The sequence below is a fragment of the Streptomyces sp. NPDC028314 genome, assembly GCF_055565795.1.
Genome location: NZ_JBVHTP010000002.1, coordinates 357,164 through 400,982 on the forward strand (window position 1 = coordinate 357,164; position 43,819 = coordinate 400,982).

Annotated in this window: 43 protein-coding genes and 2 pseudogenes; 14 read left to right on the forward strand and 31 right to left on the reverse strand. The window is 72.9% G+C overall.

Annotation, left to right across the window (positions count from 1 at the left end):
- The 5 genes from ACZ4TG_RS05820 to ACZ4TG_RS05840 form a co-directional block, all read right to left on the reverse strand.
- Window positions 1–711, reverse strand: a 711-nt coding sequence (locus ACZ4TG_RS05820) for an alpha/beta fold hydrolase (protein ID WP_468160077.1), incomplete at its 3' end; no start/stop codon positions are given.
- 161 nt (window positions 712–872) lie between these two features.
- Entirely contained in the window at window positions 873–2,165 is a 1,293-nt protein-coding gene (locus ACZ4TG_RS05825) for a M18 family aminopeptidase (RefSeq protein WP_468160078.1), read from the reverse strand.
- Between the two features lie 101 nt (window positions 2,166–2,266).
- Window positions 2,267–3,004, reverse strand: coding sequence for a hypothetical protein (locus tag ACZ4TG_RS05830; RefSeq protein ID WP_468160079.1), 738 nt, complete (start codon window positions 3,002–3,004; stop codon window positions 2,267–2,269).
- A 113-nt stretch (window positions 3,005–3,117) separates the two neighbouring features.
- Entirely contained in the window at window positions 3,118–4,944 is a 1,827-nt protein-coding gene (locus ACZ4TG_RS05835) for an acyl-CoA dehydrogenase (protein ID WP_468160437.1), read from the reverse strand.
- 117 nt (window positions 4,945–5,061) lie between these two features.
- Window positions 5,062–5,724, reverse strand: coding sequence for an NADPH-dependent F420 reductase (locus ACZ4TG_RS05840; protein ID WP_468160080.1), 663 nt, complete (start codon window positions 5,722–5,724; stop codon window positions 5,062–5,064).
- Window positions 5,725–5,835: 111 nt separating this feature from the next.
- Here ACZ4TG_RS05840 and ACZ4TG_RS05845 point away from each other — a divergent pair, with 111 nt between their 5' ends.
- Window positions 5,836–6,222 (forward strand): winged helix-turn-helix transcriptional regulator, encoded by a 387-nt coding sequence (locus ACZ4TG_RS05845; protein ID WP_468160081.1) that lies wholly within the window; start codon window positions 5,836–5,838, stop codon window positions 6,220–6,222.
- A gap of 79 nt (window positions 6,223–6,301) precedes the next feature.
- Window positions 6,302–6,766 (forward strand): SseB family protein, encoded by a 465-nt coding sequence (locus ACZ4TG_RS05850; RefSeq protein WP_468160082.1) that lies wholly within the window; start codon window positions 6,302–6,304, stop codon window positions 6,764–6,766.
- 69 nt (window positions 6,767–6,835) lie between these two features.
- On the opposite strand, the gene ACZ4TG_RS05855 is transcribed toward ACZ4TG_RS05850, so the two are convergent.
- Entirely contained in the window at window positions 6,836–7,210 is a 375-nt protein-coding gene (locus tag ACZ4TG_RS05855) for a hypothetical protein (protein ID WP_468160083.1), read from the reverse strand.
- A 164-nt stretch (window positions 7,211–7,374) separates the two neighbouring features.
- On the opposite strand from ACZ4TG_RS05855, the gene ACZ4TG_RS05860 reads away from it, so the two are divergent.
- A complete protein-coding gene (locus ACZ4TG_RS05860) occupies window positions 7,375–8,337 on the forward strand; it encodes a pirin family protein (protein WP_468160084.1) in 963 nt (320 codons plus the stop codon).
- Between the two features lie 123 nt (window positions 8,338–8,460).
- On the opposite strand, the gene ACZ4TG_RS05865 is transcribed toward ACZ4TG_RS05860, so the two are convergent.
- A complete protein-coding gene (locus ACZ4TG_RS05865; RefSeq protein WP_468160085.1) occupies window positions 8,461–10,794 on the reverse strand; it encodes a SpoIIE family protein phosphatase in 2,334 nt (777 codons plus the stop codon).
- A gap of 365 nt (window positions 10,795–11,159) precedes the next feature.
- Here ACZ4TG_RS05865 and aspS point away from each other — a divergent pair, with 365 nt between their 5' ends.
- A complete protein-coding gene (aspS, locus tag ACZ4TG_RS05870) occupies window positions 11,160–12,965 on the forward strand; it encodes an aspartate--tRNA ligase (RefSeq protein WP_468160086.1) in 1,806 nt (601 codons plus the stop codon).
- A gap of 194 nt (window positions 12,966–13,159) precedes the next feature.
- Here aspS and ACZ4TG_RS05875 read toward each other — a convergent pair whose 3' ends face one another.
- A complete protein-coding gene (locus tag ACZ4TG_RS05875) occupies window positions 13,160–14,884 on the reverse strand; it encodes a VWA domain-containing protein (RefSeq protein ID WP_468160087.1) in 1,725 nt (574 codons plus the stop codon).
- A gap of 294 nt (window positions 14,885–15,178) precedes the next feature.
- On the opposite strand from ACZ4TG_RS05875, the gene ACZ4TG_RS05880 reads away from it, so the two are divergent.
- Window positions 15,179–17,278 (forward strand): PhoX family protein, encoded by a 2,100-nt coding sequence (locus tag ACZ4TG_RS05880; protein WP_468160088.1) that lies wholly within the window; start codon window positions 15,179–15,181, stop codon window positions 17,276–17,278.
- An 81-nt stretch (window positions 17,279–17,359) separates the two neighbouring features.
- Here ACZ4TG_RS05880 and ACZ4TG_RS05885 read toward each other — a convergent pair whose 3' ends face one another.
- From ACZ4TG_RS05885 to ACZ4TG_RS05900, 4 genes are all read right to left on the reverse strand, one after another.
- Window positions 17,360–18,619, reverse strand: a complete 1,260-nt coding sequence (locus ACZ4TG_RS05885; protein ID WP_468160089.1) for a sensor histidine kinase — start codon at window positions 18,617–18,619, stop codon at window positions 17,360–17,362.
- 12 nt (window positions 18,620–18,631) lie between these two features.
- The gene (locus ACZ4TG_RS05890; RefSeq protein ID WP_468160090.1) at window positions 18,632–19,348 is read right to left on the reverse strand and encodes a hypothetical protein; all 717 of its coding nucleotides are present in this window, start codon (window positions 19,346–19,348) and stop codon (window positions 18,632–18,634) included.
- Between the two features lie 224 nt (window positions 19,349–19,572).
- Window positions 19,573–21,582, reverse strand: a complete 2,010-nt coding sequence (locus ACZ4TG_RS05895) for an FUSC family protein (protein WP_468160091.1) — start codon at window positions 21,580–21,582, stop codon at window positions 19,573–19,575.
- Window positions 21,583–21,674: 92 nt separating this feature from the next.
- Window positions 21,675–22,502 (reverse strand): hypothetical protein, encoded by an 828-nt coding sequence (locus ACZ4TG_RS05900; RefSeq protein ID WP_468160092.1) that lies wholly within the window; start codon window positions 22,500–22,502, stop codon window positions 21,675–21,677.
- A 158-nt stretch (window positions 22,503–22,660) separates the two neighbouring features.
- Between ACZ4TG_RS05900 and ACZ4TG_RS05905 the strand changes: the two genes are divergently transcribed.
- Window positions 22,661–23,071, forward strand: coding sequence for a hypothetical protein (locus ACZ4TG_RS05905; protein ID WP_468160093.1), 411 nt, complete (start codon window positions 22,661–22,663; stop codon window positions 23,069–23,071).
- A 153-nt stretch (window positions 23,072–23,224) separates the two neighbouring features.
- Here ACZ4TG_RS05905 and ACZ4TG_RS05910 read toward each other — a convergent pair whose 3' ends face one another.
- From ACZ4TG_RS05910 to ACZ4TG_RS05940, 7 genes are all read right to left on the reverse strand, one after another.
- Window positions 23,225–23,383 (reverse strand): hypothetical protein, encoded by a 159-nt coding sequence (locus ACZ4TG_RS05910; protein WP_468160094.1) that lies wholly within the window; start codon window positions 23,381–23,383, stop codon window positions 23,225–23,227.
- A 66-nt stretch (window positions 23,384–23,449) separates the two neighbouring features.
- Entirely contained in the window at window positions 23,450–23,812 is a 363-nt protein-coding gene (locus tag ACZ4TG_RS05915; RefSeq protein ID WP_468160095.1) for a hypothetical protein, read from the reverse strand.
- A 123-nt stretch (window positions 23,813–23,935) separates the two neighbouring features.
- Entirely contained in the window at window positions 23,936–24,583 is a 648-nt protein-coding gene (locus ACZ4TG_RS05920; protein ID WP_468160096.1) for a class F sortase, read from the reverse strand.
- Between the two features lie 208 nt (window positions 24,584–24,791).
- Entirely contained in the window at window positions 24,792–25,883 is a 1,092-nt protein-coding gene (locus ACZ4TG_RS05925; RefSeq protein ID WP_468160097.1) for a PucR family transcriptional regulator, read from the reverse strand.
- Between the two features lie 86 nt (window positions 25,884–25,969).
- Complete coding sequence (locus ACZ4TG_RS05930) at window positions 25,970–26,215, reverse strand: hypothetical protein (RefSeq protein WP_468160098.1); 246 nt, start codon at window positions 26,213–26,215, stop codon at window positions 25,970–25,972.
- 21 nt (window positions 26,216–26,236) lie between these two features.
- Complete coding sequence (locus ACZ4TG_RS05935) at window positions 26,237–26,986, reverse strand: CbtA family protein (protein WP_468160099.1); 750 nt, start codon at window positions 26,984–26,986, stop codon at window positions 26,237–26,239.
- 31 nt (window positions 26,987–27,017) lie between these two features.
- A complete protein-coding gene (locus tag ACZ4TG_RS05940; protein ID WP_468160100.1) occupies window positions 27,018–27,233 on the reverse strand; it encodes a CbtB domain-containing protein in 216 nt (71 codons plus the stop codon).
- Window positions 27,234–27,475: 242 nt separating this feature from the next.
- Here ACZ4TG_RS05940 and ACZ4TG_RS05945 point away from each other — a divergent pair, with 242 nt between their 5' ends.
- Window positions 27,476–27,988, forward strand: coding sequence for a histidine phosphatase family protein (locus ACZ4TG_RS05945; protein ID WP_468160101.1), 513 nt, complete (start codon window positions 27,476–27,478; stop codon window positions 27,986–27,988).
- Window positions 27,989–28,006: 18 nt separating this feature from the next.
- Here ACZ4TG_RS05945 and pucL read toward each other — a convergent pair whose 3' ends face one another.
- The 3 genes from pucL to ACZ4TG_RS05960 form a co-directional block, all read right to left on the reverse strand.
- Window positions 28,007–28,924, reverse strand: a complete 918-nt coding sequence (pucL, locus tag ACZ4TG_RS05950; RefSeq protein WP_468160102.1) for a factor-independent urate hydroxylase — start codon at window positions 28,922–28,924, stop codon at window positions 28,007–28,009.
- Window positions 28,925–29,207: 283 nt separating this feature from the next.
- Window positions 29,208–30,566 carry an aminotransferase class III-fold pyridoxal phosphate-dependent enzyme gene (locus ACZ4TG_RS05955; RefSeq protein ID WP_468160103.1) on the reverse strand — a complete coding sequence of 453 codons (1,359 nt, stop codon included), beginning with the start codon at window positions 30,564–30,566 and terminating at the stop codon, window positions 29,208–29,210.
- A gap of 367 nt (window positions 30,567–30,933) precedes the next feature.
- Window positions 30,934–31,674 carry an SDR family NAD(P)-dependent oxidoreductase gene (locus ACZ4TG_RS05960; RefSeq protein WP_468160104.1) on the reverse strand — a complete coding sequence of 247 codons (741 nt, stop codon included), beginning with the start codon at window positions 31,672–31,674 and terminating at the stop codon, window positions 30,934–30,936.
- Window positions 31,675–31,751: 77 nt separating this feature from the next.
- On the opposite strand from ACZ4TG_RS05960, the pseudogene ACZ4TG_RS05965 reads away from it, so the two are divergent.
- A pseudogene (locus tag ACZ4TG_RS05965) lies at window positions 31,752–32,255 on the forward strand (ATP-binding protein); the annotation flags it as partial.
- On the opposite strand, the gene ACZ4TG_RS05970 reads toward ACZ4TG_RS05965, so the two are convergent.
- The 3 genes from ACZ4TG_RS05970 to ACZ4TG_RS05980 form a co-directional block, all read right to left on the reverse strand.
- On the reverse strand, window positions 32,164–33,168 hold the full coding sequence (locus ACZ4TG_RS05970; RefSeq protein ID WP_468160105.1) for an RNA polymerase sigma factor SigF: 1,005 nt from the start codon (window positions 33,166–33,168) through the stop codon (window positions 32,164–32,166). The pseudogene ACZ4TG_RS05965 and the gene ACZ4TG_RS05970 sit on opposite strands and share 92 nt — an antisense overlap.
- 196 nt (window positions 33,169–33,364) lie before the next feature.
- Window positions 33,365–34,165, reverse strand: a complete 801-nt coding sequence (locus ACZ4TG_RS05975; RefSeq protein ID WP_468160106.1) for a PaaX family transcriptional regulator C-terminal domain-containing protein — start codon at window positions 34,163–34,165, stop codon at window positions 33,365–33,367.
- Complete coding sequence (locus tag ACZ4TG_RS05980; protein ID WP_468160107.1) at window positions 34,162–34,755, reverse strand: GNAT family N-acetyltransferase; 594 nt, start codon at window positions 34,753–34,755, stop codon at window positions 34,162–34,164. The genes ACZ4TG_RS05975 and ACZ4TG_RS05980 overlap by 4 nt, the downstream gene beginning before the upstream one ends.
- 96 nt (window positions 34,756–34,851) lie before the next feature.
- On the opposite strand from ACZ4TG_RS05980, the gene ACZ4TG_RS05985 reads away from it, so the two are divergent.
- The 3 genes from ACZ4TG_RS05985 (at window position 34,852) to ACZ4TG_RS05995 (ending at window position 37,937) form a co-directional block, all read left to right on the forward strand.
- Window positions 34,852–35,994, forward strand: coding sequence for an alpha/beta hydrolase family protein (locus ACZ4TG_RS05985; protein ID WP_468160108.1), 1,143 nt, complete (start codon window positions 34,852–34,854; stop codon window positions 35,992–35,994).
- 107 nt (window positions 35,995–36,101) lie between these two features.
- Entirely contained in the window at window positions 36,102–36,932 is an 831-nt protein-coding gene (locus ACZ4TG_RS05990; RefSeq protein ID WP_468160109.1) for a PP2C family protein-serine/threonine phosphatase, read from the forward strand.
- A 60-nt stretch (window positions 36,933–36,992) separates the two neighbouring features.
- Complete coding sequence (locus tag ACZ4TG_RS05995) at window positions 36,993–37,937, forward strand: MASE1 domain-containing protein (RefSeq protein ID WP_468160110.1); 945 nt, start codon at window positions 36,993–36,995, stop codon at window positions 37,935–37,937.
- A gap of 47 nt (window positions 37,938–37,984) precedes the next feature.
- Here the strand turns inward: ACZ4TG_RS05995 and ACZ4TG_RS06000 are convergent, their stop codons facing one another.
- Window positions 37,985–38,611, reverse strand: coding sequence for a TetR/AcrR family transcriptional regulator (locus ACZ4TG_RS06000; RefSeq protein ID WP_468160111.1), 627 nt, complete (start codon window positions 38,609–38,611; stop codon window positions 37,985–37,987).
- Window positions 38,612–38,727: 116 nt separating this feature from the next.
- On the opposite strand from ACZ4TG_RS06000, the gene ACZ4TG_RS06005 reads away from it, so the two are divergent.
- Window positions 38,728–39,675 carry an alpha/beta fold hydrolase gene (locus ACZ4TG_RS06005; RefSeq protein WP_468160112.1) on the forward strand — a complete coding sequence of 316 codons (948 nt, stop codon included), beginning with the start codon at window positions 38,728–38,730 and terminating at the stop codon, window positions 39,673–39,675.
- Window positions 39,676–39,709: 34 nt separating this feature from the next.
- On the opposite strand, the gene ACZ4TG_RS06010 is transcribed toward ACZ4TG_RS06005, so the two are convergent.
- From ACZ4TG_RS06010 to ACZ4TG_RS06025, 4 genes are read right to left on the reverse strand one after another with little or no spacing between them, the layout of a single operon-like run.
- Window positions 39,710–39,982, reverse strand: a complete 273-nt coding sequence (locus ACZ4TG_RS06010) for a hypothetical protein (RefSeq protein ID WP_468160113.1) — start codon at window positions 39,980–39,982, stop codon at window positions 39,710–39,712.
- A 50-nt stretch (window positions 39,983–40,032) separates the two neighbouring features.
- Complete coding sequence (locus ACZ4TG_RS06015; RefSeq protein WP_468160114.1) at window positions 40,033–40,305, reverse strand: hypothetical protein; 273 nt, start codon at window positions 40,303–40,305, stop codon at window positions 40,033–40,035.
- Window positions 40,302–40,496 carry a hypothetical protein gene (locus tag ACZ4TG_RS06020; protein ID WP_468160115.1) on the reverse strand — a complete coding sequence of 65 codons (195 nt, stop codon included), beginning with the start codon at window positions 40,494–40,496 and terminating at the stop codon, window positions 40,302–40,304. Before ACZ4TG_RS06020 ends, ACZ4TG_RS06015 begins: the two co-directional genes overlap by 4 nt.
- Before the next feature lie 5 nt (window positions 40,497–40,501).
- The gene (locus tag ACZ4TG_RS06025; protein ID WP_468160116.1) at window positions 40,502–41,128 is read right to left on the reverse strand and encodes a DUF5994 family protein; all 627 of its coding nucleotides are present in this window, start codon (window positions 41,126–41,128) and stop codon (window positions 40,502–40,504) included.
- 309 nt (window positions 41,129–41,437) lie between these two features.
- Between ACZ4TG_RS06025 and ACZ4TG_RS06030 the strand changes: the two genes are divergently transcribed.
- Window positions 41,438–41,941: a DUF5994 family protein gene (locus ACZ4TG_RS06030; protein ID WP_468160117.1), complete on the forward strand. Its 504-nt coding sequence runs from the start codon at window positions 41,438–41,440 to the stop codon at window positions 41,939–41,941.
- 251 nt (window positions 41,942–42,192) lie between these two features.
- Complete coding sequence (locus ACZ4TG_RS06035) at window positions 42,193–43,071, forward strand: helix-turn-helix domain-containing protein (RefSeq protein WP_468160118.1); 879 nt, start codon at window positions 42,193–42,195, stop codon at window positions 43,069–43,071.
- Between the two features lie 71 nt (window positions 43,072–43,142).
- Here ACZ4TG_RS06035 and ACZ4TG_RS06040 read toward each other — a convergent pair.
- Window positions 43,143–43,819: pseudogene (locus ACZ4TG_RS06040) on the reverse strand (ice-binding family protein); the annotation flags it as partial.

Consider the following 43,819-nt stretch of genomic DNA (forward strand, 5'->3'; position numbering starts at 1 on the left):
CACGGCCGTCACGGCCTTCACGGCCGTCACGGCCTTCACGGCCGTCACGGCCTTCACGGCCGTCACGGCCTTCACGGCCGTCACGGCCTTCACGGCCGTCACGGCCTTCACGGCCCTGGTGGCCTCCGCGGCCTCCGCGGCCTCCGCGGCCTCCGCACCCTCCGCACCCTCCGCGCCCCCGTTGGCCGCCGCGCCCGCCGCGCCCTCGGCCGCCGGCCGCCCGCCGCCGGTGCCCGCGGCCATCACGGCCATGGCCGCTTCCATCCCCCGCTCGCGGTACGCCTCCACCACCGACCCGAAGAACCGCCGGTGCTCCTCCGCGTCGGGCAACAGGCCCACCAGCGGCGGTTCGTGGGCGACGACCCGCCGCACCCGGTCCGGCCGGCGCTGCAACAGGTCCACCGAGACGATCGCCCCGCTGCTCATGCCGAACACGTACGCCGGTTCGTCGGTGACGGCCGCCAGCAGCAGGGCCGCGTCCGCGCTCTGCACGGCCGGGCTCTGGTCCTCGACCGGTCCGTCCAGCGGGCTGCGGGACTTGCCGCGCGGGTCGTACGCCACCACCGTGAAGTGCGCGGCGAGGGTGTCCGCCAGCGGATCCCACTGGGCGGCGTCGCCGCCGCCTCCGGGCAGGAGCAGCAGGACGGGGCCGGAGCCGCGCGTCTCGTAGTGGAGGGTGGCGCCGGGGACCTTGAGCGTCTGGGCGGGCATGACCGTGGTTCCTTTCCTAGGACCTCTAGGTTCTAGACTAGATCCCCTAGCCGCCTCCCGCCACGCCATTCCCGCGGTACGCGTATTCCGCGGCACGCGAAAGACCCCGCCCCGGACTGGTCCGGGGCGGGGTCTTCCCGCAGGCGCAGGAGAGGGAGCGGTCAGCCCTCCAGGAAGGCCACCAGGGCGTTGGCCAGCAGGTACGGGTCGTCCGCGCCGCACAGTTCGCGGGCGCTGTGCATCGACAGGATCGCCACGCCGATGTCCACGGTCTGGATGCCGTGCCGCGCGGCCGTGATCGGGCCGATCGTCGTACCGCAGGGCATCGAGTTGTTGGAGACGAAGGTCTGCCACGGCACCCCGGCCCGCTCGCAGGCGCCCGCGAACACCGCGCGCCCGCTGCCGTCCGTCGCGTACCGCTGGTTGACGTTGACCTTGAGGATCGGGCCGCCGTTGGCGCGCGGGTGGTGCGTCGGGTCGTGCCGCTCGCCGTAGTTGGGGTGCACGGCGTGCCCGGTGTCCGAGGAGATGCAGATGGTGCCCGCGAAGGCCCGTGCCCGGTCCTCGTACGAACCCCCGCGCGCGAAGACTGAACGTTCCAGCACGTTGCCCAGCAGCGGCCCGTCGGCGCCCGTGTCCGACTGCGAGCCGTTCTCCTCGTGGTCGAACGCGGCCAGCACCGGGATGTGCTCCAGCCCCTCCGTGCCCGCCACGGCGGCCAGCGCCGCGACTCCGGCGTGCACCGACAGCAGGTTGTCCATCCGGGGGCCGGCCAGCAGCTCGCGGTCGCGGCCGAGGTAGGACGGCGGCTCGATCGAGTGGACCATGAGGTCCCAGCCCGCCACCGAGCCCTGCGGCAGCCCCTCTTCCTCCTCCAGGAACGCGATCAGATCGCCCTCGCGGATGTCGCCCAGCCCCCAGATCGGCTGCATGTGCCGCTGCTTGTCCAGCTTGAGCCCGTCGGTGTTCACCGACCGGTCCAGGTGCACGGCGAGTTGCGGGACGCGCAGCAGCGCGCGGTCCACGTTCACCAGGCGCTCGCTGCCGTCCCGCAGGGTCAGCCGCCCGGCCAGGCCGAGGTCCCGGTCCAGCCAGGTGTTGAGCAGGGGACCCCCGTAGATCTCGACCGCGATCTGCCGCCAGCCCTGTGAGCCCATGTCAGGAAGCGGCTTGACCCGGAGGTTCGGGGAGTCGGTGTGCGCGCCGATGATGCGGAAGGGGGTGTGCGCGGTCGCGCCCTCCGGCACGTACCAGGCGATGAGCGCGCCGCCGCGGAGTACGAACCTGCCTCCCGTGCCCGAGTCCCAGGCGTCCGACTCCGACAACTGCCTGAAGCCTGCCTTTTCCAGCCGCTCGGCCGCATTGGCCACGGCGTGGTACGGCGACGGACTGGCCGTCAGGAAGGTCATCAGATCGTCGGTGTGGCCGCGGTCGAAGCGGGCGGGAGAGCTCATGTGGTTCACCTTAACGACGGTCGTGTTCGCCATGGCCGGACTGCGGCGGATAGCAAAAGGTCAGGGCGGCGCGGGGTGTGTGGCCCGCGATCCCGTCGTCTTCAGCCCGGCGGACGCTCGAATCTGCGGTGGAGCTGCCGGCGCTCGCCCCGTCGGATGCGCGGGAGCATCTCGGGGGTCTGTGCCGGGCGCTGCGCGCGTCTCTTGCGTCCGGCGCAGAAGATACAGGCCTCGCCGGGCGGGGCATCGGGGTCGATCGGCGCGCCGGGGTGCTCGGAGCAGCCGGAGGCGTTGCGCGGCCGGGACAGTTCCCGGGCCACGATGAAGGCGCGGTGCAGGTCGTCGGCCATCCGGACGAAGTCCTCCGCGGGGGAGGACAGGCCGAGGTGGAAGCGCCGGTCCTCGATCGTACGGAGGAGGGCGCGCAGTGCGTCATGGGTGTACGGGGGCTCCGGCACGGGGTAGCCCAGCCGCCGCTGCTCGCCCGTGGCGGGGGCCGGGGCGCCGGTCCGGCCGCCCTGTCCGCGCAGTCCCAGGCGCCGCCGGTCGTTGCAGATCAGGCAGCGGCCCCAGCCGTCGGGGGCCTCGGGATCGAGGGCGCCGTTGGGGTGCTCGGGGCAGCCGGTGTAGCTCTTGGCGGGCGCCAGGCCGGCGGCGGTCTGGAAGGCGATGTAGAGGGCGTCGGCGACGCCGTCGTACTCGGCGGGGTGCGCGCCGTCGTAGAGCTCCCGCATGTGGTCGCCGAGGCTGCCCAGGGTCGCCTGCAGCTCCTTGAGGGCGTACGGCCGCCCGGTGGGGACGGAGTACCCCCTGCTGCTGTGCTGATCCTGTGGACTCATGCCTACGAGCGTCCCATGAACGACCGACAACGGGAGAACCGCGGCCCTGCACGGGCTAGGGCCGGACCCCCTGGAGGGTCCGGCCCTAGCCGCTTACGCACACCGCGTGCGCACTAGAAGGCGGCCTCGTCGAGCTCCATGAGGGAGTTGTCGACGGACTCGGCCAGCGCGCGCTGGACCGAGACGCCCGGGAGGATCTGCGACGCGAAGAACTTCGCGGCGGCGATCTTGCCCGTGTAGAAGGGGACGTCCTTCGCGGAGGCGCCCGCCAGCTTCTCGGCGGCCACGGCCGCGCCCTTGAGCAGCAGGTATCCGACGACCACGTCGCCGGAGGCCATCAGCAGGCGGGTGGTGTTCTGACCCACCTTGTAGATGTTCTTGACGTCCTCGCCGGTGGCGGTGAGGTCGACGATCATCTGGCCGACGATGGCCTCGAGGTCCACGGCGGCCTTGGCGAGCGCGTCGCGGGCCGGGGCGAGGTCGTCGCCGCCGACGGCCTCGGCGAGGAACTTCTTGATCGTCTCGGAGAGGACGTTCAGGGAGGCACCCTGGTCGCGGACGATCTTCCGGAAGAAGAAGTCCTGGCCCTGGATCGCCGTGGTGCCCTCGTAGAGGGTGTCGATCTTGGCGTCGCGGATGTACTGCTCGATCGGGTATTCCTGGAGGTAACCGGAACCGCCGAAGGTCTGCAGCGACTGCGCGAGCTGCTCGTAGGACTTCTCCGAGCCGTAGCCCTTCACGATCGGCAGGAGCAGGTCGTTCAGGCCGACGAGGGCGGAGGCGTCCTCGCCCGCGGCCTGCTTGACCTGGATCTCGTCCTGGACGGAGGCGGTGTACAGCACCAGGGCGCGCATGCCCTCGGCGTACGCCTTCTGCGTCATGAGCGAGCGGCGCACGTCGGGGTGGTGCGTGATGGTGACCTTGGGGGCCGTCTTGTCCATGAAGTTGGCCAGGTCCGGGCCCTGCACGCGCTCCTTGGCGTACTCCAGCGCGTTCAGGTAGCCGGTGGAGAGCGTCGCGATGGCCTTCGTGCCGACCATCATGCGGGCGAACTCGATGATCATGAACATCTGGCGGATGCCGTCGTGCTTGTCGCCGATCAGCCAGCCCTTGGCGGGGTGCTGGTCGCCGAAGGTCATCTCGCACGTGTTGGAGGCCTTGAGGCCCATCTTGTGCTCGACGTTCGTCGCGTACACGCCGTTGCGCTCGCCCAGCTCGCCGGTCTCCCAGTCGAAGTGGAACTTCGGGACGAGGAAGAGGGACAGGCCCTTGGTGCCCGGGCCGTGGCCCTCGGGGCGGGCGAGGACGTAGTGGAGGATGTTCTCCGACATGTCGTGCTCGCCGGACGTGATGAAGCGCTTCACGCCCTCGATGTGCCAGGAGCCGTCCTCCTGCTTGACGGCCTTGGTGCGGCCGGCGCCCACGTCCGAGCCGGCGTCCGGCTCGGTGAGGACCATGGTGGAGCCCCACTGCTTCTCGACCGCTATCTCGGCGATCTTCTTCTGCGCCTCGTTGCCCTCTTCGAAGAGGACGCCGGCGAACGCCGGGCCGGAGGAGTACATCCACACGGCCGGGTTCGCGCCCAGCAGCAGCTCCGCGTAGCCCCAGATGAGGGAGCGGGGCGAGGTGGTGCCGCCGATCTCCTCGGGCAGGCCGAGCCGCCAGTACTCGGAGTCCATGAAGGCCTGGTAGCTCTTCTTGAACGAGGCCGGGACGGGCGCGGTGTTGGTGGCCGGGTCGAACACCGGCGGGTTGCGGTCGGCGTCCTCGAAGGAGGCGGCCAGCTCGTTCTCGGCGAGGCGGGCCAGCTCGGACAGGACGCTCTTGGCGGTCTCGGTGTCCATCTCCTCGAAGGGACCGGTGCCGTACAGCTTGTCGCGGCCGAGCACCTCGAAGAGGTTGAACTCGATGTCGCGGAGATTCGACTTGTAGTGCCCCATGGCGACGGCTCCGTTAAGGCTCGGGGAGACAGGTTCCTCGTACATACCAATCGGTAACGTCATGATGCTACCCGTCGGTAATAAGAATCAACCCTTCGCTGACGACTGTGACCAGCATCAAGCCAGAGACGCTGGAGTGCCGCCGGAACCGGGCGCCTCCGGGAAGGCCAGGCGCGGCGAGCCGCCCGCCCACCACACGCCGATCACGAACGCGGCCGTGGCCTCCACGTACGCCGCCCGGTCCAGCCCGCCCGCCGGCATCGGGCTCCACCCCATCCCGGTGATCAGCTCCACGACCCGCCCGGCCGCCCCCGCGTCGTCGGCGCAGAACGGCACCGCGGGCGGCGTCCCGCCGAAGGCGCCCGCCGGCTGCTCCCACACGCTCACGTGGGCCAGGTTGAAGGCCTTCACCACGTGCGCGCCGGGCGCCGCGGCCCCGATCAGGGCGGCCACGCTCTCCCCGGGGCCGGTGGTCAGCATCACCCCGCCGGGGCCCGGGGCGAGGGGGTTCGTGCAGTCCACGACCGTCCGCCCGGCCAGCGCCCCGGCGTGCTCCCGGGCGAGTGCCGGAGCCTGACCGGCCGGCACCGCGAGCAGCGCCACCTCCCCGTACTCCGCAGCCCGGGCCGGGGACCCGTACCCGGCCGCCCCGATCCGCCGGGCCAGCGCCTCGGCGGCCGCCTCGTCCCGGCCGCCGACGAACACCTCGTGCCCGGCCCGCGCCCAGGCGCCGCCCAGGGCCGCCGCCATCGCTCCCGTACCCATGACACCGATCCGCATCGCTTCGTACCCCTTGGGTGCTGCTCGTCCTGCCCGGTCCGTCCGGTGGCCCGACGCTACGGACGCCGACGCACACCGTCCGGTGTCCATCGGCGGGTGCAGGATGGCGACATGGAGAAGCTCCCCGATCCGGCCGCGGGCCTGCCGGACCTCGCGTACACGGCGGACTGCCGGGCGCGCGTCGCCTTCGAGGTGCTGGCGAACCGCTGGGACAGCGTCGTGGTCTTCACGCTCGGCGTGACCGGCCCGATGCGGCCGCGCGCGCTGGTGGCGCGGATCGGCGGGATCAGCCCGAAGGTCCTGAACGAGGCGCTGCGCAGGCTGGAGTACAACGGCCTGGTCGAACGCCGCCCGTACGCCGAGGCCCCGCCGCGCGTGGACTACGCCCTGACCGAGGCCGGTACGGCGCTGCTCACGCCGATGCGCGGCATGGGCGCCTGGGCCGCGCGGTACGCGGACGACGTGCTCGACGCGCAGGACCGGTACGAGTCCCGCTGACGCCGCCCCCAGTTGACGGCCGGGCGGCGGTGGCCGGTACCGGCCGGTAGGGCGGCGGGCGCTCGGTAGGGTGGGCCGCATGTACGGCTACGACCAGACTCCGGGCGCCCAGCAGCAGGGCTACGCGCAGCAGGCCCCGCCCCAGCAGGGCTACGCGCAGCAGCCGCCGCTGTACCCCGAGCCCTCGCCGCCGTCGCTCGCCGACGCGGTGCGGGCCTTCACGACCGGGTCGCTGTCCGCCGAGGACTTCCAGCAGATCTTCGCCACCTCGAAGGTCTACTGCCCGCGCGGTGACACTCCCGGGTTCCTGGCGCTGCACAACACGCAGCAGCCGGTCATCCCCATGTTCACCACGCTCAAGGAGCTCCGCCGGTACGCCGGCAAGGAGTCCAAGTACTTCGTGATCACCGGCGCCGAGGTGATCGACCTGCTGCCGACCGGGTACGGCTTCGTCCTCGACATGGAGGGCGACCACCGGATGGTGTTCGACGCGAAGGCGGTCGAGCAGATGGTCGACTTCGCGATGCGCCGTATGTACGGCTAGTCGGCCGGCAGGACCTCGGAGCCCGCCCCCGCCGCCCTGTCGCGGCGGGGGCGGGCTCTTTCGCGTACCTCAGCCGATGCGGGAGCGGCGGGAGCGGCGCCACAGCAGGCCCGCCGTCGCGGCGACCGCCAGTGCGGCGGCGGCGCACGTCCACAGCAGTGCGAGCCCGGGCCGGTGGGCGAGGGAGAGCCGGAGGCCGGCGAAGGCGATGACGGCGACGGCGTAGTCGGTGCCCTCGCCCTCCTCGCGTGCGGCGGTCCACCGCATCAGCAGGCATCCCGCCAGGCACAGCACGCCCCAGGTGGCCAGGTACGGCCACGGCGAGCCCGGCTGCGGCGACAGCGGCATGCCGGTCGAGGCCCACCGCCAGGCCCCCCAGCCGAGTGCGGTGAGCGCCGCCGAGGCGCCCAGGGACTTCAGGAATCCCGCGAGAGTGCTGTTCAAGGCCGGTGCCCCCTGGCTTCTTCGGTGATCGTTCGCCCCCTTCCAGGACGCCGGTAGCGGGTCTCGGGTTGACGCGGGAATGACATCGGGCGGAGTGCTGTTCTGTCGGGTGTGGCAGAAAGTTCGAGTTTCAACTAAACTCGACGCAGAAGGAGGTTCCGACCATGCCTGCAGTGACTGTGGAGAACCCGTTGACGCTCCCCCGCGTCGCGGAGCCCGCCCAGGAGACCGCCGCCCGCAAGGTGCTGGCCGTCACGACCGCCCCGGGTGGTTTCGAGGGCGAGGGGTTCCCGGTGCGCCGCGCGTTCGCCGGGATCAACTACCAGTACCTCGACCCGTTCATCATGATGGACCAGATGGGTGAGGTGGAGTACGCGCCGGGCGAGCCGAAGGGCACCCCCTGGCACCCCCACCGCGGCTTCGAGACCGTCACCTACCTGATCGACGGAACCTTCGTCCACCAGGACAGCAACGGCGGCGGCGGAGTCATCAACGGCGGCGACACCCAGTGGATGACCGCCGGGTCCGGCCTCCTGCACATCGAGGCCCCGCCGGAGTCCCTCGTCGTCTCGGGCGGGCTCTTCCACGGCCTCCAGCTGTGGGTGAACCTCCCCGCCTCCGACAAGATGATGCCCCCGCGCTACCAGGACATCGGCGGCGGCCAGGTGCAGCTGCTGTCGACCCCGGACGGCGGTTCGCTGCTCCGCGTGATCGCCGGTGAGCTCGACGGCCACCAGGGCCCGGGCATCACCCACACCCCGATCACGATGATCCACGCGACCATCACCCCGGGCGCGCAGATCACCCTGCCGTGGCGCGAGGACTTCAACGCCCTCGCGTACGTCCTGGCCGGGCGCGGCTCCGTCGGTGAGGACCGCCGGCCCGTGCACACGGGCCAGACGGCGGTGTTCGGCGAGGGCGGCTCCCTGACCGTCCGCGCGGACGAGTCCCAGGACTCCAACGCCCCGGACCTGGAGGTCGTCCTGCTCGGCGGCCGCCCGATCCGGGAGCCGATGGCGCACTACGGCCCGTTCGTGATGAACAGCAAGCACGAACTCCAGCAGGCGTTCGACGACTTCCAGGCCGGCCGCCTGGGCACCGTCCCCACGACGGCCCGCACCCGCTGATCCCGCGCACCCCTCGACGAAGGCGCCCCCGGTCCCCGGGCGGCGCCTTCGTCGTGCGCGCCCGGCCCGACGGCGTCGATCAGCGGGATGAAGGTGGTCCCGCGCCTGAGGCCCTCGACGGCTTCAGACGGCGCTGTCCGGTGCGGCTCCCGCGGTGTCCGGGCCGGATTCACCGGAGCTCGCGGCGGACCCCGCCGGACCCGGGGCGGATTCCAGCGGGTCGAGGGAGCCGAGGGATTCGAGCGCTTCAAGCGATGCCAGGGGGTCCAGCGCTTCGAGGGCCTCCAGGGACGGCGCGGAGTCCGGGCCGGGCTTCGACCGCTCGTACAGCTCGAACCAGATGGACTTGCCCTCGCCCCGGGGGTCGACGCCCCACGAGTCGGCCAGCATCTCCATCAGCAGCACCCCGCGCCCGCTCGACGCCATCTCGCCCGGGTGCCGTTTGTGCGGCAGCTCGTCGCTGGAGTCCGCGACCTCCACCCGCAGCCGCCGGGTGCCCAGCTCACCCACCGCCTCCGCGACCAGCACGGCGTCGCCGTCGGTGTGCACCAGTACGTTGGTCAGCATCTCGGACACCATCAGCACCGCCGAGTCCACCTGCTCGGGGTCCGCCCAGTCGTGCAGCAGCTCCCCGATCTGCCGCCGCACCCCCGAGATGCGCTCCGGCTCCGCCTGGGCCACGGTCAGCATCGTGCGCCGGGCGGGCCGCACCGGGTGGGCCGGCGGGGTCCCGCAGCCGCAGCCCGCGCCCTCGCGGCAGAGCAGGACCACGGCTATGTCGTCCTCCCGCCGGTCGGCCAGCGGGCCGGTGGTGTGGTGCGAGGACGGTCCGTGCACGGCCTGGACCAGTAGGTCGGCCAGCTTCTCCAGGCTCTCGGTCTCGTGGCTCTCGGACTCCAGGATCGCCCGCAGCCGCGCCCAGCCCGTGTCCAGGTCGTGCCCGCCGGTCTCGATGAGCCCGTCGGTGCACAGCATCATCGTCTCGCCGGGTTCGAGGGTGAACCGGGTCGTGGGGTAGTGGGTGTCCGGGACGATCCCGAGCGGCAGACCGCCCGCCGTGGGCCGCATCAGCACGGTCCCGTCCGTCATCCGGACCGCCGGATCGGGGTGCCCCGCGCGGGCCACCTCCAGCATCCCCGTCTCCGGGTCGCACTCCACGTACAGGCAGGTCGCGAAACGCGGGCTGGTGAAATCCGGGTCGGGGCCCCCGTCCGTGTCCGGGTCGGTCTCCTGCGAGGAGCACAGCCCGGCGAGGAAGCGGGAGGCCCGCGAGAGCACCGCGTCGGGCCGGTGGCCCTCGGACGCGTAGGCCCGTACGGCGATCCGCAGCTGGCCCATCAGCCCGGCGGCCCGTACGTCGTGCCCCTGAACGTCCCCGATGACCAGGGCGAACCGGCCGGACGGGAGCGGGATCATGTCGTACCAGTCGCCGCCGACCTGGAGCCCGCCACCGGTGGGGACGTACCGCGCGGCGATGGTCATGCCGGGGATCTCGGGGCCCAGCTGCGGCATCATCGACCGCTGGAGGCCGGTGGTGAGTTCCCGTTCCGATTCGGCCACGCCCGCCCGCTGGAGGGCCTGGGCCAGCATCCTGGCCACCGTGGTCAGCACGGAGCGCTCGTCCGGGGAGAAGGACACCGGGTGCTTGAAGGCGGCCATCCAGGCCCCCATGGTCCGCCCGGCCACGATCAGCGGGAGGAACGCCCAGGAGACCCGGCCGAAGTGCTGGGCGAGCGGCCAGGTGGCCGGGAAGCGCCGCTTGTAGTCCTCGGGGGAGGGCAGGTAGATCGCCCGCCCGGTGCGGACGACCTCCGCGGCCGGATAGTCGGTGTCCATCCGCATCTCCGTGAAGGGGCCCTCGTCCCCCGGGCCGTGCCCGTGGTGCCCGATGATCGACAGCCGCTCGCCCGCCACCCCGAAGACGGCCAGCCCGTCGGGGCTGAACCCGGGCATGGACAGCGAGGCCGCCACCCGCAGCACCTCCGCCGTGGACCGCGCCTCGGCCAGCGCCCGGCCCGCGTCCAGCAGGAACGCCTCGCGGGAGCGCCGCCAGTCGCCGGTGATCGGCGTGTGCACGGCGGTCGTGCCGGGCTGCGGCTCGGCGATCTCCTGGATGGTGCCGATCAGCTCGTAGTCGACCCGGCCGTCCGGGCTGCGGTTCTCCACCGGCTTGGAGCGGCTGCGCACGGTGCGCAGCACGCGCCCGTCCTCGTCCATGATCCGCAGGCGGGCCTCGGCGAGGGTGCCCTCGGCGACGGCGAGGTTCACGATGCCGTTGATCTCGTTCCAGTCCACCGGGTGGAACCGGGACCGTACGGCGACCTCGGGCAGGGAAACGGGCTCCGCGGGCAGCCCGAGCAGCCGGGCGGCCTCACTGTCGAGCGTGACCGTCCCGGAGGCGTTGTCCCATCGCCACAGACCCGTCGCGATGGCGGCCAGGACATCCTCGGTGCGCACCCGGCCATCTTTACAGGTGACCCGCCCGGGGTGCCTGTTCGCCCGCCGCCGCGGGTGCTCGTACGGGCACCCGCGCGGGCGGCCTCGTACGGGCACCCGCGGCGGGCCGTCGTGCGGGTACCCGCCGCGGGCCCTCGTGCCGGTACCCGTACGGGCGCTCTTGCGGGCGTCCGCGGCGGCGCGCACCGGGCACTCCCGCAGGCAGTCCCGCAGGCACTTCTGCGGGCACTCGCGGGGGCACTCGCGCGGGCACCGCCAGGGGCACCGCGGGGGGCCGCTGCGGCCGCGCCCGCGCGGCGGCCCGCCCGGACGGTAACCTTGGGACGGTTGAATCCACCCTGGTATCGCGAAGAACTGGATGACTGATGCATCGGTACAGGTCCCACACGTGCGGCGAGCTCCGAGCCTCCGACGTCAACGCCGACGTCCGGCTGAGCGGCTGGCTGCACAATCGTCGAGACCTGGGCGGCATCCTCTTCATCGATCTCCGTGACCACTACGGCATCACGCAGCTCGTCGCCCGTCCCGGCACCGCCGCGAACGAGGCCCTGAGCAGCGTCACCAAGGAGACCGTCGTCCGCATCGACGGCAAGGTCGTCTCCCGTGGCGCGGACAACGTGAACCCGGAGCTGCCGACCGGCGAGATCGAGATCGAGGTCTCCGAGGTCGAGGTGCTCGGCGCGTCCGCCCCGCTGCCCTTCACGATCAACACCGAGGACGGTGTGAACGAGGAGCGGCGCCTGGAGTACCGCTTCCTCGACCTGCGCCGCGAGCGCATGCACCGCAACATCATGCTGCGCTCGGCCGTGATCGCCTCGATCCGCTCGAAGATGGTGGCCCTCGGCTTCAACGAGATGGCGACCCCGATCCTCACCGCCACCTCCCCCGAGGGCGCGCGTGACTTCGTCGTCCCGTCCCGCCTGAACCCGGGCAAGTTCTACGCCCTGCCGCAGGCACCGCAGCAGTTCAAGCAGCTGCTGATGATCTCCGGCTTCGACCGCTACTTCCAGATCGCGCCCTGCTTCCGCGACGAGGACGCCCGCGCCGACCGCTCGCCGGGCGAGTTCTACCAGCTCGACGTCGAGATGTCCTTCGTCGAGCAGGAGGACGTCTTCCAGCCGATCGAGCGCCTGATGACCGAGCTCTTCACCGAGTTCGGCAACGGCCGCGAGGTCACCTCCCCGTTCCCGCGGATCCCGTTCCGCGAGTCGATGCTGAAGTACGGCAACGACAAGCCCGACCTGCGCGCCAAGCTGGAGCTCGTCGACATCACCGACGTGTTCGAGGGCTCGGAGTTCAAGGCGTTCGCCGGCAAGCACGTGCGTGCGCTGGCCGTCCCGGACACCGCCGCGCAGCCGCGCAAGTTCTTCGACGGCCTCGGCGAGTACGCGATCTCGCTCGGCGCCAAGGGCCTGGCCTGGGTCCGCGTCGGCGAGGACGGCGCCCTGACCGGCCCGATCGCCAAGTTCCTCACCGAGGAGAACGTCAAGGTCCTCACCGAGCGCCTGGGCCTGGCGGCCGGGCACGCGGTGTTCTTCGGCGCGGGCGAGTTCGACGAGGTCTCCAAGATCATGTCGGGCGTTCGCGTCGAGGCGGCCAAGCGCGCGGGCCAGTTCGAGGAGAACGTCTTCCGCTTCTGCTGGATCGTCGACTTCCCGATGTACGAGAAGGACGAGGAGACCGGCAAGATCGACTTCTCGCACAACCCCTTCTCCATGCCGCAGGGCGGCATGAAGGACCTGGAGGAGAAGGACCCGCTCGACATCCTGGCCTGGCAGTACGACATCGTCTGCAACGGCATCGAGCTGTCCTCCGGCGCCATCCGCAACCACGAGCCCGAGGTCATGCTGAAGGCCTTCGAGATCGCCGGTTACGAGGCCGAGACCGTCGAGCGCGAGTTCGCGGGCATGCTGCGGGCCTTCCGCCTCGGCGCCCCGCCGCACGGTGGCATCGCCCCGGGCGTCGACCGCATCGTGATGCTGCTCGCCGACGAGCCGAACATCCGCGAGACGATCGCCTTCCCGCTGAACGGCAACGCCCAGGACCTGATGATGGGCGCGCCCACCGTCCTGGAGGAGTCCCGCCTGCGCGAGCTGAACATCGCGCTGCGCAAGCCGGTCGAGGTCAAGGAGACCGAGCCGGTCGACAAGGCCGTCAAGCAGCACCAGTAGCAGCAGTAGCGGCAGCTCAGGGCCTCGGTCGCCCGGTGTCCGGCTTCGGCCGGGCGCCGGGCGACCGCGTTTTGGCGGGCCGGGTCCCGGCGGTGGGGCCCGGCCGGTCGGCAGGAGCCGCGAGAGGGCCCGGGTACGCGGCGGACCGCCGTCCCCGGTGACCCGGGGGCGGCGGTCCGGTCGTCTCGGCGGTCCTAGAACCGGTCGAGGATGCCCTTGAGCAGAGCCGCCGAGGCCAGCTCGCGGGGGGCGGGGCCGGCGTGGAAGAAGCCGGCGTTCTCGGCGTCCAGCTTGCGCAGGAAGTCGAAGGCTTTGGCGTCGTGGTCACCGAAGGCGACGAACTGCCAGTGGATGTCGTGCGCGGCCGCGTCGGCGATCGCCTGCCGGGCCGGCTGACGGTTGTCGGGGGCGCCATCGGTCTGGAACACGACGAGGGCCGGGCCCTCGCCGCCGTCCTTCTGGTACCGCTCGATCACCGCTTCCACGGCCACGTGGTAGCTGGTGCGGCCCATCCGGCCGAGTTCGGTGTGACGGGCCTCGACCCAGGCGTCGTCGTGGCCGTCCAGGGTGAGGTCGGCGGTGCCGTCCACCTCCGTGGAGAAGAACACCGTGTGCACGGTCGCCGCCTCGTCGAGGTGCGCGGCCAGGGCGAGGGCGTGGTCGGCGAGGTACTGGGCGCTGCCGTCCTTGTAGAACCCGCGCATCGAGCCGGAGCGGTCCAGCACGAGGTACACCTTGGCCCGCGCTCCGGCCTTCCCCTTGCCGCGCAGCACCTGCCCGGCGGCCTTGTACGCCCCGGCGACCCCGGCGGCCCGCCGCTTCACGGCGGTGAGCGCGACGGCGGGCCCTTCGGCTCCCGCCGGCGTGCTGTCCTCGGCCTCTTCCGGCGCGTCGGGGGCGGCCGTCTCGTCGGCCTCGGCGGCGACGGGCTCGGCCGGGGCCTCTTCCGGTGCCGTCTCGGGCTCCGCCGGGACCTGGGCTTCGGGCTCTGCCGGGACCTCGGCCTGCGGCTCTGCCGGGGCCTGGGCCTCCGGCTCCGCCTGGACCTCGGCTTCGGGCTCCGCCGGGGCCTCGGCCTGCGGCTCTGCCGGGGCCTCGGCCTCCGGCTCCGCCTGGACCTCGGCCGTCTTGGGCTCGGGCTGGGCCTCGGGCTGGGTGGCCTTGTCGGCGGGCTGCTCGGCCTCGGCCTCGGTGTCCTGCTGCTCCTGCGGGGCGGCGGGCTCCTCGGTGGGGGCCTCCAGGGCTTCGGCGGGGGCCGCGGCTGCGGCTGCCGGCTCCTCCTGGGGCTCCGGCTCGGGCTCGGCGTCCTGGGACCGGGCGACGGGGGGTTCCGTGGCGTCGGCCGCCTCGGGGGCGGTCTCGGGCTCGGGCTGGGCCTCGGGCTCGGTGGCCTCTGCGGCGGGCTGCTCGGCCTCGGCTTCGGTGTCCTGCTGCTCCTGCGGGGCGGCGGGCTCCTCGGTGGGGGCCTCCAGGGCTTCGGCGGGGGCCGCGGCTGCGGGGGCCGGCTCCGGCTCCGCCTCCGCTGCGGCTGCCGGCTCCTCCTGGGGCTCCGGCTCCGCTTCCGCCTCGGGCGCGACCGACTGGGCCGGGGCCTTCGGCACGGGGGGCGCCGCTGCGGCCACCGGCGCCGTCGGCTCGGTGGTGTGGTCGGGCGAATCGCCCGTGGACGCCGGAGGCGCCGGGCGGCGGGCCTCCGGGACGGCCGGGGCCGTCAGGACGGTGCCCGGCTCGCGGTCCCGCGGAGCGGACTGCGGCGGAACCGTCGGATTGTCGAAGGAGGCGGCGACCAGATCGGCCGCCGTATCCAGGGGGGTGCGTTCCGTCTGGCTCGGGACAGCCGCCGATGGGGCGTCCGAAGTCTCCGGAACCGGTTCGGGAGACCGTCCGAACACCTTGCGCAACAAGCTCCGAATACCCATGGGCCAGGCCTTTCGCATGAGTGCGTGCGTCATTTGTCCGTGCTGCGCGGTAGATCCCTGCCCAGAGTGGACACGTAAGGTTATCGGCCCCTTGGCTGGAACTTCGGCAGGGTCGCCTTTCGTGGCGCCAACCCCTCGCACCCAATCCAACCGTGACCGGAACTCCCCCTCCGCCGTGCCGGGTTCATCGAGCGTTCATCCCCGCGCCGCCGCATCGGCGCAACCTCCGCCTAGCGTCACGGCTGGATTCGTTCCGACACGTTGTCGGCGCAATGCACCCTCGGAGGACACCTCGTGCGCAAGCTCCTGCCGCTCATCGGCAACCCGCATGGGAGCGGCCGTTCCGCTCTCACCTGCCGCTACCGCTGTGGAGACGCCTGCTTCCACGAGGTGCCCAACACCAGCGACAACGAGTACGTCGGCGACGTCATAGCCCGCGCCTACTCCCGGCGCTCGATGCTCCGCTCCGCCGCCGTCGTCACGGTCGCCACCGCGGCCGGTACCGCCGTCACCCTCGGCGGCAACAGCTCCTCCGCCCACGCCACCCCGGCCACCGAGGGCCAGGGCTCCGGATCCGGTTCCGCCGGGGAGGCCGCCCGCGGTCTGCGCTTCAAGGCCGTCGCCCCGAACACCGACGACAAGGTCACCGTCCCCGAGGGCCACGACCAGAACGTGGTCATCCGCTGGGGCGAGCCGATCCTCAAGGGTGCCCCGGGCTTCAACGCCGACAAGCAGACCGCCGCCGCGCAGGCCGGTCAGTTCGGCTACAACAACGACTTCCTGAGCCTCCTCCCGCTCGGCGGCGACTACGAGCGCCAGCAGCTGCTCGTGGCCAACCACGAGTACACGGACGAGATCCTCATGTTCAAGGGCTACGACCCCGCGAACCCGACCCGCGAGCAGGTCGAGGTCGCCTGGGCCGCGCACGGCCTGTCCGTGGTCGTCGTCCAGGAGGACCACCGCAGCGGCAAGCTGACGGCCGTCACCCGCCACCAGCTCAACCGCCGCCTGACCGCGACCAGCGTGTTCAAGGCGACCGGCCCGGCCGCGGGCAGCGCCCTGCTGAAGACCTCCGTGGACGCCACCGGCACCAAGGTGCTCGGCACCCTCAACAACTGCGCCGGCGGCACCACCCCGTGGGGCACCACCCTCCACGGCGAGGAGAACTTCAACCAGTACTTCGCCAACGCCGGCCAGGTCACCGACCCGGCCGCGGCCGCCCGCCTGAAGCGCTACGGCATGACCACCGGAGCCTCCGAGCGCAAGTGGGAGCGGTTCGACAAGCGCTTCGACGTGGTGCAGGAGCCCAACGAGTCGCACCGCTTCGGCTGGGTCGTGGAGCTCGACCCGTACGACCCGAACTCCACCCCGCGCAAGCGCACCGCGCTCGGCCGCTTCAAGCACGAGGCCGCGCAGCCCCGGCTGACCGAGGACGGCCGTCCGGTCGTCTACATGGGCGACGACGAGCGCTTCGACTACTTCTACAAGTTCGTCTCCTCGAAGCAGATGAAGAAGGGGAACTCGCGCGCGGCGAAGGAGCACAACCTCACGCTGCTGGACGAGGGCACCCTCTACGTCGCCAAGCTGACCGGTGACTCGCCGGCGGCCGGGTTCGACGGCACCGGCAAGCTCCCGGACGACGGCGAGTTCGACGGCTCCGGCGTCTGGATCAAGCTCGCCACCGCCACTGCCTCCGGCGCCGTCTCGCACGTCCCGGGCATGACCGCCGAGGAGGTGTACGTCTTCACGCGCGAGGCCGGTGACAAGGTCGGCGCCACCAAGATGGACCGCCCCGAGGACGTCGAGCCCTCCCCGCGCACCGGCCGCGTCTACATCGCGCTGACCAACAACACCGACCGCGGCAAGCCCGGCAAGGCGGGTGCGGACGAGGCCAACCCGCGCAACCTGAACAAGCACGGGCAGATCCTGGAGCTCGCCGAGAACTTCGACGACCCGGCGGGCGACGGCTTCGCCTGGCGGCTCTTCCTCGTCGCCGGCGACCCGAAGGACCCGGCGACCTACTTCGCGGGCTTCCCGAAGGACAAGGTCAGCCCGATCTCCTGCCCGGACAACGTGGCGTTCGACCCGCACGGCAACCTGTGGATCTCCACGGACGGCAATCAGCTCGGTTCCCACGACGGCCTGTTCGGTGTCGCGACGGCCGGTGACCGCCGCGGCGAGCTGAAGCAGTTCCTCACCGTGCCGCGCGGCGCCGAGACCTGCGGTCCGCTGATCCAGGACAAGCGCGTCCTGGTCTCCGTCCAGCACCCGGGCGAGATCGACGGCGCCTCCGTCGAGAAGCCGCAGTCGGTGTGGCCCGACGGCCCCGGCAAGATCGTCCGCCCGGCGGTCGTGTCCGTCTGGCGCAAGGACGGCAAGAACATCGGCGTCTGACCCCGGCCGAGCCGTGGCGGTGGGGGATGCGCGAGCGTGCCCCACCGTCCGTGTTTCACGTGAAACATCGCCTCGCGCGGCTCAACTCCCGGCCACCAGACGCCCGACGGGCAGCCGTAGCGTGGTCACCGCTCCCCCGTCGGGTGCGTTGGAGAAGCTCAGTTCGATCTCCAGGACGGCTGCCTGGCCCGCCGCGATCGTCAGGCCCAGCCCGTGGCCCCGGCCGCGTCCCGGGTCTCCGGTGCGGAAGCGCTGCGGGCCCTGCTCGATCAGCTCGGGCGGATAGCCGGCTCCGTGGTCGCGGATCTCGACGACCGGGCCCTCCACCGTCACCTCGATCGGTGGCCGACCGTGTTTGTCGGCGTTGACCAGCAGGTTCGCCAGGATCCGGTCGAGCCGCCGCCGGTCGGTGAGCACCACGGTGTCCCGCACCACCCGGACCGAGACGGCCAGCCGGGTTCTCGCTACGGCCCGTTGCACCGCCCGGCCGAGCTCCACCTGTGCCAGGTCGGCCCGCTCCACTCCCGAATCGAGCCGGGAGATCTCCAGCAGGTCCTCGGTGAGCAGGTGCAGTGCCTTGAGCCTGTCGTTGATCATCTCCTTCGGGCGGCCCTCCGGCAGCAGTGCGGCCGCGGCCAGTGAGCCCGTCAGCGGGGTGCGCAGCTCGTGCGCGACATCGGCGGTGAACCTCTTCTCGGCCTCCAGCCGCTCCTGGAGCGACCCGGCCATCGAGTCCAGGGCCTGCGCGACGTCCCGTACCTCGTCCCGGTAGCGGAGCCCGCGCAGGCCGTCCCGGTCGGCCGGGAAACCCACCCGCGCGTCGAGGTCCCCGGCGCTGATCCGGCGGGCCACGGCGGCGGTCTTCGCCAGCCGTCTACTGATCCGGTCGGCCAGGAAGAGGCCCGCGAGGGCCACCACCCCGGCCGCGAGCGCGGCGGAGGCGAGGATGGCGGTGTCCAGGTCCCGCAGCCGCTTGCGGGTGTTCTCGTACGGGAGCCAGATGGCGAGGGCCTTCTTGTCGGCGGGTCCGGCGGCCCACATGGCGGGCGCGCCGTCGTGCTCGCCGACCATGCTGCCGGTCTCCCCGTGTGCGACGAGCCGGGCGAGCGGCCGGGGGAGATCGGGCGGGTCCAGTGCGACGTTCACATCGCCGTGCGTGGTTCCGTACTGGTAGTGGCTCATGGCGTGTTCCAGGTCCCGGTTCGCGTCCTTGCGCACCTCGCCGACGACCTGCCGGGCCACCACGTTGTGCACCAGGATCCCCAGGGCCGCCGCGACCGCGCAGCACACCGCGGTGGTGGTCAGGGCGATCTTCCAGCGCAGACTGCTCGTGACCCGCATCCGCCCGGCCCCTCAGGTCCGGCTCGGGGAGCAGGGCGAGGCGCCGCCGCGGGTGCTGGTGCACTCGTCGAGGGTGAGCTGGGCCAGGTTCAGGATTCCGGCTGCCGGGTCCCATACGTAGTCGGAGATGGAGATGTACTTCGGGTTCGAGGTCGGTTCGCGCACCGCGAGGTGTTCGGCGGCGACCTCGACGCCCTCCAGTACCCCGCGCCGGGACAGGATCCGGGCGATCGACCCGTCGTCCCGGACGGTGTAGACGCGCAGTTCGCTGAGTCGGCCGTCGAGGTCGAGGGCGGTGATCAGCTCCTCCCGTCCGTTGCCCGTCACGTCGTGCAGGACGGCCGGCCGCACGGGGCAGTCGGGGCCGCCGTCCACAGCCTGTGTGCAGAGCGCGAGCCGCTGTACCGCCCGGGGGTCGACGAGCCGTCCGGTGCCTCCGTCCTGCCGGGTGGCGGAGGTGATGTCGGCCCGTACGACCTCCAGCGCGTTCACGCCCCGCATGTTCCGGTCCGCCACCTTGGGCAGGCCCGGAACCACCGCGGCCGTCCCGGGCTTCTCGCCGGGGCCGGGCGGCGCGGGGTGGATGTCCTTCCACAGGGTCTGCGGGGCGTGCACCGTGCCCAGGTCGCCGTCGCTCTGCAGGCCGTCCACATCGGCGCAGCCTGCCGCCGCCGCGAGCAGGGCGGCGAGGACCGGCAAGGCCAGGGCGCGGGGCGCGGGGTGCCGCATGTACCGATGCTCTCCCGCCCCGGCCGGGACAGCCCGGGCACGGACCCGTTCGGGGGAAGGCGCGGGTCCCGGGGGCTGCCCGGGGGCTCGGACCGTTCGGGGGGCCGGTGCGCCCCCCCGTGGGCGACTCCGGATGCCGGATCAGCCGCCGCCCGCCGCCCGCCGCCCGCCGGCCCGCCGGTCAGCCCCGCCAGTCAGCCGGTCAGCCGCCGGTCACCCGTCGGTCAGCCGCCGGGGGAGGCGATCGCCCTGGCCGCGGCGATTTCCTGGTGCACCGGAGCGAGTACGGAGTCCTCCGTGCCGGCCGGGGCGGGGCGGACCGGGACCGGCTCCGGGGTCCGGCTCCTGCGCACGCCTTGCGCCAGCCCGAGCAGCTCCTCGATGACGGCCGCGACCTCCTCCGGGCCGGGGGCGTCCGCCCCGTGGTTGACCCGGACCCGGGCGGCGGTCGTCGCGTCGACGATCCGCTCCACGGCCACCACCAGCGGCCACCACGCCGCGGCCCGCGCCCCGGTCGGCGGCGGTTCGGTCAGCGCCCGCTGGAACTCGCTGCGAACGCCCGACAGGTCACGGTAGATCCGCCGCCGCGCCTGGAGCCGCGCGGTCCGCGCCGCCCGCTGCCCGGCCTCCGTGTCCGGATGCCCGCCGCCGAACGCCCGGTCCACGTACCGGGCCGCGTCGTCCACGGTGTCCGCGAGCCGGTCCCCGATCCGGGTGTGCCAGCTCTCGGGCCACAGCAGGTACCCCGCGACCAGGGTGATGGCGCAGCCGATCAGGCTGTCCAGCAGCCGGGGCCGGATCAGGTCGAAGCCCTGGTGGTTGAGCAGGTCCGACAGCAGCAGGATCACCGGGGTGATGGCGGCGGTCTGGAAGGCGTACCCCTTGGCGGAGAACGCCGGGATCAGCGCCGCCAGCACCACCATCACGGGGACGTCCCACCAGCCGCGCGGCACCTCGGCGAGCACGGCCGCCGCGAGGACCAGCCCGCCCGCCGTACCCAGCGCGCGCAGCACGGCCCGGGAGAACACCGAGCCGAAGTCCGGCTTGAGGACGAAGGTGACGGTCAGCGCGACCCAGTACGAGCGCTCGATCGGCACCACCGAGACCAGCACCTGCGCCAGCCCGACGCACACCGCGAGCCGCAGCCCGTACCGCCAGGAGGCCCCCGAGAACATCATGTCGCGCACCGCCCGCCGGGCCCGGACCCGCAGCGCGGCGGGCCGGCCGAGCCGGTCGTCGACGTTGTGCATCTCCGGTTCGGCCAGGTGGACGATGGCCGCCGCGTGCCGCAGGGCCGCGTCCATGGCCCGCTCGGACTGCCCGTGCGGCGCGGGCAGTTCCAGTACGCGGGCCCCGGTGCGGCCCGTTTCCACGGACGCCGCCAGCTCCCGCACCGCCGCCGGGATCTCGGGCGGCAGCGGCCGGCCCCGCAGGTGCGCGGCGGGCGCCGCCTCGACCAGCGGGATCACCACGTTCAGCTGGGCCAGCATCCGCACCAGCGAGGGGCTGCGCCCGTGCACCCGGGCCCGCCGGCCCAGTACGAGGTCGTACGCCTGGTTCAGGGCCTGGGTGACCTGCTGGCGCCGCTCCTCGTACGCCGGACCGCCCGCGGCCTCCAGGGTGTCGGCCAGGGCCCGGTACGTGGCCGCGACCGCGGCCCGCTCGGGCTGCCGGCCGCGCAGCGGCCAGCCCAGCAGGCTCAGCGCCAGCACGAACAGCCCGCCGGCGCCGAGCAGCAGCGGAGCCGTCCACCAGGGCTGGGGCATGGGCAGGCCGGCGCCGACCACCGCGTTGAGGAGGAGCAGCAGGCCGGACACCGAGGCGACCGTGCCGATCGAGGAGATCATCCCGGAGACGAGGGCGACGACCGTGAGGACGGCGACGGCCAGCCAGCCGTGGCCGAAGACGAGGGCCCCGACGGCCACCCCGACCGCGCCGAACAGCTGAGGCACGGCGATGTTCAGGACCCGCATCCGGTACGCGTCGGCGGTGTCGCCGATCACCCCCGACAGGGCGCCCATGGAGACGAGGGCCCCGAACTCCGGCTCGTCGAGGGCGAAGCCGACGGCGAGCGGGGCGGCCAGCGCGACGCCGGCGCGCGCGACGGCGGCCCAGGGCACGGGGGCGCTGCTGGGCCGCAGCCCCTTCAGCAGCCAGGCGGGCGGCGCCAGGGGGACCGGCCGGGGCCGGGGCTGCCCGGACGATATGTGCTCGGTGCGTCGTTCGCTGGTCATTCCCGCTTCCGTGCCGCCGCTCGCGAATCGGTTCTTCTGGGGAGGTCTATGCGCTTCTGTGGAATTCTGCACCGGATGGGTGCCTTCCGAGCTTATGGGGTGCGGCGCAGTCGGCCGACGAGCCAGGCGGCTCCGGCGGCCGCGAGCCCGACGCCCAGCACCACCCAGGCAGTGGTCCGCAGGTATGCGGTCAGCGCGTCGTACACCGCGCCGGCGGCGGGCCGGTCGATGTCGGCGGGCAGGTCGTCGAGGGTGAGGCGGCGGCACACGTCCACCGCGATCCCCAGCAGTACGGCCCCGAGTGCCAGCCCGAGCCCGGTGGCCACCACCGCCCGCCGTCGCCGCACGGCGACGGCGATGGCCGCCGCGGCCAGCACCAGGGTCAGGAAGGGAAGCCATACGCCGGCGATCTGCAGCATGCGAAATCCCCTCCGGAGCGCGCCGAGATCGTCGTACTCCATGACCTTCACGGACAGGCGGGTCTCCGGGATGCGGTCGGCGAAGGGCACCCCGTTCTCGACGAGCTCCCCCTTGACCCGCTCGATCACGGGCGCCAGATCGATGGTGACGGCGTCCCCCTGGCCGGTGGTGAGCGCCTGGAAGAAGGCGGCGTGCGCGGCGCGGTTGGCGGTGTCCCAGGCGGTCCGGTACGCCGGGGTCCCGGCGAAGGACCGCAGGGCCTCGCCGAGCAGCGCGTCCACCCCGCCCTGGAAGGGGCCCGCGTCGATCTGCCCGGCGAGCGCGCGGGTGGCCTGTGTGACGACCACGCCCTGTACCGCGGGGTTCCCGGCGAGGGGCGCCATGGCGGCGGTGTAGCGGTCGGCGTTGCCCAGCTCCCGGTCGGCCCAGTACGCGACGGCGCTCGCGGGCACCAGCAGGGCCACGAGCGCGATCAGTACCGCCGACAGGAAGGTGCGCACGTCACCAGGGAATGCCGTGGGGGTGCGGCCCGCGAGCGGTATTGCTGCGAGTGGGTGGCCCGCCGGGCCGCCGGACGGGTGAGCGGTCGACGGGCTTGATCCACTTGCCGGTCGGGGGCGGCGGGTGTGCCCTGGTTGATGGAGAGAGGAGCCCCGTCATGGCACATGCGGCACCTACCGCCCGTCGGCGGCACCAGCACATGAGGACGGCGGACTCGCACCACGTCAGCAGGAGCGCGCTGGCCGGCCCGTTGCTGCTCGGTCTCGTCTACGGGGTCTGGGCGGCCTTCATCAAGCGCCAGATGGGCCCGGTCGACGCGGGCAACGTCTTCTACGGGATCCTGTGCGGCGTGATCGTCGCCGCCTGCATGTTCGCCCTCGCCCGGGTCGGCCCCCGGCTGGCGCAGGAACCGCGCGCGGCCGCGTACGGCGCCTTCGCGGGCGTGGCCCTGGGCTATCTGTACAGCCTCACCGACGAGAGCGTGCTCCGCTCCAGCGGCATCGGCCTCGCGGTAGGAGTCGTGGTCGGCGTGTCCGCGTTCTACCGCTACCACACGCGGGAGCCCTGAGAGGCCCGCCGGTGCTGCCGCTCTGATGCGTGCCTCCGCCCAGTGACCCGGCCGAAGCCGGCACTGGGCGGAGGCGGACCCGTCCCCGGTGAACCCGGCCCGGATCCATCGCCGGAGTCCCGGGTCCCGGAGGACCCGCCCCGGCCCCGGGGGTTATTCGTCCCCGGCGGCCTCGGCCTGGCGGGCGGCCGCCGTCTCCGCGCGTGCGGCGGGCTCCGGCTCGGGCTGGTCCGGCCGCCGGGCCGGCGGGGTGAAGCGGGAGGCCTCGGCGCGGAGCATGGCGTTCAGGGCGGTGTACGGGTCGATGGGCATGGCGGAACCTCACGGTGGCTCGGTGTTTCGAGGGTGTGTGGGGGTGCGTGCTGCTGACCGGCCCGCTCAGCAGCGCAGGACCACACTCCGTACCGTCCGCCGGGACAGGGCCGGTTCGGCCGTCCCGTTCGAGGTCGCGCGGGAAGCCCGCTTGGCGTGTTTCACGTGAAACACCGGCGGCGGAGGCAGCCGCCGTACGTCCGTCACCCCGCGCACGACCGCCCGTACGGCCGCCCGCGCCTCGGGATCCGAGGCGGGATCGGACTGGCCCTCGGAGGGCTCCGCGGGGGAGGCGGGGGCGCTCGCGGCGGGGCTGCTCTCGGCGGCCACCGCGGCCGCCGGACCGGCGCCGAACACGCACAGCAGCACGACGCAGGCCATGGTCAGGGCCCTGGCCAGCGCCGTCCGTGCGTACCGCGCACCGCTCATGCCCAGCTGTGTGCCCCGACACGCCGGGTCACTCCCCACCGGGCACCCAGAAGCCCCCGACCGGGGGACGGAAACACCCCCGTCGGCTGACAGACGGCCGTCCCCGGGAGGCTGTCCGGCCGCTCAGCGGCCCCGGTGGCGTCCGGTCAGCCGGGCCAGGGCGACGGTCTCGCCGCTGACCAGGCGCAGCTGGGAGCGCCGCCCGGGCCGCTCCACGGCCCGGCCGTCCGCCCGGCCGCCCACCCGGCCGTCCGCGCGCTCCGAGGATCCGGGAACGCGGGAAGGCGAGACCCGGTCCACGGTGAACACGGCCGTACGGTGGTCCGCGCGGGCGATCTCGATGGTGAGTCCCCGGCGCAGCCCGGCGAGGCGCAGCCCGTTCCCGGTGACGACGGCGGTGCCGGCCGCGCCCGGGGCCGGGCCGTCGGGGTCCCAGCCGACGCCGTCGCCGTCCTGCGCACCGGTGGCCAGCGGGACGTCCACCCCCAGGTCCGGGATCAGCAGCCGCACCGGCCGCGCGGCCCGCATCGGTGTGATCGCCGCGGGGCCGCGGGCGCCGCGGACCCCCTGCGTACCGGTGTGCGCACCGGCGTGCTCCAGCTCCCGCACGAGCCGTCGGTGACCGGACAGTCCCATCGCCCGCGAAGGCAGCGAGTCGGTGACACTGCCGGCGGCCGCGGCCGGAGCGCCCTCGGTGCTCCTCAACACGCCTACGCCGGTGCAGAGCAGAGTGACCGTCAGCGCTCCGACGATCCACTGGGCGCGGGGCATGGCACTTCCCTCCTGGTCCGGCGCGCGCGGCCGGATCCTGTGAGCAGTGGACCGCTCCCGGCCCGTTCGCACATCGGCAGGCTCCCGATACTGACGGTGTGTCACCGGTGTGTCCTACCGGCGCGGGTGCGTCGTCCCAGCTGGCGGCGGGTGCGCCGGTCGTGCTTCGGGAAATGCGGGGGTGTGCGGCCGAACGGGTGAGAACCGGTCAGAGCGGCCGGGCCGGCCAGTCCAGCAGCCGCGCCCCGATCACGGCCGTCTGCAGCGTGTAGCGCTGCACGGGATCCCCCGGATCGGTCCCCGTCAGCCGGTGGATCCGCTCCAGCCGGTACGTCAGCGCCCGCACGCTCAGGTTCAGCCGCCGGGCCGCCTCCGCCGACACGCACCCCGCGTCGAAGTACGCGGTCAGGGTGTCCAGCAGCGGCCGCGCCCCGCCCCGGCCGGCCCGCAGCGGCCCCAGCACCGTCAGCACCAGGTCCGCCATCGCCGCCCGGTCCCGCGCCAGCACGGGGAAGACCAGCAGGTCGCAGGCGCGCAGCAGCGGTCCCGTGAGCCCGAGCCGGTCCGCGATGTGCAGTGCGCCCAGCGCCTCCTCGTACGAGGTCGCCGCCCCGCCCGCGCCCGGATGCGCCCGCCCGACCGCGACCAGGCCCCGCTCGGCCCCGGCCGCGTGCGCCTGCTGCGCGAAGTGGACCAGTACGTCGTCCTGGTCGCCCGGGGCCACGCAGATCAGCCGGCCGTCCTTGGTGGCGAGCAGGAAGGCCCGGTTCCCGAACCGGCCCGCCATGGCCGGCTCCACCTGCCGGATCACCGAGCCCGTGTCCTCGTACGACTCGGGGCCGCGTGCCACCGCCACCGCGTGCTCGTGCGCCAGGTCCAGGCCGAAGCGGGCCGCGCGCTCGCTCAGCCGGGCCGGGTCGCTGCGCCCCAGCAGCAGGTCGTCGATGAACTCCCGGCGGGCCGCCTCTTCCTGCCGGACCGCGAGCCGCTGCGCCCGCTCGTACCCCTCCGCGAAGGCGTCCACGGCCTGTTCCACGGCCGCCATCACGTGGTCCGGGGTGACCCGTCCGCCGAGCGCCGTGCGCGTCGCGGCGAGATGGGCGCCGATCAGGGTGCGCAGCCCGTACCCGGCCTCGGCGGCTCTTTCCCCGAGCCCGCGCCGGGCGTCGAGCTCGTCGCGTCCGGGGCGCCGGCCGGTCTCCGCCACGCTCCCGAGTATCCGGACGTACCCGTCCAGGTACTCCTCGGGTATGTCCCGACCTGCCGCCACACCAGCCCCCGCACTCGTTCGAACCCTCATTCTCGCCGGTCGAAGATCATCACGGGATCCGGCGGCGGGCGCCCCCCTCCGCAGCGGCCGGAGCCGGGCCGGCGGGGGCGGGGGGGTCAGGCCACCACGAGGGCGGCGGCCGCCGCGCCCATGAGGGCCGCGGAGAGGTGGATGACGGGGTGGCCGTAATCGCCGTACCAGAGGTGCCGGGCCAGGCCGCCGAGCGCGGCCAGGGCCGTGATGACGCCGATCTGGGCCAGCAGGGTGACGGCGGTGAAGGGGGCCAGGAGCAGCAGGAAGGAGTTCAGCCAGAACGGGGCCGCGCCCGTCCAGCCCCGCCACTTCCAGATCGCCGTCGGCATGTACGACCGGCCCCCTCATCGTCAGCTCGTCGGCTGCACAGCCTCCTTGGCGGGGGCGCCCGGGACAAGGGCGCGTTCGGCTAGATATCCGAAGGCCAGGCCGAAAGTCGTCCACAGGGCGATCTGGATGCCCAGGGTCGCCAGGCGGAACTGCCAGACCAGCGCGGCCGGGAAGTCGGCCGGGACCTCGTTGATGGCGGGCAGGAGCGCGTACGCGATCCCGACCGTGACGACGAAGGCCAGTCCGGCGACGGCCGAGGCGTTCCAGTTGCCCAGGGCCGGCGCCAGCCGGCGGCCCAGGATCAGGGCGCCCGCCGCGAGCAGCAGGCTCAGGACGATCATCAGGATGAACAAGGTGGTCCGCCGGACGACCGTGTCGGGGTCGCCCACGGCCGGGGGGTTGGCGGGGTACTTCAGGAACGGCACCAGGTTCACGGTGACGAACAGCCCGCCGGAGACCAGCGCGGCCGTGGCCCGGGGCCCGAAGCGGCCGAGGCGGCCCAGGGCGTAGCAGAACACGAGCGCGGCGATGCCGCCGAGCGCGATGCCGTAGAGCAGCGTGCCGGTGCCGAGGCCGGCCGTGGCCTGGAGGGTCCGGCTGACCGGGCCCTCCTCGTGGTCGTGCGCCGGCGCGCCGGCCTCCTCGATGGCGATGGCGGCGTCGACCTTGGACTCGCCGAGGAGGTAGGCGACGAGGAAGGCGGCCACGCCGGCCAGCAGGCCGGCGAGCATGCCTCTGATCAGCAGGACGCGTGGGGAGATGGTGTTCATGCTGCGGGTTCCCTTGCTGGTGCGGAGAGGATCAGTGGCAGGGGAAACCGAGCAGGTGGCGTCCGTCGTGCATCCACTCGTGGATGCCGTCGCCCTGGAAGACGGCGGTGGCGCCCTGCTCGGCGCCGACGAGGTAGAGCAGGACGAGCATCAGGACGCCGACGAACAGCGCCCAGGGGGCCAGTTCCTTCAGCGAGATGGGGGAGACGGCTACGGGAGCCGAAGCGGGCACGGCGGAGTGGGCCATGGCAGAACCTCCAGAGGGAACACGCGTCCCGGTCAGTGGTGCTCTCGACGAAGGTGGCGGGTCTGACTTCCCTTCCCATGGTGCGGGGGAAGGATTCACAGTGGCGCGACCGTGCCGGATTCCCACCGGTACTTCCGTCATGCCTTCGTCATGTCGTCCGAGACCGTACCGCGCCGCTGGCTTGAACACCACGGCGTGTGTGCGCCGTCTCACGCCCTGGGCGCACGCTTTACGCTCCCTTTATGACCCCCTCCCGACCTGCCCCGCAGCCTCCCGTCCGGCTGCGTCTGACCACGCCCCCGCTCGATGCCGCTGCCCGCCAGGGCCGTTTCGGGCCCGGGGAGGCGTGCCCCGGCCACCCGGGCCTGGCCGGTCCCGCGACGGGGGACTGGGCGGGTCGGACCCTCGACGAGGTCGCCGCCGCGGACCCGGAGGGGATCCGCAGCTGGCTCACCGATCCGGCGTACGCCCCTCCGGGTGGCGGGGAGTCCCTGACGGCGCTGATCGCCCGCACCGGCGCGCACCTGGCCGGCCTCGCCCCCGGCGAGCACCACGCCGTGGTCGCGCAGGCCGTCGTACGGGCGGCGGTGGTGTGGGCCCTGGAGCTGCCGGCCGCGGCCTTCTGGCGGCTCGACGTCCGCCCGGACACCATGACCTGCCTCAGCGGGCGCGCGGGCCGCTGGAACCTCCTGGTCGGAACGCCCCTGGAAAAGGCGGACGGCCCGGACCCCGCGACGCGGTCCGGGCCGAACTGATCAGCCGGGTGCTCGGTGTTACGCGACGATCCAGTCGGACGTCGCGATCACCGGCTGCACGCCGTCACGGTGGACGGTGCCCTCGATGAGGCCGTACATGCGGTCCGCCGCGAAGTAGACCTCGTTGTCGTTCTTGAGGCCGAAGGGCTCCAGGTCGACGAGGAAGTGGTGCTTGTTGGGGAGGTTCAGCCGCACCTCGTTGACCCGGGGGCAGTGGTCCAGCACCCGCTCGGCCATCTGGTTCAGGGTCTGCTGCAGCGAGTACGAGTAGGTCTCCGCGAAGGCTTCCAGCATGTGCTTGCGGACCTTCTTGTACGACTGGTCCCAGTCGTACGCGGGGTCGTCGGCGGCCAGCGCCGAGTGCGCCCAGCGCGAGGTGACCTTGGTCGCCAGGATGCGGTCGTACGCCTCCTGGAGCGTCGTGTACTTGTCCTTGATGTAGCCGTGGAACTCGGAGTTCGTCGAGTTCATCACCGTCAGGTCCTTCAGACCCGAGATGACCTGGAGCCCGGTCGTCTCGCTGTAGGTGATCTGCGCGGTGCGCACCTCCTGGCCCTTGCGGACGAAGGAGTGCTGCTCCTTGCGCGTCGGGACGGGGATCCGGTCCCAGACGTACTCCTCGATGCGGATCTGCGCCTCGCGGATCGGCGCCTGGGAGGAGACGAAGTGCTTGGCGAGGAGGATGCCGAAGGCCTCGGGGGAGGCGATGCCGTGCTCCTTGCCGAAGGCGTACACCGTGTTCTTGGTGGTGTCGGTCGGCAGGCAGTTGGCGTTGTCGCCCGTCAGGTGGACGTCGCGGAACTCGCCGCGCAGCGCTACGGAGACGTTGAGGTCGCGGATCTCGTGCCAAGAGCCGTCGCCGCCCTTGCGGGTGACCTTGACGATGCGGTTCTCGGCCTTGCCGTACTGGTTCTGGGCCAGGACGTGCTTGCTCATGCTGTCTTCCTTCGGGTCTCGGGAACACGGAGTCCGGTCGTCTGGATCCCGTACGCCCGGCGTCCAGCGCCCGCCCGAATCCCAGGACGTGCCGCTCCCCGCCGTTCGGCCCCGCGGGGCCGCCCCGGGACTGACGTGCATCCCGGTCCGTAGGTGCTTGGGCCGCATGTGTCGCTTGCTGCGGTTCCTGCACGGATTGCAGCATGTGTACGGCGGGTTAACCACCGTGCGGATCATCCGAACACCAGCACCCACGGATTGGGTGACCACACAAACTCGCAGGTCAGGGCATGTGCGCATCGGCGACGGTGAGCGCCTCGTCGAGGATCGCGAGGCCCTTGGCCACGTCCTCGGGTGAGATGTTGCAGGCCGGGGCGATGTGGATGCGGTTCCCGGCGATCAGCGGCCACAGCCCGCCCTTCTTGCAGGCCGCCCCGAACTCGGCCATGGGCGCGTTCTCGGCACCGGAGGCGTTGTACGGAACCAGTGGCTCGCCCGTCGCCGCGTCCCGTACGAGTTCCAGCGCCCAGAAGGTGCCCAGACCCCGGACCTCCCCGACCGAGGGGTGCCGCTCGGCGAGGGCGCGCAGGCCCGGGCCCAGCAGTTCGGCGCCGGTGCGGGCGGACTGCTCGACGGTGCCCTCCTGCGCCATCGTGTTGATCGTCGCGACGGCGGCGGCGCAGGCGAGCACGTGCCCGGAGTACGTCAGACCGCCCGGGTAGGGCCGACGGGCGAAGGTCTCCGCGATGGCGGCCGAGATGGCCACACCGCCGAGCGGGACGTATCCGCTGGTCACGCCCTTGGCGAAGCAGAGGAGGTCGGGGGTGACGTCCCAGTGCTCGGCGGCGAACCACTTACCGGTGCGGCCGAAGCCGACCATGATCTCGTCCAGGATGAAGACGATGCCATAGCGGTCGCAGAGCTCGCGCACGCCGGCCAGGTAGCCGGCCGGGGGCACGAGCACGCCCGGGGCGCCGCCGACGGTCTCCAGGATGATCGCGGCGATGGATTGCGGGCCCTCGAAGACGATGGTGTCCTCGAGGTGGCGCAGGGCGCGGGCGCTCTCCTCGGCCTCGGTGGTCGCGTGGAACGGGGAGCGGTAGAGGAACGGCCCCCAGAAGTGCACGACGCCGGCGGTCGCGGAGTCGTTGCCGAAGCGGCGGGCGTCACCGGTGAGGTTGATCGCGGTGGAGGTGGCCCCGTGGTAGGAGCGGTACGCCGAGAGCACCTTGGGCCGGCCGGTGTGCAGCCGGGCCATCCGTACGGCGTTCTCCACGGCCTCGGCGCCCGCGTTGGTGAAGAAGATCTTGTCGAGGTCCCCGGGGGTCCGCTCGGCGATCAGCCGGGCCGCCTCGGACCGGACGTCGACGGCGAAGCCGGGGGCGACGGTGCAGAGCTTGGCGGCCTGCTCGGCGATGGCGGCGGCGACCTTCGGGTGCTGGTAGCCGATGTTGGTGTAGACGAGCGCGCTGGAGAAGTCGAGGTAGCGATTGCCCTGGTAGTCCCAGAAGTACGAACCCTCGGCACCCGCGACGGCGAGCGGGTCGATGAGCTCTTGCGCCGACCAGGAGTGGAAGACGTGCTTCCGGTCAGCGTCTTTCACGGCGGCGAGGGCGGTGAGGGCGTCGGCTTCTGCGTTCATGAGCCGAGGGTAGTTGTCCAGGATGTGGACCCGGGGGTGCCTCCGGTGCGGCGCGTCCGGGGCGACTTGACGGATCGGTGGACCCCGTCTCGACGGGGGCTCGAGTGCGGGTCTAGCGTCGCCCGGCGGGTTGCCCGGGCGGGTTGCCCGGGCGGGTCTGCCCGGCGGGCCGAGTTCGGGGGGTTTCCTCACGGGGGTGGGAAACACGCCGCGCGGCCGGGGCATTGTGCGCTCTCGGACGCGGTCCCCGATTCCGCGTTTCCGCCCGGGAATTTCATGACGGGACCCCCTTCGCGGTGCGGAGGGGTCCCGAAATGGGATGCCGGAATCGGTACCGGAATGCCGGAATCAGGGCGTCAGGGCCCGGTCAGACGATGTGGCGTCCGCCGTCCACGGTGAGTACGTCCCCGGTTGTATAAGCGGCGTTCACGAGATACAGCGCGGCCTGCGCGACGTCCTCGGGAGTTCCCGCCCGGCGCAGCGGCGTGTACTGCGAGATCCAGTCGCGCGAGCTCTCCCAGACCTGCTCCGCGTCCTCGTACCAGGGCGTGTCGATCAGGCCCGGCGCGATCGCGTTCACCCGCACGGAGGGGCCCAGCTGGGAGGCGAGCAGCCGGGTCATGTGGTTGACCGCGGCCTTGCTCACGGCGTAGGGCACGGAGCTCCCCAGGGCCCGGGAGGCCGAGACCGAGGAGATGTTGACGATGGCGCCCGCCCCGGATTCCCGCAGGTGGGGGGTGGCGGCGGTGACCATCTGCCAGGTTCCGACGACGTTGACGTCGAAGATCTCCCGCCAGGCCCGCGGGTCCGCGGCCTCCAGGTCGTCCAACGGGATGAAGCGGGTCACGCCGGCGTTGTTGACCAGGATGTCGAGGCGGCCGAACGCGTCGATCGCGCCCTGCACGATGCGCCGCGCGTCGTCCGGGTCGGAGACGTCGCCCTGTACGTAGACGGCGTCCTGGAGCTCGTCCGCGAGGGCCTTTCCGGCGGCCTCGCTGCGGGCGGAGTTCACCACGACCCGAATTCCCTCGGAGGCGAGTCTGCGGGCAATGGCGGCGCCGATTCCGGAGGACGATCCCGTGATCAGGGCGACGCGGTGCTCGGGCATTGCATTCCTCCTGGACGTCTTTCCGAAGCCGGTGAGCGGGAGCATAGTCTATCGCATCGCGGAATCAAGTTTCCGCGATGCGGAAGAATCTGAGGTGGGTGTGGGGGTGGGTATGGGGCCGGGTATTCCGCTCACACCGACGTGCGGGTGTGGCCGGGAGAAGTAATGCGAAGGCCTCCCGGGATTGGCACACTCGGGCCGGGGTAGGTGCGCCGCGCAGGGGCGGTGCGGAGACGGGAGGCCCTGTGGCCGAGCAGACTCGGAGGCTGGTGCTGGGCGGCGCCACGACCGGGGTCGTCACGCGGTGCCGCGACTTCACCCGGCAGGCGCTGGCCGACTGGCAGTGGCCGCGCGAGCAGGACGGCGACCAGGAGGCCCTGGACGACGTGCTCCTGCTGGTCTCCGAGGTGGTCACCAACGCCTGCCTGCACGCGGGCGGCCCCCGCGAACTCGTCCTGCGGCACACCCCCGAACGGCTGCGCGTCGAGGTCAGCGACTACAGCTCGGAACATCCGCGCCCCCGCGCGACGGGCGACCGCGGCCGGCCGGGAGGGCACGGCCTCGTCGTACTGGAACGCCTCGCGCGGAGCTGGGGTTCGCAGCCGTCGGACGACTCGGGAGCCGGCAAGACGGTGTGGCTGGAGGTACCGGGCCGGGGTCGGGGGCCTGCGGGCCCGGGGCCCGGGCAGGCTCCGCTTCGGTGAGGATCCCGTCGCGCAGCCGGGTCAGGGTCCGGTTCAGCAGCCGGGACACGTGCATCTGGGACAGCCCCAGCCGCTCCCCGATCTCGGACTGGGTCAGCTCCTGCCCGAAGCGCAGCTCCAGCAGGGTCCGCTCGCGCTCGGGCAGCCCGGCCAGCATCGGCTTGAGGCACTCCAGGTACTCGATCAGCTCGTACGCGGGCTCCTCCGCGCCGAGCGAGGGCCGCGCGGTGTACGCGTCCCGCTCGCCCTCCTCCTGCGGCTGGGGCGGGGCGTCGAGCGAACGCGCCGAGTAGGCGCACGCGGCCTTCCGCCCCTCCGCCAGCTCCTCCGGCGTGACGTGCAGGTGCGCGGAGAGCTCGGCGTCGGTGGGCTCGCGGCCGAGGCCCTGCTCCAGGGCGTCGTGGGCCTTGGCGGTGTCGATGCGCAGCTCCTGGAGCCGGCGGGGGACCTTGACGGCCCAGCTCGTGTCGCGGAAGAAGCGCTTGATCTCTCCGGTGATGGTGGGCATCGCGAACGAGGTGAACTCGACCCCGCGGTCCGGGTCGAACCGGTTGATGGCCTTGATCAGTCCGATCGTGCCGACCTGGACGATGTCCTCCATCGGCTCGCTCCGGTTGCGGAACCGGCGGGCGGCGTAGCGGACGAGGCTGAGGTTGAGCTCCACGAGGGTGTTGCGGACGTAGGAGTACTCCGCGCTGCCCTCCTCCAGGGTGGCCAGCCTGTGGAACAGCGCCACGGACAGCGTCCTGGCCTCGTGGGTCGCGACGTCTGTCAGGTCTGTACGGTCCATCACTCTGCGCTCCTCCGACGGGTGGACCCGGGGTGGGGCCGTCGTCGCGCGGTCTAGGGGGATATACCCGCCCGAACCGGTGCGTACCCGGACTGAACCCGCCCGGACTGAACCGGCCCGGACCGGCCCGACCGGGCTCGCCGGACCGGCTCCGGCCGCCCCTCGGGCCGGCCGGAGGCCCGGGAGGCCCGGAGCCTCAGGTCAGGGCCTGCGCGTACAGCCGGAACAGCCGCGGGCCCCCGGCGGGGGCGGCGGTGCTCAGGCGCGCCCAGGCCGACGCGGCGGCCGCGCGGGCCGTGGCGCCGGGCCAGGGGCGGGGCAGAAGCTCCGGCGGCAGCAGCGGGTCCGGCAGCATCGCCTCCGAGAAGGCCGCCGCGAGGGACACCGCGTGGGCGAGCCCCGAATCCCCCCTCCCGGCCAGCTCGCGCAGCGCCTCGTAGCGGGCGGCGATCGCGTCCAGCGGCCACAGCCGGCCGGCCAGCGCCACCGGGTCGGAGGTTCCGCCGACCTCCAGGTCCCGGCTGCCGAGGCAGGTCAGGCCCGCCTCGACCCCCAGCTCGGCCGCCCGCGCCCGTACGTACGGGCCGATCGCGTTCGGGGTCACATACAGCCCGCCCTGCACCGGCGCCGCGCCCAGCCCCGTCAAGGCGTCCCGCAGGGCGTCCCGCGCCGCCCGCGCGGACTCCGGCACGGCGAACGCGAACAGGTGCCAGACCCCGTCCCACGGCTCCAGCCCGCGGTCCTGGCGGTACGCGTGCCGGACGTACTCCACCTCCGGGACCAGCGGCAGCCCGCCCCCGGGCCCCACCAGCCGCAGCACCGCGCGCCGCCCCCGTCCGGAGGCCTCGAACCGGCCCTCCGCCACCAGCCGCTTCACGCACAACCGGACCTGCTGGTCGGTCATCCCGAGCTCGCCCGCGACCTCGTACAGCTCGCCCCCGTCGACCGTGCCGTCCTCACGGACCAGCGCGTGCACCACCAGCCGCGTGGGGATCATCGGGCCGCCACCGCCTTGTGCATCGTGGTGACGGCCCCGAAACCCAGCACGTCCCGCAGCCACGGGGTCCGCTGCACCCTGACCGCCCTGAACCCGCGCCGCTCGTACAGCGCCCGCGCCCGCGGGTTCTCCGCGACCACGTCGAGCCGGATCCGTCGGCAGCCCTGCTCCGCCGCGACCGCCTCGATGCCGTCCAGCAGGAGCCCGCCGACGCCCTGGCCCCGCTCGGCCGGGTCCACGGCGATGCCGTCCATGACGAGCTCGCCGCGGGCCGGGGTGCGTTCCAGCAGCGCCAGCAGGAAGACCCGGTACAGGCCCTTGACCTGCCCGTACGTCGCCCTGACGGCTGCCGCGTCGCCGCCGACCAGGCCGCGCCCGGCCAGCTGGTACCCGGCCACGCCCAGCACCCGGCCGTCCTCGGACACGGCGGTCAGGGCCCGGTCGGGGTGCAGGTGGGCGGCGATGAACCGCCGTCCGGTCGCGGCGGGGCCGAGCGCGGCGCCCAGCTTCCCGCCGAAGGCCTCCCAGTACAGCTCGGCCACCCGTTCCCCGGCGCCCTCGGGCAGCCCGCGCAGCAGCGTAGTCGTCATGGATGCAAGCGTAATACGTTCATGGCGACTACGATCGTTTTCTATTCGAGCGATTCGAAGGATTCGGCGCTCCAAGTGGATCAACGGGGGTCCGGCATGTCCCGCACAGCAGGCACGCGCACGTCCCGCACGCGCACACCAGGCAGGTCCCGCATCCTGCGGGCCGTCCGCAACCTCCTCCTCGCCACCCTCGCCACCGCCCTGCTGCTGACCGGTGTCGTCCTCTGGCAGAACAGCTACGACCTGCGCGAAGAGCGCGTCACCGTCTCCGCGGGCGGCCACGAGCTGCCCGGGGTGCTCGCCACCCCCGCGCGCGGACCCGGGCCCTTCCCGCTCGTCGTGTTCGTGCACGGCGACGGCCCGGTCGACGCCACCCACGACGGCTTCTACCGCCCCTACTGGGAGGCCTTCGCCCGGGCCGGCTACGCCTCGCTGTCCCTCGACAAGCCCGCCGACTGGCTGGCCCAGACCATGGACGACCGGGCCCGCGAGACCACCGACGCCCTCGCCTGGGCCGGGCGCCGCCCGGAGATAGACCCCGACCGGATCGGCTTGTGGGGGGCCAGCCAGGCGGGCTGGGTCCTGCCGAAGGTGGTGGCGGCCTCCGGAGCCGTCGAGCCGCCCGCATCCCAGCCGCCCGCCACGCAGCCCGCAGCCCAGCCGCCCGCAGCCCAGCCGCCCGGGCCGCGCGTCCGCTTCGTGATCGCCGTCGGCACGGCCGTGAGCTGGGAGCGCCAGGGGGAGTACAACCTCCGCGCCGAGCTCCGCGCCGCCGCCGCGGGCCCCGAGCGCACGGCGGCCGCCCTGCGCAGCCGGGACTCCACTCGGGCACTGCTGCGGCGCGGGGCGACGTACGAGGAGTACCGCGCGAGCCCGGACGCCGATCCGGAACTGGGCCCCGAGCGCTGGACGTTCATCACCCGCAACCACACGGCCGACGCCACCGCCGACCTGAGGGCGATGCCGCACGTCCCGGTGCTGCTGATCGCCGGGGCCGACGACCTGAACGTGGACGGCGCCGAGACCGAGGCCGTCTACCGGGACCTGCTCGCCCCGGGCACCCTCACGGTGCGCCGCTACCCGGGAGCCACCCACTCCCTGGTCCGCACCCCGGTCGAGCGCTCCTCCTGGCGGCTGCCCCTGACGGCGCTGTTCGCCCCGCGCGCGCTCTTCCCGCCCGGGCTCCTCGACGACCAGCGCGCATTCCTCGCGGCGCAGGCGCCCGGGCAGCCGCGCTAAGGGCTGGCCGGTGCGGCTGCGGCTGCGGTCGCCGCAGAGCGCGGATCGGGGTGCGGAAATACGATGGGGCTACCGGTCGGTCGTCCATCGGAGAGGTGCAGAGGTCCATGCCCCCGCGTCGCCCCCCTCGGCAGGCGAGCGCCGACGACCTCCTGGCCACGCTCGGACGGCTCACGGCCCAGGCCCGTGAAGGAGCCGAGCTCCAGCAGGCCCGGGTCCAGCTGGCCGAGGCCCTGCAACGCGAGATGCTGCCCTCCTCGATGCCCGACACCCCCGGGCTGCGGACCGCCGCCCGGTACTCGCCCGCCCGCCGCGGCCTGGACATCGGCGGCGACTGGTACGACGGCTTCCTGCTCACCGACGGCGCGCTCGCCTTCTCCATCGGGGACGTCCAGGGCCACGACGTGGAGGCGGCGGCCTTCATGGGGCAGATCCGGATAGCCCTGCGCGCGGTCGCCGCGGCCGCGGACGATCCGGGCGAGGTGCTGAGCCGGGCGAACGACCTCCTCCTGTCGGTGGACCGGGACCTCTTCGCCACCTGTAGCTTCGTCCGCTTCGACCCCGAGACCTGGGAGCTCGACGGTGCGCGCGCCGGCCATGTCCCGGCGGTCTGGGCCACCGTCGACGGCAGCTTCGGCATAGCCGAGGACGACGGCGGGCTCCCGCTGGGCATGCTTCCCGGGTCCGGCTACCCGGTCACCCGGCGGCGGCTCACCCAGGCGGGCGCGTACGTACTGGTCACCGACGGGGTGGTCGAGGGGCCCTCGTTCCCGATCGAGACGGGGCTGGCGGAGGTGGTCCGGGTGGTCCGGGAGGGGGCGGGCGCGGATCCCGAGGAACTGGCCGCCGAGGTGATGAAGGTGGCCGACTCCACCGGCCACGCGGACGACGCCGCGGTCCTCGTTCTCCGTCACGACGCGCCGCCCGAGGCGCCCTAGCAGCGGTCCGGCGCGTGTCAGGTGCCGCCGAGGGGCGCGGCGCGTTGTCTCATACGTTGGGTGCACACCGAGCGATGGCTACGCCGAGGCCTTCTGCTGCTGCTCGTGCGGATCCTCGCCGTGGCCGCCGCCTACTACGTGGGCGGGCGGATCGGTCTCCTCCAGCGCGTGGTCCTCGCGGGAGCCCAGGTCACGCCTCTGTGGCTGCCCACCGGGATCGCGGTCGCCGCGCTGCTGTGGCTGGGGCCCCGGATCTGGCCGGGGATCGCGCTCGGCACCTTCTGCGTCATACAGACGATCAGCCCGGTCGAGCCGACCGGCCTGGCCATCGTCGCCGGGAACACCCTCGCCCCGCTGTGCGCGTACGCGCTGCTGCGCCGGGCCGGGTTCCGTACCGAGCTGGACCGGCTGCGCGACGGGCTGGCGCTGGTGTTCCTCGGCGCCCTGCTGCCGATGCTGATCAGCGCCACCATCGGGGCCGGGGTGCTGGCGCTGACCGGCAGCCTGCCGTGGGGCGACTTCTGGCCGGTGTGGTCGTCCTGGTGGGCCGGAGACACGATGGGCGTGCTCGTGGTGACCCCGCTGCTGCTGGTCCTGCCCCGGCTGCGGATGCCCCGCGACCCCTACCGCACGGCCGAGGCGGCGGCTCTGGGGGTCACGGCCGTCGCGGTCACCCTGCTGGTCACCCGCAGCTCGCTGTCGCTGCTCTTCCTCGTCTTCCCGCTGCTGATCTGGGCCGCCGTCCGCTTCCAGCTGGCCGGCGCGGCGCCCTGCGCCCTGCTGATCTCCGTACTGGCCATCGCGGCGGCCACCGACCGGGCCGGCCCCTTCGCCCACGAGACCCTCCTGGAGATCATGGTCAACCTGATGGCCCTGAACGGCTCGGCGGCCCTGACTGCCCTGCTGCTGTCCGCACTGGTCACGGAGCAGAACAACGTCCGCCTGAAGATCGAGCAGGCCTGCGGGGAGCTGGCCGAACTGGTCAGCCGCCTCTCCCCGCCCTGAGGGCCACCGGGCGCTCCCGGGCCGTACCGGGGCCCGGTTCGCCGCGGTCAGGCCTGCTGCGAGGGGTGGCCGGCGGTCGTGAAGATGCGGTCCAGGTGGTGGCGCAGTACCCCGGCGGCCGCCTCGGGGCCCCGCTGGCCGACGAGGATGCTGGTGCCCATCGTGGCCGCCATGGCGAGCAGGCTGATCGCCTCGGTGCGGGCGTCGGCGCCGGGGTCGGCCAGGCCGGATTCCTGCGCGTGGCGGATCAGACCGGCCAGGGCGTCCTCGGCCGCGTCGGGGTTGTCGATGAAGGGCTGGGCGGCCAGGGCCTCGTCGGTCACGGAGAGGATCGCGTACGAGCTGTAGAGGAGGTGGAAGGTGCGGCTCTCCTCGTCGGTGGGGAGGGAGGCCAGAAGCAGCGCCTCGGCGGTCGCGCGGGGGCCCGGCTCCGTTCCCGCGGCGCGCAGGCGGGCGCCGACGCGGGCGGTGAACCGGTCGGTGAGGTGCTGGAGGCCGTAGAGGAGCAGCTTCTCCTTGGTCTCGAAGTAGTACTGGACGAGCCGCAGCGACACTCCCGCCTCGGCCGCCACCTCCCGCATGCCGACGGCGTGCAGTCCGCGCCGTCCGGCGACCCGGATGAGCGCCTCGGCGATCTGGGTACGGCGTTCCTCGTGGTCCACGCGCTTCGGCATGTTCTGGTCTCTCCGCCCGTCCGTGATGAGAGCCCGCGGCCCCTTTTCATGGTACCGCTGTATCAACATCATGGTACGGTCGTATCACGAAGAAGCCGTCTCCCGGAGGTGCCACCGTGTCCAGCAACACGACCACGACCCGCGTACGCCGCGACGTCGGCCGCTACGTCAACGACACCCTGCGCGACCGTTACTTCGCCGCCTGCGACGCGCTCTACGCGCTGGGCGCGCCCGCCCGCTCCGAGACGGACGTGGAGACGAGCTTCGGCACCACGCACGTCTACCGGTACGGCCCCGCCGACCCCGCCGCCGAGTCCCGTACCCCGGTGGTACTGATCCACGGCGCCGGCTACTGCTCCGCGATGTGGTACCCCAACACCCCCGCACTCAGCGCCGAACGCCCCGTCTACGCACTCGACACCCCCGGCGACGCCGGCCGCAGCGTCCACCGCGAACCGATGTGGCAGCCCGAGCGCGCCGCCCAGTGGCTCGACGAGGCCCTCGACGCCCTCGGCCTCGACCGGGTCCACCTCGTCGGCTCCTCCTACGGCGGCTGGCTGGTGCTCAACCAGGCCCACCGCCGGCCCGGACGGCTCGCCTCCGTCACGCTGCTCGACCCGGGCGGCCTGGAGAAGGTGGGCCTGCGCTTCTTCACCTGGGTCTTCGTCAGCCTCTTCGCCAGCTTCGCCCCCAAGGCGCTCCGCCCGCGCCTGGCCTCCTGGCTGGAGCAGCCGGTACTCGTCGTCCCCGAGCTGCGCGCGATGGTCCAGTCCGGCGTCCGGGCCTTCCGGATCCGCCGCCCCGCGCCCAGGCCGCTGACGGAGGAGGCGCTGCGCTCCATCCGCACCCCGATCAACCTGATCATGGGCAAGCGCAGCCTGCTCGTACACCCCGAGCGCCAGCTGGAGCGCGTACCGCGCCTCATCCCCGGCGCCCGCGCCGAGATCATCTCCGCCACCGGGCACGGCCCGCAGATCGACCACGCCGACCTGGTCAATGCCCGCATGCTGACCTTCATGCACGACGCCGACTCCCTGGACCCGGCCCCGGGCCCGAGGGCGTAGGCCCCGTACGCCTGACCGGCAGCGGTCGGGGGGCTCAGGGGTGGGCTTCCTCCTCGGCCTCCATGCGGAGGATTCCCGCGTGGGTGAGCGTGACCATCGCGGGGGTGTTGCCCGGCTCCCAGTCGACCGTGATCAGGCCTTCGCCCGCCAGGTAGGTGCAGGCCGCGGCCAGGTCCTGGTCCGGTACGTGGAGGTCGCGCCGGAGCTGTGATCCGGTGATGCCGAGGAGGCGGTTTCCTTCGACGGCTTCGTAGAGGACCCGGAGCACCTCTTCGCGGTAGCTCTTGCGTTCGCGCAGTGTGGCCATGACCGCGTCCTTTCCGTGTGCGGGGCGGGGGGTTCCGGGGTTCGGGGTGCTCAGATCTCGTCGGAGTGGGCGCCGATGCCCGCGGGGGTTCTGCTGGCCGTCAGCCACGAGCGGGCGGGGCCGGCGGGGGCGGCCGTGTCCACGGTGAGGTGGAGGCGGGTGTCGCCGTCGAGGCCGGGGTAGCTGCGCTGTTCCGTACCGTCGAAGCAGTGGCGCAGGGCTTCCGCGACCGCCCGGGCGGCTTCGGGGGTGTGCGCGATGATCCGGACCTCGGCGTGTCCGTGCGAAGGCAGGGGCTGGGACTGGCTCTCGATGTGCTTCACGTGGGCGTGTTCCCTTCGGAGCGGGCGGCCCGACGACCGGTGTCGTCCGGCAGGCCGGCAGGTCTCGGCAGGGGCTCGCTGAAGTGGTGGGCCGCGATCCGTGCCGCGTGCTGTGCGTTGAGCAGGTGGATCAGGCCCATTCCGATGCCGATGGCGATGATGATCGCCGCGATGAGGACGATGGTCTCCACGCTGCTCACCTCCAGGTGTTCCCGGGCAGCGGCAGGGCCCGTGCGCCCATCGGGTTCCCGAACGGGGACATGCAGGCCCCGCCTTCGCTCTCCCAGGTGGCTTCCCGGCGGCGGGCGTCGCGGATGCCGCGCCCGATGGCGGCTTCGTTGGCCATCAGGACGCCCGCGGTCAGGGCGCTGCCGGGTATCGCGGCGGCGGCCATCAGGCGGGAGGCGGCGGCCGGCGCCGTCTCGGGCGGCACCACCAGCAGGTCCCAGCGGCCGACCGTGAAGGAGAGCAGGATCAGTTTGTCGGGGTCCTGTTCGGTGAACCGGCCCACGTGCACGGTGCGGCCGGCGACGGGCACGGTGCGGGGGATGACGGGCCAGCGGGTGGGGTTCACGGTGACGCGCGTGATGCGGCCCCACGGCTCGTCCAGAGCGGCGGTCAGAGCCGGGAGTTCGGCTGCGAGGTCACGGGAGTACGGCCACCAGGCCCCGTCGAGCTGACCGGCGAGCGCGCTGCGCGGCGTGAGGGAGAGCCGGGCCGGGCGCAGGGGTACGACGACAGGGGGCGCGGAAGACGTAGAAGACGTAGAAGACGCCGAAGGCGCAGAAGACGCGGCGCGGTCGAGGTCGAGGATCGAGGTCATGACGCGGACCCGTCCCCGGGCCGTTCGCGAACGGCCCGGTGCAGTGATCGCCGGAAACGACGTCCGCGTGGGAGCGGGTGTGCGAAAGACTCCCGGTGCTTTCACTGTACGCCTGTCCGGCGGACTCTGACCGGTGTGACCAGGTATTTTCCGGCGGGCGACGAGGGCGCGTCCGGTGTGGAGAGCGGTGGTCCGGGCGGCGGGAGTACCGTGAAGCGACGGCAAGTCTCGTACGTCGCCGACCGGGCGCCGGCAATGGTTCGGCCCGCGACGGCGGACGGCCGCACCCCGTAGACGGGCGGACCCACCATGGCTGACTCCGACACCCCCCGCACGCCCCCGTTGCTCCTGCCGGATGCGATCCACCACGCGGTGAAACCGGGCACGGCCCTGCTCCGGCTGGAGACCATGCGGTCCCGGACGGGGGTCCTGGACGGCGCGTGGTGGCCGCGCACGCGCGACATCGAGACCGAGCTGCCCGCGCTGATCAGCGTGCTGACCGAGCACCTCGGGCCGATCACCCGTGTCGGCGTCGACGCGTCCGCCTGGAACGGCCTCCCGATCCGCCTGGTCATCGACGACCAGGTCGTGCACCTCGACTCCGACCCGGTCGGCGACGACACCGTCCTCATCACGCGCGGCGACAACGACCACTTCGCCCTGCTCGTGGTTCCCCCCGACACCACCGTCGACGCGGCCCGCGAAGCGATGGCCCGCGCCGTGCGCGCGGACAACATCACCCGGGCCGCTCAGATCCTCGTCGCCACCGCGCCCGAGGACGGCGGCGCCGACGACCGGACGGCCCGAGCCTGACCCGGGCCGGGTGCTCGGACCTCGGACGGCGTCGGCATATTGCAGAGAAACCGAATCGACTTGCGGTCCGTTGTTCCTGTCGTGCCGAGCCGGAAATATGGTCAACCAGGCAGGGAACAATACGAAGTTCAGGCCACTTTGCGCCGGGCGTGCATCGCGGCGCACGACACGGAGACAAGACGGATCCCGCTGCCCCGGCCGTGGCAGTCTGCTCGCCAATGCAAGGTTTCCGGAGCGGAGGTACGCGTCTCGTGGGCGTCACTGTCAATCCCACCGTCGGCAGGCGCCGGCTGGGGTCGGAGCTGCGCCGGCTCCGGGAGAGCAGAGGTATGACGACGCAGCAGGTGGCGGAGCGCCTGCTGATCTCCCAGCCCAAGCTCAGCCTGTTGGAGAACGGCCGCCGCCTCATCAAGCCCCGGGACGTGCGCGATCTCTGCTGGCTGTACGGAGTCCAGGACCAGCGTCGCGTCGACCAGCTGATGCAACTGGCCAGGGAATCGGGGCAGGAGGGCTGGTGGAACTCCTACGGCGACGTCCCGTACGGCGTCTACATCGGCCTGGAGGCCGAGGCGGCCGCCATCCGCGTCTACGAGACCCAGGTGATCCCGGGCCTGCTGCAGACCCCGGCCTACGCCCGGGCGGTCATCGCAGGAACGATCCCTCAGGCCACGGCCGAACAGGCTGCCACCCGCCTCGAGGTACGGCTCCGGCGCCAGGAGCGGCTGGCCGCCCCGCGCGGTCCGCTGCGCTTGTGGGCCGTGGTGGACGAATCGGCGCTGCGGCGCGTCGTGGACAGCTGTGAGGTCATGCGCGCGCAACTGGACCAGCTGAACCGGCTCGGGGCCCAGCCGCACATCACCGTCCAGATCCTTCCGCACGACGCGGGGGCGCACCCGGGTGTCTCGGGGCAGTTCTCGCTGCTGGAGTTCGCCGACGCCACGGATGTGAGCGTGGTGTATCTGGAGAGGTTCACCAGCGACCTCTATCTGGAGAAACGATCCGACGTGCGGCTCTACCGGGACATGTTCGCGCACTTGCAGGCCTGCGCGCTGAGCCCCGACAGCACCCGGCAGTTCATCACCGATGTCGCCAGGACGTACGGCCGCGGCCGTGCTCCCGTCCTCGCGTGAGCCGTTCCGAGTCGGCCCGGAGCCCCTGGACGAGGTGTCCAGGGGCGTGAGGCGGTGAAATCGGCGGTCGGCTAGTCCTGTCGGGTCGCCGTACCTCGCCGGCCTCTCTTCATGGCGAAGAGGACCGAGCCCGCGATGAAGGCGAGGGCGGCCGCGGAGGCGGCCACGGGGGCGAACCCGCCGCTCGTGTCATCCGCGGCGAGCTCCGGCGATGCGACCTCCGGCTTCTGGGGGGTGGCGGCGTTCACGTGGGCGAAGTTGACGCTCTTGGCCGAGTGGGAGGGACCCAGCTTGCCCAGGACGTCGTCGAGACCGCCCGGCAGGAAGCCGGCCCACGGGGGCTTGCCCTCGTCGTGGTCATCGTGACCGTCGCCGGGCCCGCCGTCTTCGGGGCCGTGCTCGCCCTCGTCGGGACCGCCGTCTTCGGGGCCGTCGTGGCCGTGACCGGGTCCGCCGTCGTCAGGGCCGTCGTGGCCGTGACCGGGGCCGTGGTCGTGGTCGTGGTGACCGTGGTCGTGATCGCCGGCGTCACCCTTTTCGCCCTTGTCGCCGCGAGGCCCCTTGGGCCCGGCAGGTCCGGCAGGTCCAGCAGGTCCGGCAGGTCCGGCAGGCCCGGCAGGCCCGGCGGGTCCGACCGGTCCGGCGGAGCCGGTGGGGCCGGGGGAGCCGACGGGTCCGGCAGAGCCGGTGGGTCCGGCAGGTCCGGCGGGTCCGGCGGAACCGGTCGGGCCGGGGGAGCCGGTCGGGC

Coding starts and splice junctions, on each gene's coding strand:
- ACZ4TG_RS05825 (WP_468160078.1), bottom strand. CDS start 2,165: ATGAGCTCTCCCGCCCGCTTCGACCGCGGCCACACCGACGATCTGATG.
- ACZ4TG_RS05830 (WP_468160079.1), bottom strand. CDS start 3,004: ATGAGTCCACAGGATCAGCACAGCAGCAGGGGGTACTCCGTCCCCACC.
- ACZ4TG_RS05835 (WP_468160437.1), bottom strand. CDS start 4,944: ATGGGGCACTACAAGTCGAATCTCCGCGACATCGAGTTCAACCTCTTC.
- ACZ4TG_RS05840 (WP_468160080.1), bottom strand. CDS start 5,724: ATGCGGATCGGTGTCATGGGTACGGGAGCGATGGCGGCGGCCCTGGGC.
- ACZ4TG_RS05845 (WP_468160081.1), top strand. CDS start 5,836: ATGGAGAAGCTCCCCGATCCGGCCGCGGGCCTGCCGGACCTCGCGTAC.
- ACZ4TG_RS05850 (WP_468160082.1), top strand. CDS start 6,302: ATGTACGGCTACGACCAGACTCCGGGCGCCCAGCAGCAGGGCTACGCG.
- ACZ4TG_RS05860 (WP_468160084.1), top strand. CDS start 7,375: ATGCCTGCAGTGACTGTGGAGAACCCGTTGACGCTCCCCCGCGTCGCG.
- aspS (WP_468160086.1), top strand. CDS start 11,160: ATGCATCGGTACAGGTCCCACACGTGCGGCGAGCTCCGAGCCTCCGAC.
- ACZ4TG_RS05875 (WP_468160087.1), bottom strand. CDS start 14,884: ATGGGTATTCGGAGCTTGTTGCGCAAGGTGTTCGGACGGTCTCCCGAA.
- ACZ4TG_RS05885 (WP_468160089.1), bottom strand. CDS start 18,619: ATGCGGGTCACGAGCAGTCTGCGCTGGAAGATCGCCCTGACCACCACC.
- ACZ4TG_RS05890 (WP_468160090.1), bottom strand. CDS start 19,348: ATGCGGCACCCCGCGCCCCGCGCCCTGGCCTTGCCGGTCCTCGCCGCC.
- ACZ4TG_RS05895 (WP_468160091.1), bottom strand. CDS start 21,582: ATGACCAGCGAACGACGCACCGAGCACATATCGTCCGGGCAGCCCCGG.
- ACZ4TG_RS05905 (WP_468160093.1), top strand. CDS start 22,661: ATGGCACATGCGGCACCTACCGCCCGTCGGCGGCACCAGCACATGAGG.
- ACZ4TG_RS05910 (WP_468160094.1), bottom strand. CDS start 23,383: ATGCCCATCGACCCGTACACCGCCCTGAACGCCATGCTCCGCGCCGAG.
- ACZ4TG_RS05915 (WP_468160095.1), bottom strand. CDS start 23,812: ATGAGCGGTGCGCGGTACGCACGGACGGCGCTGGCCAGGGCCCTGACC.
- ACZ4TG_RS05920 (WP_468160096.1), bottom strand. CDS start 24,583: ATGCCCCGCGCCCAGTGGATCGTCGGAGCGCTGACGGTCACTCTGCTC.
- ACZ4TG_RS05925 (WP_468160097.1), bottom strand. CDS start 25,883: ATGAGGGTTCGAACGAGTGCGGGGGCTGGTGTGGCGGCAGGTCGGGAC.
- ACZ4TG_RS05930 (WP_468160098.1), bottom strand. CDS start 26,215: ATGCCGACGGCGATCTGGAAGTGGCGGGGCTGGACGGGCGCGGCCCCG.
- ACZ4TG_RS05935 (WP_468160099.1), bottom strand. CDS start 26,986: ATGAACACCATCTCCCCACGCGTCCTGCTGATCAGAGGCATGCTCGCC.
- ACZ4TG_RS05940 (WP_468160100.1), bottom strand. CDS start 27,233: ATGGCCCACTCCGCCGTGCCCGCTTCGGCTCCCGTAGCCGTCTCCCCC.
- ACZ4TG_RS05945 (WP_468160101.1), top strand. CDS start 27,476: ATGACCCCCTCCCGACCTGCCCCGCAGCCTCCCGTCCGGCTGCGTCTG.
- pucL (WP_468160102.1), bottom strand. CDS start 28,924: ATGAGCAAGCACGTCCTGGCCCAGAACCAGTACGGCAAGGCCGAGAAC.
- ACZ4TG_RS05955 (WP_468160103.1), bottom strand. CDS start 30,566: ATGAACGCAGAAGCCGACGCCCTCACCGCCCTCGCCGCCGTGAAAGAC.
- ACZ4TG_RS05960 (WP_468160104.1), bottom strand. CDS start 31,674: ATGCCCGAGCACCGCGTCGCCCTGATCACGGGATCGTCCTCCGGAATC.
- ACZ4TG_RS05970 (WP_468160105.1), bottom strand. CDS start 33,168: ATGGACCGTACAGACCTGACAGACGTCGCGACCCACGAGGCCAGGACG.
- ACZ4TG_RS05975 (WP_468160106.1), bottom strand. CDS start 34,165: ATGATCCCCACGCGGCTGGTGGTGCACGCGCTGGTCCGTGAGGACGGC.
- ACZ4TG_RS05980 (WP_468160107.1), bottom strand. CDS start 34,755: ATGACGACTACGCTGCTGCGCGGGCTGCCCGAGGGCGCCGGGGAACGG.
- ACZ4TG_RS05985 (WP_468160108.1), top strand. CDS start 34,852: ATGTCCCGCACAGCAGGCACGCGCACGTCCCGCACGCGCACACCAGGC.
- ACZ4TG_RS05990 (WP_468160109.1), top strand. CDS start 36,102: ATGCCCCCGCGTCGCCCCCCTCGGCAGGCGAGCGCCGACGACCTCCTG.
- ACZ4TG_RS06000 (WP_468160111.1), bottom strand. CDS start 38,611: ATGCCGAAGCGCGTGGACCACGAGGAACGCCGTACCCAGATCGCCGAG.
- ACZ4TG_RS06010 (WP_468160113.1), bottom strand. CDS start 39,982: ATGGCCACACTGCGCGAACGCAAGAGCTACCGCGAAGAGGTGCTCCGG.
- ACZ4TG_RS06025 (WP_468160116.1), bottom strand. CDS start 41,128: ATGACCTCGATCCTCGACCTCGACCGCGCCGCGTCTTCTGCGCCTTCG.
- ACZ4TG_RS06030 (WP_468160117.1), top strand. CDS start 41,438: ATGGCTGACTCCGACACCCCCCGCACGCCCCCGTTGCTCCTGCCGGAT.